The organism is Bacteroides sp. ET225, from assembly GCF_024733745.1.
GTDB classification, from domain to species: domain Bacteria; phylum Bacteroidota; class Bacteroidia; order Bacteroidales; family Bacteroidaceae; genus Phocaeicola; species Phocaeicola excrementipullorum.
In genome coordinates, this window is sequence record NZ_JANRHN010000022.1 from 1 (window position 1) to 57,671 (window position 57,671).

36 protein-coding genes, 1 pseudogene and 1 riboswitch (1 of these 38 running past the window's edge) are annotated in these 57,671 nt (G+C 48.4%); of the genes and pseudogenes, 23 read left to right on the forward strand and 14 right to left on the reverse strand.

Annotated features, from left to right (window positions below):
* The first annotated feature begins 136 nt into the window (after nucleotides 1–136).
* Entirely contained in the window at nucleotides 137–1,162 is a 1,026-nt protein-coding gene (locus tag NW212_RS10240; protein ID WP_258338551.1) for an endonuclease/exonuclease/phosphatase family protein, read from the forward strand.
* 11 nt (nucleotides 1,163–1,173) lie between these two features.
* Entirely contained in the window at nucleotides 1,174–2,349 is a 1,176-nt protein-coding gene (locus NW212_RS10245; RefSeq protein ID WP_258338552.1) for a clostripain-related cysteine peptidase, read from the forward strand.
* A 223-nt stretch (nucleotides 2,350–2,572) separates the two neighbouring features.
* Here NW212_RS10245 and dusB read toward each other — a convergent pair whose 3' ends face one another.
* Entirely contained in the window at nucleotides 2,573–3,565 is a 993-nt protein-coding gene (gene dusB, locus NW212_RS10250) for a tRNA dihydrouridine synthase DusB (RefSeq protein ID WP_258338553.1), read from the reverse strand.
* A gap of 87 nt (nucleotides 3,566–3,652) precedes the next feature.
* Between dusB and NW212_RS10255 the strand changes: the two genes are divergently transcribed.
* A complete protein-coding gene (locus tag NW212_RS10255; RefSeq protein ID WP_258338554.1) occupies nucleotides 3,653–4,921 on the forward strand; it encodes a peptidase U32 family protein in 1,269 nt (422 codons plus the stop codon).
* 71 nt (nucleotides 4,922–4,992) lie between these two features.
* On the opposite strand, the gene NW212_RS10260 is transcribed toward NW212_RS10255, so the two are convergent.
* From NW212_RS10260 to NW212_RS10270, 3 genes are all read right to left on the reverse strand, one after another.
* Complete coding sequence (locus tag NW212_RS10260) at nucleotides 4,993–5,286, reverse strand: hypothetical protein (protein ID WP_258338555.1); 294 nt, start codon at nucleotides 5,284–5,286, stop codon at nucleotides 4,993–4,995.
* 82 nt (nucleotides 5,287–5,368) lie between these two features.
* Complete coding sequence (locus NW212_RS10265; protein WP_258338556.1) at nucleotides 5,369–5,998, reverse strand: TetR/AcrR family transcriptional regulator; 630 nt, start codon at nucleotides 5,996–5,998, stop codon at nucleotides 5,369–5,371.
* A 10-nt stretch (nucleotides 5,999–6,008) separates the two neighbouring features.
* Entirely contained in the window at nucleotides 6,009–10,220 is a 4,212-nt protein-coding gene (locus NW212_RS10270; RefSeq protein ID WP_258338557.1) for an acyl-CoA dehydratase activase, read from the reverse strand.
* Nucleotides 10,221–10,457: 237 nt separating this feature from the next.
* On the opposite strand from NW212_RS10270, the gene NW212_RS10275 reads away from it, so the two are divergent.
* Nucleotides 10,458–12,512 (forward strand): TonB-dependent siderophore receptor, encoded by a 2,055-nt coding sequence (locus tag NW212_RS10275; RefSeq protein ID WP_258338558.1) that lies wholly within the window; start codon nucleotides 10,458–10,460, stop codon nucleotides 12,510–12,512.
* Between the two features lie 66 nt (nucleotides 12,513–12,578).
* Here NW212_RS10275 and mnmA read toward each other — a convergent pair whose 3' ends face one another.
* A complete protein-coding gene (gene mnmA / locus NW212_RS10280) occupies nucleotides 12,579–13,640 on the reverse strand; it encodes a tRNA 2-thiouridine(34) synthase MnmA (protein WP_258338559.1) in 1,062 nt (353 codons plus the stop codon).
* 335 nt (nucleotides 13,641–13,975) lie between these two features.
* Between mnmA and NW212_RS10285 the strand changes: the two genes are divergently transcribed.
* From NW212_RS10285 to NW212_RS10335, 11 genes and pseudogenes are all read left to right on the forward strand, one after another.
* Nucleotides 13,976–16,405, forward strand: a complete 2,430-nt coding sequence (locus NW212_RS10285) for a chondroitinase family polysaccharide lyase (RefSeq protein ID WP_258338560.1) — start codon at nucleotides 13,976–13,978, stop codon at nucleotides 16,403–16,405.
* 7 nt (nucleotides 16,406–16,412) lie between these two features.
* Entirely contained in the window at nucleotides 16,413–18,215 is a 1,803-nt protein-coding gene (locus NW212_RS10290; RefSeq protein WP_258338561.1) for an alpha-L-fucosidase, read from the forward strand.
* 236 nt (nucleotides 18,216–18,451) lie between these two features.
* The gene (locus NW212_RS10295) at nucleotides 18,452–19,021 is read left to right on the forward strand and encodes an AraC family transcriptional regulator (protein ID WP_258338562.1); all 570 of its coding nucleotides are present in this window, start codon (nucleotides 18,452–18,454) and stop codon (nucleotides 19,019–19,021) included.
* A gap of 74 nt (nucleotides 19,022–19,095) precedes the next feature.
* A complete protein-coding gene (locus NW212_RS10300) occupies nucleotides 19,096–21,315 on the forward strand; it encodes a TonB-dependent receptor (RefSeq protein WP_258338563.1) in 2,220 nt (739 codons plus the stop codon).
* A 21-nt stretch (nucleotides 21,316–21,336) separates the two neighbouring features.
* The gene (locus tag NW212_RS10305) at nucleotides 21,337–21,672 is read left to right on the forward strand and encodes a heavy-metal-associated domain-containing protein (RefSeq protein ID WP_258338564.1); all 336 of its coding nucleotides are present in this window, start codon (nucleotides 21,337–21,339) and stop codon (nucleotides 21,670–21,672) included.
* Between the two features lie 209 nt (nucleotides 21,673–21,881).
* A riboswitch (cobalamin riboswitch) is annotated at nucleotides 21,882–22,085 on the forward strand.
* A gap of 49 nt (nucleotides 22,086–22,134) precedes the next feature.
* On the forward strand, nucleotides 22,135–24,150 hold the full coding sequence (locus NW212_RS10310; RefSeq protein WP_258338565.1) for a TonB-dependent receptor: 2,016 nt from the start codon (nucleotides 22,135–22,137) through the stop codon (nucleotides 24,148–24,150).
* A 15-nt stretch (nucleotides 24,151–24,165) separates the two neighbouring features.
* Nucleotides 24,166–25,290: pseudogene (locus tag NW212_RS15295) on the forward strand (YncE family protein); the annotation flags it as partial.
* 1,087 nt (nucleotides 25,291–26,377) lie between these two features.
* Nucleotides 26,378–27,817: a DUF5074 domain-containing protein gene (locus tag NW212_RS10320; protein WP_258338567.1), complete on the forward strand. Its 1,440-nt coding sequence runs from the start codon at nucleotides 26,378–26,380 to the stop codon at nucleotides 27,815–27,817.
* 86 nt (nucleotides 27,818–27,903) lie between these two features.
* Nucleotides 27,904–29,172: a DUF5074 domain-containing protein gene (locus tag NW212_RS10325; RefSeq protein ID WP_258338568.1), complete on the forward strand. Its 1,269-nt coding sequence runs from the start codon at nucleotides 27,904–27,906 to the stop codon at nucleotides 29,170–29,172.
* A gap of 89 nt (nucleotides 29,173–29,261) precedes the next feature.
* The gene (locus tag NW212_RS10330) at nucleotides 29,262–31,241 is read left to right on the forward strand and encodes an alpha-L-arabinofuranosidase C-terminal domain-containing protein (protein ID WP_258338569.1); all 1,980 of its coding nucleotides are present in this window, start codon (nucleotides 29,262–29,264) and stop codon (nucleotides 31,239–31,241) included.
* An 857-nt stretch (nucleotides 31,242–32,098) separates the two neighbouring features.
* Entirely contained in the window at nucleotides 32,099–34,939 is a 2,841-nt protein-coding gene (locus NW212_RS10335) for a beta-glucosidase (protein ID WP_258338570.1), read from the forward strand.
* 243 nt (nucleotides 34,940–35,182) lie between these two features.
* Here NW212_RS10335 and NW212_RS10340 read toward each other — a convergent pair whose 3' ends face one another.
* Together NW212_RS10340 and NW212_RS10345 are read right to left on the reverse strand one after the other, a co-directional pair.
* Nucleotides 35,183–36,700: a RagB/SusD family nutrient uptake outer membrane protein gene (locus tag NW212_RS10340; protein ID WP_258338571.1), complete on the reverse strand. Its 1,518-nt coding sequence runs from the start codon at nucleotides 36,698–36,700 to the stop codon at nucleotides 35,183–35,185.
* Between the two features lie 31 nt (nucleotides 36,701–36,731).
* Nucleotides 36,732–39,818 carry a SusC/RagA family TonB-linked outer membrane protein gene (locus NW212_RS10345; RefSeq protein WP_375337982.1) on the reverse strand — a complete coding sequence of 1,029 codons (3,087 nt, stop codon included), beginning with the start codon at nucleotides 39,816–39,818 and terminating at the stop codon, nucleotides 36,732–36,734.
* 601 nt (nucleotides 39,819–40,419) lie between these two features.
* On the opposite strand from NW212_RS10345, the gene NW212_RS10350 reads away from it, so the two are divergent.
* The 3 genes from NW212_RS10350 to NW212_RS10360 all read left to right on the forward strand — a co-directional run bounded on the left by NW212_RS10350 (nucleotide 40,420) and on the right by NW212_RS10360 (nucleotide 45,233).
* Nucleotides 40,420–42,363 carry a glycoside hydrolase family 97 protein gene (locus NW212_RS10350; RefSeq protein WP_258338572.1) on the forward strand — a complete coding sequence of 648 codons (1,944 nt, stop codon included), beginning with the start codon at nucleotides 40,420–40,422 and terminating at the stop codon, nucleotides 42,361–42,363.
* Nucleotides 42,364–42,426: 63 nt separating this feature from the next.
* Complete coding sequence (gene cysS / locus NW212_RS10355) at nucleotides 42,427–43,908, forward strand: cysteine--tRNA ligase (protein WP_258338573.1); 1,482 nt, start codon at nucleotides 42,427–42,429, stop codon at nucleotides 43,906–43,908.
* Between the two features lie 170 nt (nucleotides 43,909–44,078).
* The gene (locus tag NW212_RS10360; protein WP_258338574.1) at nucleotides 44,079–45,233 is read left to right on the forward strand and encodes an OmpA family protein; all 1,155 of its coding nucleotides are present in this window, start codon (nucleotides 44,079–44,081) and stop codon (nucleotides 45,231–45,233) included.
* 226 nt (nucleotides 45,234–45,459) lie between these two features.
* On the opposite strand, the gene NW212_RS10365 is transcribed toward NW212_RS10360, so the two are convergent.
* The 3 genes from NW212_RS10365 to NW212_RS10375 are packed head-to-tail and all read right to left on the reverse strand — an operon-like array spanning nucleotide 45,460 to nucleotide 49,715.
* Nucleotides 45,460–46,272 carry a DUF3108 domain-containing protein gene (locus NW212_RS10365; RefSeq protein ID WP_258338575.1) on the reverse strand — a complete coding sequence of 271 codons (813 nt, stop codon included), beginning with the start codon at nucleotides 46,270–46,272 and terminating at the stop codon, nucleotides 45,460–45,462.
* Entirely contained in the window at nucleotides 46,269–48,194 is a 1,926-nt protein-coding gene (locus NW212_RS10370; RefSeq protein ID WP_258338576.1) for an Ig-like domain-containing protein, read from the reverse strand. The genes NW212_RS10365 and NW212_RS10370 overlap by 4 nt, the downstream gene beginning before the upstream one ends.
* 15 nt (nucleotides 48,195–48,209) lie before the next feature.
* Nucleotides 48,210–49,715: a GH3 auxin-responsive promoter family protein gene (locus tag NW212_RS10375; RefSeq protein WP_258338577.1), complete on the reverse strand. Its 1,506-nt coding sequence runs from the start codon at nucleotides 49,713–49,715 to the stop codon at nucleotides 48,210–48,212.
* A gap of 144 nt (nucleotides 49,716–49,859) precedes the next feature.
* Between NW212_RS10375 and NW212_RS10380 the strand changes: the two genes are divergently transcribed.
* The gene (locus NW212_RS10380; RefSeq protein ID WP_258338578.1) at nucleotides 49,860–50,873 is read left to right on the forward strand and encodes an ATP-dependent 6-phosphofructokinase; all 1,014 of its coding nucleotides are present in this window, start codon (nucleotides 49,860–49,862) and stop codon (nucleotides 50,871–50,873) included.
* Nucleotides 50,874–51,076: 203 nt separating this feature from the next.
* Nucleotides 51,077–51,685, forward strand: coding sequence for an HU family DNA-binding protein (locus NW212_RS10385; protein ID WP_258338579.1), 609 nt, complete (start codon nucleotides 51,077–51,079; stop codon nucleotides 51,683–51,685).
* An 89-nt stretch (nucleotides 51,686–51,774) separates the two neighbouring features.
* On the opposite strand, the gene rnc is transcribed toward NW212_RS10385, so the two are convergent.
* Genes rnc through NW212_RS10400 form a run of 3 tightly spaced genes read right to left on the reverse strand, consistent with a single transcriptional unit; the run spans nucleotide 51,775 to nucleotide 54,291 of the window.
* Nucleotides 51,775–52,773 (reverse strand): ribonuclease III, encoded by a 999-nt coding sequence (rnc, locus tag NW212_RS10390; RefSeq protein WP_258338580.1) that lies wholly within the window; start codon nucleotides 52,771–52,773, stop codon nucleotides 51,775–51,777.
* A 2-nt stretch (nucleotides 52,774–52,775) separates the two neighbouring features.
* The gene (fabF, locus tag NW212_RS10395) at nucleotides 52,776–54,041 is read right to left on the reverse strand and encodes a beta-ketoacyl-ACP synthase II (protein WP_258338581.1); all 1,266 of its coding nucleotides are present in this window, start codon (nucleotides 54,039–54,041) and stop codon (nucleotides 52,776–52,778) included.
* Between the two features lie 13 nt (nucleotides 54,042–54,054).
* The gene (locus tag NW212_RS10400) at nucleotides 54,055–54,291 is read right to left on the reverse strand and encodes an acyl carrier protein (protein WP_258338582.1); all 237 of its coding nucleotides are present in this window, start codon (nucleotides 54,289–54,291) and stop codon (nucleotides 54,055–54,057) included.
* Nucleotides 54,292–54,443: 152 nt separating this feature from the next.
* Here NW212_RS10400 and purN point away from each other — a divergent pair, with 152 nt between their 5' ends.
* The 3 genes from purN (at nucleotide 54,444) to NW212_RS10415 (ending at nucleotide 56,758) form a co-directional block, all read left to right on the forward strand.
* The gene (gene purN, locus NW212_RS10405) at nucleotides 54,444–55,007 is read left to right on the forward strand and encodes a phosphoribosylglycinamide formyltransferase (RefSeq protein ID WP_258338583.1); all 564 of its coding nucleotides are present in this window, start codon (nucleotides 54,444–54,446) and stop codon (nucleotides 55,005–55,007) included.
* A gap of 108 nt (nucleotides 55,008–55,115) precedes the next feature.
* Complete coding sequence (locus tag NW212_RS10410) at nucleotides 55,116–55,721, forward strand: DUF4254 domain-containing protein (RefSeq protein ID WP_258338584.1); 606 nt, start codon at nucleotides 55,116–55,118, stop codon at nucleotides 55,719–55,721.
* 5 nt (nucleotides 55,722–55,726) lie between these two features.
* Entirely contained in the window at nucleotides 55,727–56,758 is a 1,032-nt protein-coding gene (locus NW212_RS10415) for a glycosyltransferase family 9 protein (RefSeq protein ID WP_258338585.1), read from the forward strand.
* Here the strand turns inward: NW212_RS10415 and NW212_RS10420 are convergent.
* Nucleotides 56,747–57,671 carry the 3' portion of an ABC transporter ATP-binding protein gene (locus NW212_RS10420; RefSeq protein ID WP_258338586.1) on the reverse strand. It continues 914 nt past the right edge of the window, so the window shows 925 of its 1,839 coding nt (coding positions 915–1,839); its start codon lies off the right edge, out of view; the stop codon is at nucleotides 56,747–56,749. The genes NW212_RS10415 and NW212_RS10420 overlap by 12 nt on opposite strands.

Sequence of the window (57,671 nt, forward strand, 5' to 3'; positions counted from 1 at the left end):
CGAGATATCCGGAAAAAGACGGTGTGGGAAGCCGTTGGAGCATAAAGTTTAAATTATCAGAAAATATCGCATTTGTGTTGTTGGTTATGTGAACATTTCCGACATTTGGCGGTTTAGAAACTAAAAATCAGATTATATGAAGAACGTAATTCTTAGTTTGCTTGTTTTATTTTTCAGCTTGTCGGTCCGGGCCGGGGAGAAGTTTACCGTCCTGCAATGGAATATTTGGCAGGAAGGTACGGTGGTGCCCGGAGGTTATGATGCCATAGTCAACGAAATCGTGCGCCTGAAGCCGGATTTCGTTACGTTCAGCGAGGTCAGAAACTATCATTCCACCCGTTTCTGTGACCGGATTGTCGCTTCGCTTAAGGAAAGAGGCGAAACTTACCATTCGTTCTATTCCGACGACACCGGACTGCTCAGCAGGTATCCCATTGCCGATTCCACGGTGGTTTATCCGCTGCATGATGACCATGGGACTGTCCACCGGATGCTGACAGAGATTTACGGGCGGAAAATAGCCGTGTATACGGCGCATCTTGATTATCTGAGCGACGCTTATTATAATGTGAGAGGTTATGATGGTTCCACGTGGAAAAAGATACCGAAGCCGGAAAGCATCGCCGAGGTTCTGGCTGTGAATGATGCTTCTTTCCGTGACGATGCGATCAAATGCTTCATCAAGGCAGCGCGGAAGGATGTGGAAAATGGTGTGATGGTAGTTTTGGGAGGCGATTTCAACGAGCCGTCACATCTCGACTGGATCAGGGAAACGAAGGATCTGTATGACCACAACGGCATGATTATCCCGTGGACCGTTCCTCTGCTTCTTGACAATGCCGGATTCGTGGATGCTTACCGTACGGTGTATCCGGATGTGCTCAGCTATCCCGGATTCACTTTCCCGGCCGACAATCCCCTGATAAAAGTGAACAGGCTCACATGGGCTCCCGAATCGGACGAGCGCGACCGGATAGATTATGTGTTCTTTTATCCCGACCGGAGGCTGAAGCTGAAGGATGCGGTGCTGTTCGGCCCGAAAGGGAGCATCCGGAAGTCGGAGCGGATTGTCGAAACCTCGAAAGACCGGTTTGTAGAGCCTCTTGGCGTATGGCCTACCGACCATAAGGGAGTGCTGGTTACGTTTGAACTGGTTGAATGATTGCGGAAAGTATGGTGAAGCTCTTGAACTTTACGTGCCGGTTCTGCCTTCTGGCGGCAATCGTTCTTTTGGTTGCATGCCGGGAAAACGAAACGGATGAAGAACCGTTTTGCGAGAGGACGTTATTCATGTATCTCCCGTGGTCTACGAACCTGACTCCGTATTTCTATACAAACATATCCGATATGGAGAAGGCTGTCCGTGAGAAGGGACTGGACAATGAGCGGGTTGTTGTCTTTCTGTCCACAACCTCTTCCGAGGCTTCCATGTTCGAAATCGTTTATGAGAACGGTGAAACCCGGAGAAACACGTTGAAAACATACGATTCTCCGGCATTCACTACCGTCGGAGGGCTTGCCGCCATTTTGAACGACGTGAAAAGCTTTGCTCCGGCACGCAGCTATGCCATGACAATCGGATGCCACGGCATGGGCTGGCTTCCTGTGCATGGGAGCCGGAAGAGCCGGAGCGCCGAAAGCTTCAAGCCTCACTGGGAGTACGACAACGCTTGGGCGACACGTTATTTCGGGGGAGCAAGCAGTGCCTATCAGACCGATATAAGTACGCTGGCGGAGAGCCTGGAGCGGGCCGGCATGCCGATGGAGTTTATCCTTTTTGATGATTGCTATATGTCTTCCATTGAAGTGGCATACACATTGCGTCATGTGGCAGATTATCTGATCGCTTGCCCCACGGAGATTATGGCGTTCGGCATGCCGTATGCGGAAATCGGAAAGTATCTGTTGGGCGAGCCGGATTATGAGGCCGTCTGCCGCGAGTTCAAGAAGTTCTATGCCGCTTATCGTTATCCGTATGCCACGTTCGGAATAACCTGTTGCTCTGAGCTGGAAACACTGGCTTCTCTGATGAAAGAGATAAACGGACTGTTTGTGTTCGATGAAACGGAGCGCGCGAAATTGCAACCGATGGACGGATATGACCCGGCTATTTTTTACGATTACGGTGACTATGTATCGCACCTTTGCAGCGATTCGGTCTTGCTGGAGCAGTTCAACGAGCAGCTTGGCCGTGCGGTTCCTTATAAGGCCCATACGGAAAAGTATTATTCTGCCGCCGGAGGAGTAAAGTCTGTCTGGACCTTCTCAGGCATTACGACTTCTGCTCCCAGTATAAGTCCGCAAGCCGCAGACTGGGTGGATACAGATTGGTATCGGGCAACGCATTAGTCAGCTATGAACCGGCTTATGGTTTGTCCTTACTGTAAGGTTTGATATAGGTAAGTGTGCAAGATTAAATGATATATATTATATTAGAAACACAGATTAAAAGCAGATAATTGGCACAATCATCTGCGAGAATCCGCGTAAATTTGCGTTTCTGAACAGAAAGATATACCGTTTCGGAGCATTCGGCGGCATAGGTTCCGTTGTGCTCCGTTGCGGTTGTCTGTTATTGCTGGCTTTTCCCGTAGGTTTCTTCAATATGGTCGAGGATACGGTTCAGTTCCTCCAGCGTTTCGGCGCGCAGCATGGCAATGCGTGTTTCGCGGAAGTTGGGGATTCCCTTGAACAAGGGCGATGCGGCAAGATGACGGCGCACGTGCAGGATGCCGCGCCGTTCGTCGAGCAAGTTCACGCTGTCCTGTACTTCGCGGCGCAGCACATTCATCTTCCAGCCGAACGAAAGGGGAGGAAGCTCTTCGCCTGTTTCCAGATAATGTTTCACTTCCTTGAAGATCCACGGACGGCCGAAGCTGGCGCGCCCGATCATGATGGCGTCTACTCCATAAAGATCGAAGCACTCTTTGGCACGCTGGGGGCTCGTGATGTCACCGTTTCCGATAATGGGGATATGCATTCGCGGGTTCTTCTTTACTTCACCGATTAATGTCCAGTCAGCTTCACCCGTATACATTTGTGCCCGTGTGCGTCCGTGAATAGTTAGTGCCTCAATGCCGCAGTCCTGCAACTGTTCAGCAAGGTCGGCAATGATCTTATGGTCAGCATCCCATCCCAAACGGGTTTTTACCGTGACCGGAATTTTTACGGCATTTACTACAGCCCGTGTGATTTCCAACATCTTGGGAACATTCTGAAGCATTCCGGCTCCCGCTCCCTTTCCTGCCACTTTCTTTACGGGGCATCCGAAATTCAGGTCGAGAATATCCGGCTGCGCTTCTTCAACGATGCGTGCAGCCTCTACCATTGTATCCGTATCTTTCCCGTAAATCTGTATGGCAACCGGACGTTCCTTTTCGCTGATGTTCAGCTTCACCACTGTTTTCCCGATTGAGCGTATGAGCGCATCGCTTGATACGAACTCCGTATATACCATATCTGCTCCGAACTCTTTGCAGAGCAGGCGGAAAGCCGGGTCGGTTACGTCTTCCATGGGGGCCAGAAATACAGGCTTATCTCCTAATTCGATGTTTCTTATTTTCATTCCGTTGATATTGGACTGCAAAGGTAGCGAAATTTTATTATATCCCGAAAAATGCCTACCTTTGCGCTTCAATCAATTGAAAAAGAAATGAGTTATTCTATCAAAGATTTTGAGATAATGGCTCCGGTAGGTTCGCGCGAATCGCTGGCGGCAGCCCTTCATGCCGGCGCTGACTCCATTTATTTCGGAATTGAAAGCCTGAACATGCGGGCGCGTTCGGCCAACACCTTTACGATTGACGATCTGCGCGAAATTGCGAAAGTTTGCGATGAACATGGAGTGAAGAGTTACCTGACCATCAATACCATCATCTATGATGAGGACCTTGAGCTGATGCGTAAGATTGTGGATGCAGCGAAAGAGGCCGGCATCAGTGCGGTCATTGCGGCTGATGTGGCGGTTATGGACTACTGTAATCGGGTGGGACAGGAGGTGCATCTTTCTACCCAGCTGAATATCAGCAATGTGGAAGCCTTGAAATTCTATTCCCGTTTTGCAGATGTGGTGGTGCTGGCGCGCGAGCTGAATCTGAAGCAGGTGCGCAAGATATACGATGCCATTCAGGAAGAGCAGATCAAAGGTCCGATGGGTGAGCTGGTCCGCATAGAGATGTTCTGTCACGGAGCTTTGTGCATGGCGGTGTCGGGCAAGTGCTATCTGAGCCTGAATGAACTGAACGCTTCTGCCAACCGGGGGGCATGTATGCAGGTGTGCCGCCGTTCCTATATCGTGAAGGACAAGGAAAGTGACATTGAACTGGAGGTGGACAACAAATACATCATGTCGCCCAAAGACCTGAAAACAATTCATTTCATGGACGAAATGATTGAAGCGGGAGTGCGTGTGTTCAAGATAGAAGGACGTGCCCGCGGTCCCGAATACGTGAAGACTGTGGTAGAATGCTACAAAGAAGCCATACAGTCGTATATTGACGGGACATTTACGGAAGAGAAGGTGGCAGACTGGGATGAGCGCCTGAAGACTGTATTCAACCGTGGATTCTGGAACGGCTATTATTTGGGCCAGCGTTTGGGAGAATGGAGCAGGAACTACGGCTCGGAAGCAACAGAGAAGAAGGTGTATGCAGGCAAAGGCATCAAGTATTTTTCCAATATCGGAGTGGCTGAGTTTTTGATAGAAGCAGCCGAGCTTAATGTCGGCGACAAGCTGCTGATTACCGGCCCTACAACCGGAGCTATGTATGTTACGCTTGATGAGGCCCGTGTGGATCTGAAGCCGGTGGATGTTGTGAAGAAAGGCGTGCATGTATCCTTTAAAGTTCCTGATCGCATACGTCCCAGCGACAAGCTCTACAAGATTGTTCCTTCAGAGAAACTGAAAAAGAACATGCAATAATAAGTGGAATAAAGACAAAGGCTGTTTCAGAATGCAGTGAAACAGCCTTTGTCTTTTATACGACCATCATATTATTGTTTTTCTAAGTTCTTGATAAACAAATTTAATGTGACATAATCGGTCGGAATCAAAGAAGAAGCGTCTTGGGCAAAATCTTCGCATGCGTTCTTAAGCGTTTCAAATTCTTCCTTCTCCTTAGTTCTTACGTATACGAAGAAGATGTTCGCTTCTTTCTCTTTCAGGTCAGCAAATATGATGTTGCTGTACCTTTCATTGTACATTTGGACCAGTGCATCAAGTCTTGCCCAAAATTGAGTGATGTAAGCGTCCTGGACGCTTGCTGATAAAAATAAAGTTTTCTCCATATTCAGGTCCTTTTCTACAAAGAAAGCATAAAATGGGATAAAAACTCTATTTTTTAAAGATTTGTAATGCTTTTAGTATTGTTTAGTTGTTTGTTGGCTCCAGCAGGTTGGTCATTTGGCTGACGATATGTATCTTCCATTGCTCGAGCAGTGTATCGAACGTTTCTTTCTCTTTGTTGATGAAAATCTTGCCGCACAGGTCGCGTGTGAGAAAAGGAACGGTGAGCAGGCTGTAGAAGTTCATGAATACAATCCGCAGAGGTACGGAGCGCAGCCTGCCCTCTGCCATTTCATCTTGCAGTTCATCCGTGATTTGGGTCATGTATTGTTTTACTCCCAGTTGTTCGATGGCAGCGATCAGGTGAGATACGTCCCTATTGATTTCTTTCAGCATGAACAGTGGCAGGTAGGGATTTTCTTTGAACACTCTGTAGTAGGCGTCTACAATTTCCCTTATTCTTTGTGAAATCGGCTTTTCCTTGTTCTGTATGATGTCTTTTATTTGGGGGATAAAAGATAAGACGATGTTTCCGAATACGGCCTGAAACATTCTGTCCTTGGTTCTGAAATAATAGTGTATTCCCGGCCGGTTCATGCCTACTTTTGCGGCGATTTCACTCATGCTGGTATCTGTGAATCCTTTTTCTATGAATATTTCTCTGGCTGTGTCGATGATTTTCTGCTCCAGATTGTCGTTGTTGTCAGTATTCATGGTCCGTTCGTTATTTTAAGTTGTCTATGAAAAGCAGCATACGGTTCGTTACGTTTACGTCGCTTACACCGCTGTCGAAGTCTAAAGATAGTAAATTAATGTCAGGGTAGAAATGCTTGATGCGTTTTTCTATACCTTTTGACACGATATGGTTGGCAATGCAGCCGAAAGGTTGCAGGCTGATAACATTCTGTATCCCTTGTTTTGCATACGACATGATTTCGGCCGGGAGAAGCCATCCTTCACCGAACTGTGCGTTGAGTGAAACGATTTTCCGTGCTTCTTCAGCTTCGTCGAATATATCCTTGAAAGGGATGTAATAGCGGAATTTGCCGGCAATTCCGTTCACTTTCTTGATTTCTCTTTTGACGAGCGAGTATCCCAGTTTGTAGATGAAGGCAGGCATTTCCTTTTTGTCGATGTGGGAAGCAATCCTTACGTTGACATTCACGAAACTTTGGGTGAAAAAATCGGTCATGATCGGCGGAACAACCTCTGCGCCTCGCTCTGTCAGCCATCCGATGATGTTCTTTTGGGCGAAAGGATTGAACTTCAGGAAGATTTCGCCCACGATGCCTACTTTGCGGCAATTAACCTTGCGGCAAATGCCGTTGAATTTTCCGGCAGCTTCTGCAAGCAGGGCAAACAGTTTGTCGGAGTGTCCTTCGGCAATCATTTGTCTGGCTGTTTTCAGGTAATAATCTTTTAAATCTGCGGCCAGTCCGGGCTCTTTCTCACGTGCTGCGGATGCATAATAGAATTTGGAGATACAGTCGCTGTATAGAATGCTCCGCAAGGCTATGGGAAGTATTTTCAGCCAGTTTATCTTCAGATTCGGCTGGCCGTCGTTGATGGAATTGCCGAATGTCAGCGAAACGACAGGCGTCTGTGCATATCCGGCATCCGCCAGCGCTTTCTTGATAAGCGGGATATAGTTGCTTGCCCTGCATTGCCCTCCTGTTTGGGTCAATGCAACGATTGTGTTTCCCGGGTCATACCGGTTCTCCTTGAAAGCTCGCACGACATCACCGACAATCAATGTGGCAGGATAGCAAACTTCGTTGTTGGCGTATTTCAGTCCCCAGTCGCACGATGCTTGATTGCTGAGCGGAAGATTTTCCACATCATAGCCGGCACAGCGCATGATGGCAGGAATGAGCGGAGATAGGAAAGGAGTGAAATAGGGGACGATAATTTTTCGTTGCAGCCAATTGTTTTCCTCAGGAGCCGTTGCCGGCATGGTCTGTGCGGTGGCTTTATGCAGCCTGTCGGCTTTGATGGCGGCGTTCAGGCTTTCCACCAGCGAACGAATCCTCAGCTTCATGGATCCTACATTGTTGATGTCATCCAGCTTCAGCAAGGTAAGCGCTTTTCCGTGGCGGATCAGCAGATCGCGCACCTCATCGCTGAGGAAAGCGTCCGGGCCGCATCCGAAAGAAGTCATTTCTACAAACTGAATCCGGCTGTTCTGCATGCTGCACCATTTGGCAGCTTTTAAAATTCTGTTCGGGTATGCCCATTGCGACAGAAAGTGTATGCTTTTGTCGTTTATATCGATGTCTGTGTCACGTATGATGTCTTCTGTAATGACATCTATCCCCATGTCTGAGATTATTTGGGCTACTTTGTGCTGGATCAGCGGATCCGTGTGGTAAGGCCTTCCGGCCAGAAGAATAACGAGCCTTTCCTCCTGTTCTGCCTGTCGCAGGGCTTCCCGGCAGCGTTCTGCCAGCGTTTTACCGAACAGTTCTTGTTCGTTTTTAGCTTTGGCGAATGCTTGTCTGATGGTTTTGTCATCCATGTTCAAGCCAAGGCTTTTCAAGTAGATGCTGCATTGTTTCAGCAGCAATTCATCGTGCTTGAATGTGACGGCAGGTGTATCTATCGGGATATCGGATGCCTGTACGCTTTTTATGACATCAGAATATCCGGTAACAATCGGGCAATTATAGCTGTTCTGTCCCTTGTCGTTCCGTTCGAAAACGACATAAGGCATGAAGATACGGTCTACTTTCTTTTCTATGAGGTCTTGAATATGACTGTGAACCAGTTTTGCCGGGAAACAGATATTGTCGGACATGACCAGTCTAGCGTTGTGTTCATAATGTCTGAAGTTGGAGGGGGCGGAAAGTACGACCTGAATGCCGCATGCGGTGAACAATGTATGCCAGAATGGGAAGTCCTCGTACATATTCAGGCATCTGGGTATACCGATCGTCAGTTTGCAAGCTCCTGCTTTTGTATTGCAGCGGCTGAACAGCAGTTCATTTTTTTCCTGATACAGATTTGCACCCGGTTTTTTCCGGATATTTTCGTTTGTGAATACCTTTTCGCACCGGTTGCCCGAATAATAGTTTGTTCCGTTGTCAAAATGATAGCGGACCACCGGACATTGGTTGCTGCATCCTTTGCAGTGAAGCAGGCGGGAGGTATAGTGAGCTTTGGAGATGAGGTTGTCCAGTTCTGTTTCAGCACCTTGGCAGGTGATGGCATGAAGGGCGCATCCGAAAGCTCCCATGAGTTCCGGAATGTTGCATCGGGTAACTTCTGTATCTGTCAGAACTTCCAAAGCGCGCACCACTGCATCGTTTCTCATCGTACCTCCTTGAACCACAATATGCTTTCCAAGTGCAGAGGTGTCTTTCAGTTTCAGCACCTTATAAAGACAGTTCTTGATGACAGAGTATGCCAGTCCTGCTGCAATGTCTTCGATGGCTGCCCCTTCGCGCAGTGCCTGCTTCACTTTTGAGTTCATGAAAACAGTGCATCTTGTTCCCAAGTCATAAGGCGACAGCGAATGACAGGCGGCTGTTGAGAATTCATGAGCGGTAAAGCCCAAAGTTCTGGCGAATGTTTCGATAAAAGAACCGCATCCCGAAGAGCAGGCCTCATTGATTTCAATCCGGTCGATGGTGCCCTGACTGATGAAGATGGCTTTCATGTCCTGTCCGCCGATGTCAAGGATAAACGAAACGTCCTTGTTGAGGTAGTGTGCGGCCTTGTAGTGTGCCATTGTTTCTACAATGCCCGCATCCAACTGGAAAGCCGCTTTTATCAGATCTTCCCCATATCCGGTGGCGCAGCTTCCTTTTATTTGCAGTTCTGCATTTGCTTGCGCACATTTTTCTTTCAGCAGATTCAGTCCCTTTTCCACTGCTTCAATCGGATTTCCTCCGTTGGGGGCGTAGTAAGAGTACAGGATTCTGGCACATTCGTCAGTCACAACGATTTTGGTGGTGGTTGAACCGGAATCGATGCCGATAAAGGCATTTTGTCTGCCAGGCTTCAGTTCGCTTGCCTCCACTTTGCAGGCAGACATCCTCACTTGCCATTCTTCGTATTCCTCTTCTGTGCTGAAAATGGGTTTCAGATGGGACTGCGGAGATTTGTTTCCGGTTTTTTCTTCCAGCCTGCTTATGAGGGAAGAAAGTCGGTATGATATATCATTGTCAGAATCAGACAAAGCTGTTCCTAAGGCCGGCAGTATAGCCCCGTTTTCAGGAACGATAATATCCTGTTCCCTGACAGACAGGTAGTTGATGAACGCTTTTCTGAGTGCAGGGATAAATGAAAGCGGTCCGCCGCAGAACAGAACCGGAGAAGCGATGTCGCATCCGTGAGCCAATGTGACAACGGTTTGTACGGCTACGGCATGGAAGATAGATGCCGCTATATCTTCTTTTCTTACGTTTTTGGCAATCAGATTCTGTATGTCTGTCTTGCAGAAAACTCCACAGCGTGAAGCGATTGGATAGATTTGAGTAGACTGCAGCGCAAGCTCGTTCAGTTCTTGTACGTTCACTCCGAGGATGACAGCCATCTGGTCGATGAATGCGCCTGTTCCTCCGGCACAGTTTCCATTCATCCGCAGTTCGGATGCTTTGCCGTTCCTGAAAAATACAATTTTGGCATCTTCTCCTCCAATGTCAATCATAGATGCTGTTTGGGGATAGTTCCTTTGAATAGCCTTGGCGGCTGCGACAACTTCCTGGACAAAGGGGAAAGCATATCTTTCGGCAAATCCCATGCCTACAGAACCGGTTACTTTTACATTTGCCTCAATGTCGCCTAAGGTGCGGAGCGCAAGCTTGAGCATATGCGTGACAGTTGCGTTTGCTTGTGCATTGTGACGTTCGTATCTGGAGAAAAGCAATTTCCCTTTTTCATCAAGCACAATAACCTTTGCGGTTGTTGAACCAATATCTATACCTATCCGAATCATATCAGTTTCTCATGTTTTACACTATTGTCAAACGCAAATGTATGCAATTGGAAGCGAATGCAAACGTCGTAAGCCATGAAAATATGAATATTTAACAGTTCAAATATAATGTGCTGGAAACATGTGCTTTGCCGTAATGCGGCGAATGTGACAAGGGTATTTTCAGCAGATGAGATTTGCTGGTAAGGTTTATTTGTCGTTTCTTTGCCTCGTATTTATTAACTATATTTATTCACAATGAAAAAAGAAAACTTTAAGAGAGGCAGCAGTGCAGTCCGTTTCAAACGTTTCTCTCGCCGTCCCTATGCTGTTTTCATGAGCCTGAAAGTGGAGGTGACAATCGGTGTATTGTCGGCTGCAATGCTGACATTCGCAAATGTCGATTCTGTTTCAGCGCAGACAGAAAATCATGCAAAGGAGAAATTGTACGAGTTGGGAGAAGTGGAGGTGACCGGCACGCGCGTTCCGATGACCGTCAGTCAGGCGGCACGGATGGTAACTGTGCTCGACCGTGACGACATTGCTGCGGTTCCTGCGCAAAGTGTGAACGATTTGCTGAAGTATGCCGTTGGGATTGATGTCCGCCAGCGGGGTGACATGGGAGTACAAACGGACATCAGTATCAGAGGGGGGACGTTCGACCAAATCACAATTCTTCTGAACGGAATCAATATCTGTGACCCCCAGACTGGCCATAATGCGGCCGATTTTCCAGTTGACATCAGTGAAATAGAACGAATTGAAGTGCTTGAAGGGCCTGCAGGACGTGTGTATGGCACATCGTCACTGGTCGGAGCGATCAATATTGTGACCCGTCCCGATTTGCAGAGCGGAATGGAGCTGCGGGCGGAAGGCGGTTCGTATGGCTTTTTCGAAGGAGGAGGCCATATAAATCTGACGAAAGGAGCATTCAGCAACCAGTTCTCCGGAGGTTTCAGCCGGAGTGACGGATTCAGCCGGAATGCGGCAGGGCGTTTGAACAGCGACTTCAAACAGGCGAAAGCCTTTTATCAGGGCGGATATGCCCATGAGAAAGCGGAGGTAAGATGGCATGCCGGATTTACCCAAAAAGACTATGGGGCAAACACTTTCTACAGTGCGAAGTATGACGATCAGTTTGAGCATACACGCAAATACTATACAGCCGTCCAGGCGGAAACCAAGGGCGATGTCTATCGTTTCAAGCCCTCGGTTTACTGGAACCGTTCGGAAGACCGTTTTGAACTGGTGCGCAACCGCCCCGAAACGGTGCCTTTCAATTATCATCGGACGGATGTCTACGGACTGAATCTGAACAATACATTGGAAACAGCGTTGGGAAAGACCGCTTTCGGCGCGGAGTTTCGTAACGAAGGCGTGGTCAGTACCACTTTGGGAGAGCCTTTGCACTTTCCTGAACCGGCTCCCGGCGGAGGAGAATATACGGCAGGGCTGAACCGCACAAACCTGAGTTTCCATCTGGAGCATAATATCCTGCTGAGAGGGTTTACGCTTTCGGCTGGCGTTATAGCCGTGAAAAATACAGGAAATGAAATGAATTTCCGGTTTTATCCGGGGGTGGACGCGAGCTGGCAGTTTGCACGCGACTGGAAGCTGTATGCCTCGTTCAACACATCCTTGAGAATGCCTACCTTTACCGAACTTTATTATTCGGTGAACGGATACAAGGCCGACAGGTACCTGAAGCCCGAGGAGATGAAAGCTTATGAGATAGGCGTGAAATATCTGACTCCGGGAATCCGGGGAACTGTCAGTCTTTTTCATTACCGGGGCACGAATCTGATTGACTGGATAAAAGATTTGTCGGAAGGAGCCGATGCTCCCTGGCAGTCTGTCAACCATGCAAAAGTAAATACCACCGGAGTGGAAACTTCGCTGGATGTGAGTTTCGACGAAATGCTGCACAGGACTTTTTTCATCAGAAACCTGACTGTATCATACGCTTACATTGACCAGGATAAGAAGTCGGAGCCGGATGTCCAGTCAAGATATGCGCTGGAGTATCTTCGCCACAAAGTTGTGGCACAGGCGAATCTGCGTGTCTGGCGGAATCTGAACCTCAACGTATCTTACCGTTGGCAGGACCGTATGGGAAATTATGAGCAGAACGGAGAAATGGTGGCTTATGAGCCTTATTCACTGCTCGATGCGCGCCTGTCGTGGGATACATCTTCTTATCGGGTGTATGCTGAAGCCAACAATCTGCTGAACAGAACCTATTATGACTACGGCAATATCCCTCAGCCTGGCATCTGGGTACGTGCCGGTGCCGTGTGGCGGCTGAAGTGGTAGTTCTGTGCCGAACGCAGAGGCCCGTAACGTTGTGCCTTTGCGTTCGGAATGATGCGCTGGACTTTTTTATGGGAAGGCGGCTTCGATGATGCCGCCTCCTAAAACAATGTCCTTGCGATAGAATGCGGCGGCCTGTCCCGATGCCACAGACGCAAGCGGCTCGTGAAGCTCCACGCGGAGCTGGTTGTCTTCCGTGAGATGTACAGTACAGCGGTTGGCTTGTTTTCTGTATCTGATTTTTATGATGACATCATCTTTTTCGAGCAGGGCGGCCGGATTGGTGATATTCCAGTCCTTCAGGCATATTTCATTCTTTTCCAGATCCTGCAAGCTGCCGCTAAGCACGACTTTGTTTTCTCTCGGGAAGATGTCTTTTACGAACAACGCCTTGTTCAGATTTATACCCAATCCCCTTCTTTGTCCAACAGTATAGAACGGGTATCCCTCGTGTGTGCCGATAATTTTTCCGTCCGTATCGTAAAAATGCCCCGGCGCAATGCTGCCGTGTGGAGCATGTTCCTTTAAGAAAGTCCGGTAGTCCATAGGGCAGAAGCATACGCCCAGGCTGTCTTTCTTCTTCGCTGCTTTCAGAAATCCCCTTTCTGCTGCAATCTCACGTACCCGCGTTTTCGTCAGTTCCCCTAAAGGCAGCAGCATGCGCTCCAGAATATCCTGTGGAAGCCCCCATAAGAAGAACGACTGGTCTTTGTCCCGGTCAGCTCCGCAGGAGATATGCCAATGTTTTCCGATAAAGTTTTTCTTTACGTAGTGTCCGGTGGCCAGATAGAAAATGTTGAGCTTGTCAGCCATATCTCTCAGCAGCGGCCATTTCAGAAAGTTGTTGCAGAGCGTGCAGGGAACGGGCGTACGTCCTGCCATGTATTCGGAGATAAAATAGCGAATGATTTTTTCTTTGAAAGCTTTACGTGCATCATATACGATATGGGGAATATGCAGGCGTTTGCACAAATCCTGTGCGTCGTCCAGATATTCCGTGTCATCATTTTTCTCGTAGAATCGGAAAGTGATGCCGGTCACTTCATAGCCTGCGTCCTGAAGCAGGAGGGCGGCGACAGAACTGTCCGTTCCTCCGCTCATCCCAAGCAAAACTTTGTTGTTTGTATCCATAATCATGTGCAAAGTTAATAAATTCGGTCAGAATGGCAATTTCCTTGCCCTCGCCTGCGTAAGGTGGCTGCTTGGCTGGCGGAGAGAAAACAGGCAGGTTCCGGAAACATCTGCATCTCCAGCCTAGAGATATAAATCTCCAGTCTAAGGATGTGTATCTCCAGCCTGAAGATATATATTTTCAGCCTGGAGATATGGATCTCATCATAAAAACAGAAATTTATAAGCTGCAATGTTTCTTTTTCATATCTTCAAAATTATATATCTTTAGAGCCTGATATATTACTTGATCGGAAAATTCAAACGGCAGGCTTTTAATGCCGAAAATGAAAAACATGAAATTAAAAGACATCATAAAAACGTTGGTTTTGGCAGGAAGCGTGCTGCTGCTCACTCCTGCAGCGGCGGATATTCCCGCGTCATCAGAAGCAAAACATCCGGACAGTTCAGAAGATGTATCAAGCATCCGGCAAAAAGAACTGGACATGCTTCGGGAAAAATACAGACTGGCTTACCCGAAAGCCAGTGAAAAAGAAATTGAAACGGCCAGGATTCAATTGCAATTACATCAATTAAAGCGCGTAAATGAATCTGAGGTCACAGGAAAAAACCTGCTGAAAAATGGGACAGTATCCCAGCAGGAAGCCCGGAAGCTTGGCAGCATGGCGCGTGCCTTGGCCGCAGCCGCCGTACAGGAAAAACAGTGCGTCCAACAGCTCAACCTTTTTCTCGACTACCTCTTTACCCAAAATGTGATAGAGAGCATTCCTGCATTCCGATACAGCAACTACAGTGACGTGCGCAATGTGCCTGCCGATTTTTTAAGTGCTCTGCCCGTATGCGACAGACAAAGGAAGATGAGGCTGATAGCAGCCGTGAAGCATCTGGTGGAAGCTGAAAAGATGTATTTAAGCGCAGAGAAAATCCGTGAACAAGTCAATTCGGACTATATTTATAATGTTACTCCTCACCTGTTTGTCTGCGCCCTGCACAACCCGGACAACAAGCTTGCAGTAAGGGATCTGTCGGCCTTTTCGCATTTCCTCTCTGCTTGCACGCAATATAGTCCCAGCGGACAGGATGTACTGAAGCTCGATGGCACAGGGTTTCATCACAACAGCCATTATAACGGATACATGTATGCTTACAAAACATGGGTGGAATACATGGGAAAACTGAAAGGCACTTCTTTCCGCATAAAAAAGGACGCTTATCAAAGGATGTGCAAAGCCATCGTCAGCCTTTATCTGATGGCCGTGCGCTCCGACTCCGACAAGAACCGCATCTTCGGAAACAGCATGGCGGGAAGACATCCGTTTTATGGAACGGAAGTGGCTTTCTCGCAAGACCTGTTTGAAACGCTGATCGAAGTGGGAGGAGATATAGACGGTGTGCCATACGATCCGGAACTGGCTTCATGGTATAATTATTTCTACAAGACAAAAAAATATGCGGATGCTCCCGAAGTGAATGCCGACGGCTATTACCAGTTCAATTTCAGCCCGGCGGGCGTATACAGAAAAGATAATTGGGTAGCCGTCATGAGATGCCCCACCACTGTATTCTGGGGCGGAGAAATCTACAGCAGGCAAAACCGCTTCGGAAGGTATCAAAGTCATGGAACACTGGAGGTGCTCTATGAAGGAGGGCTTGTGCCGAGCGGCTATCCGGCGGACAAAAAAAAGAAAGACGGAGGATGGGACTGGAACATGATGCCGGGAAGCACAACGGTACACTATACGGACTGGAAGGATATGATGCCGGGAGGGAATGATACGGACCGGTTTGACCAAAAGTCGTCTACAACCAACTTTTCCGGAGCATTGGCCTGGAAAGACTGCGGACTATTTGCCGCTGCTTTCGATCAGGACGACCGCTGGGGAAATCCGCGCTTCAGAGCTACAAACCTGAAATTCTGTAAGTCTACATTCGCCATAGACGGTATGTTGTTCAGCCTGGGCACCGGCATAGAAGCCCAAGGGGAATATCCGGATGACTACATCACAGCCACCAATCTTTTCCAGGCGGTCACTTCCAAAGGATACAGAACGCTGACAGTAAACGGAAAAGATTTCCCACAAGGGCATGAAACGGCGATCGGTCCCGAAGAATGCGTGTGGATGGTGACTCCTGTCACAACCGGCTATTATATTCCCCGGAATCACGACAAGCTGGTCATAAAGTATATCGAACAGGAAACGCCTTCGGTGAACGGCATAGCGGCAGAGTCTGGCAAGGAAACGGTGGCCAAAGCGTATCTGGAACATGGAGTCAAGCCGGAGGAGGCCGATTATCAGTTTATGGTAGTTCCGGCAGCAACTCCCGAAAGGATGAAAGACATTGCAGACAAGCAAGAGCAGGGGCAGCTTTTTAAGGTGATGGCAGAACGCGACTCCCTGCATGTGATAAAGCATTGCCCCACATCAACGATTGCCTATGCGTTTTTCGCCCCGGCATCGGGACTTTCTTATGGAACGGTATGCGCCTCCGGAACAGAACTGCTGGTTATGGAACGGAAGGATAAAAACGGAAACGGACTGGAACTGGCTTTATGTAATCCGAACCTTCGCCCCGAAATGCTGCGCAAGAATTATTGGGAGTCCAGACCCACACCGATGGCAATAGAGCTGAAAGGGAAATGGAAACTGAAACCGGACAAAAAAGTATCGGGACTGACTATCGGACAGAACGAACGGGGCAATACCATATTAAAGGCAAAACTGGCAGAAGGGAATCCCATCTATGTTTCATTAATAAAACTTTGATTGAAGTATGAATTTGATAAAATGGTTAAGCATACTGTTGCTGTGCAATATGCTTTGCAGCTGTGGAAAGACGCAGCAGCCGGCTAATCCGGATATGGAATGGTGGCGGGAAGCGCGTTTCGGCATGTTTGTCCACTGGGGGCTTTATTCGGTAGCCGCCGGCGAATGGAAAGGAAAGCAAATCGACGGAATAGGAGAATGGATACAGAACTTCGCCAAGATACCTAACTCCGAATACGAAAAGCTGGCTTCCGGCTTCACCATGGCAAACTACAGGCCGGAAGAATGGGTCAAACTGGCCAAGAATGCAGGGGCGCGCTACATCATTTTCACGACCAAACACCACGAGGGCTTTTGCCTGTATCCAAGCAGCGTGTCTGACTTTGATGTCGAAAGAACACCATACAAGGGAGATCCGTTGAAGGAGCTGGTGGAGGCTTGCCGAAAACATGGAATCAAGGTCGGACTTTATTATTCACACCGGCAAGACTGGCATGAAGAAGAAGCGGCCGTAATGGATAAAGAGTATGACGGACATTACGGCAAACCGAAATCCGAAGTAAGGCCTGACGCAGACAAGTATATCAATGAAAAGGCATTGCCGCAGATAAAGGAACTGCTCACCCGTTACGGGAAAATAGACCTGTTATGGTATGATACCCCGATGGATCTGACAGAAGAGCAGAGCCGGGCTTTTGTAAATGCTGTAAGAGAGCTTCAGCCCGAATGCATCGTCAACGGACGGGTTGGATATGATTTGGGCGACTATGGAATGCTGGGTGACAATGAAATGCCTTGCGCAAAGGTGAGCCAGGATCTAGAAATGGTAGCTACAATGAACCGGACATGGGGATACAAGAAAAATGACCACGACTGGAAAAAGCCAAAAGACATTCTTTGCTCACTGATAGAATGTGCAAGCCGGGGAGTCAACTACGTAGTCAATGTCGGACCGAAAGCTGACGGAACGATCCCTCAGCCCAGTGTGGATATCATGAACTTCATAGGCGAATGGATGAAAACCAATGCCGAATCCATCTATAGCACTACCGCCAATCCATTCAACGACAATTTCCCGTGGGGCTTTGTAACACGCAAAAACAATATCCTGTATCTGCATTTGCTCCGCCAGCCTGCCGGAAACAGCATTGAACTGAAAGGGATGCTCTCGCCCATCGAAAAAGCAGAAATGCTTTCATCGGGAGAAGAAGTGAGCTTCTCTTGCGAAAACATCTGTAAACTGACGCTGCCTGACAGCTTGGACTACGAACGTGTGCCTGTGCTTAAACTCACATGCAAAGAACCCGTACATATCAATGATGCCAACTACATGAACGAAAGCATAATCAGCATTCCCATAGCAAGCGGAACTGTCGTGCCCGGACCGGAAGGCCGGTTGGGCTTTTCCGAAGGCATGGCTACGCAGAATTTCCGCAAAGGAACGGGAAAGGTGCTGATGAAATGCGAAGTGGACAGCCCCGGTACATATCTGGTAAGAGTCTTTACAAGCCGGCATTGGAGGAAAAGCTTTGCAGAAGGAGCAAACATCACGCTGAAGGTGGGAAACAGGCTGTTCGAATCGGTTACCCTGCAAAAAGATGGGGAACTGGCCAATGTACGCCAGCACTCATACCCGGAAACATGGAGCGATATCGGAACTGTCGCTTTTGAACAGGAAGGAACCGTAAAGCTTGAATTGTCTGTCAATGAAACCGGTACCTTCAACCGGCTCGGTTCTTTCGGAGAAGACCTCCAGCATGAAAAAGACGACAACATCCGTTTCTTGCGGATTGAGCTTGTCAAACAGTAATGGAATCAGACGCAAAGGCGCAGAAACCCAATGAATTTTCGGCTATATCGTTTCTGTGCCTTTGTTTCTACACCCCGTTGCAGCATCTTCTTCTGATTTTTCTGTCAGCTCTCGCAGATTGAAACAGATGCCGGATTCAATAAAAAAACATAAAACCGATGACGGTTTGTTCTGCGCATACCCCAATATGATTCAATGTGCTTATCTTTGCCCGGCTAACATGAAGAATAGAAATCATGAAGGAGAACCACATGTATATCAAGAATATGGTCTGCCGGCGCTGCATTCTGACAGTCACAGAAATATTCAACGAAAGCGGTGTGCAGCCTGTTGATGTAGAACTCGGAACCGTTTCTCTGCTTCGGCCACTTACTCAAGAACAGTTCAACTCCATACAAACCAAGCTGGAAGCCTATGGCTTTGAAGTGATTGACGACAAACGGATGCGTATCATCGAACAGATACGTATCGGGGTTATCGAGTATGTGCGCCATCCCGAATTCCAGGAAACAAAGAATCTGTCGGAGTACCTGCAGGAAAAGTGCCATCGCGAATACAGTTCGCTAAGCAAACTCTTCACGGAAATGAAGGGAATCAGTATAGAAAAGTACAGCATCGCGCAACGGATAGAACTGGTCAAGGAACTGCTTGTCTACAACGAACTGACGGTGAGCGAAATTGCCGACAAACTGCATTATTCAAGCGTAGCACACCTGAGTGCCCAGTTCAAGTCGGCCACCGGCTTGTCACCTACCCGGTTCAAACAAATGAAAGGACACAAGCTGAAACCTCTTGATGAAATATAAATCATATCCATAATAATGTAACGGTTTCATTTCTTGGAGCGCTTATCTTTGCACCGTATTAAAAGGAAACCGATATGCAGAAAATTTTATTAATGATTTCTTTTTTATTGACGGTATCTGCACCTTTGCTGGCAGATACGTCAAACCGGACAATAAAAGGCTATGTGCTTGACGAAGACGGAGCACCCTTGCCCGGCGCATACGTATATGACGAAAACGAACATAAGTCTGTGGCGGACGAAAACGGGTACTTTGAACTGACCGTGCCGGGAAATGTAAAACGGTTAAAGGCCGACTATATCGGATTTAACACGCTGACTCACGATATGGAACGTCCGGACGATGTACAGGTTCTGGTGTTGACCTCCAGCACCAATCTGGAAGAAGTGGTGATTACAGCCCGAGGAATAGGCACGATAAAGAACAGGCGGAGCGTGCTGAACACGGAAAGCGTGACTTCGCAAGGACTGACACGCGCAGCCTGCTGCAATCTTTCGGAGAGTTTTGAAACAAATCCTTCGGTGGACGTGGCGTACAGCGATGCGGTAACAGGAGCCAAACAAATCCAGCTGCTGGGACTTTCCGGCACATACGTACAGATGCTTACGGAGAATTTTCCCAACCTGCGGGGTGCAGCCGCCGTTTACGGGCTGGACTATATTCCGGGTCCTTGGATGCAGAGTATTCAGATCTCAAAGGGAGCCGCTTCTGTAAAAAACGGCTTTGAATCTGTGGCAGGACAAATCAACGTGGAATACAAGAAGCCTAAAATGGCCGATCCTCTTTTCGTGAATGTTTTCGCAAGCAGCGCCGGGCGGTACGAAGGAAACGCTGTAGGGGCGTTCGAACTGAATGACCGCCTTTCCACTGCCCTTTTCGTGAACTATTACAATGAAGAGCAGGCGCATGACAAGAATGGAGATACGTTTCTCGACATGCCCGAAATGCAGTCGTTCAGTGCCATGAACCGCTGGCATTACCAGACTCCCCGCTTTGTATCCCAGTCCGGAGTAAAAATACTGGCCGACCGGAGAACCAGCGGACAGACAGCGCATACACTGCATGGAAATGAAAGCTTCTCTCCCTATACCATCAACAACGATGCCAATCGAATCGAAGCTTTCTCAAAAAACGGTCTGATACTTGACTCGAATCGTAACGAAAGCGTGGCATTTATCGTTTCGGGTTCTTATCATGACCAGCAGTCGAACTATGCAGAAAAAATATATAATGTATATGAATCGAATGTATACGCTTCCTTACTCTATGAAAGCGAGTTCGGCGAGCAGCACAAACTGGCAGCAGGACTAAACTACAACTGGGACAATTATTCGCAGCGTGGCAATGTCATCGAACGTTACAGCCCGCAATGGCGGGACATCAGCGAAAACGTAACGGGCGTATACGCAGAGTATACATGGACGCCGAACGAAAAGTTCACTTTGATGGCAGGAATGCGGGGGGACTACAGCTCACTGCACCGTTGGTTTGCCACTCCCAGAGTCCACATCAAATACGATGCAACCTCCTGGCTGAACCTGCGAGCTTCTGCCGGAAAAGGTTATCGCACGACGTTTGTATTCCCGGAGAACAGTTATCTGCTGGCAAGTAGCCGCGAACTTTACATTGAAGAAGACCTGAAACAGGAAGAGGCGTGGAACTACGGCATAAGTGCCTCTTTCCATGTTCCGGTAAAGAATGAGGAACTGACCGTAAATGCCGAGTGGTTCTACACAGACTTTCAGAATCAAGTGGTCGCAGATATGGACAGAAATCCGCATGCCGTCTATTTCTACAATCTCAACGGACGGTCAACGTCAAGTGTGTTCCAAATCGATGCCAGCTATCCGCTGTTCCAGGGATTTACACTGCTTGGGGCTTACCGATGGATGGATGTGAAAGGCACCTACGATGGAAAGACAATGCGCAAGCCGCTGACAAGCCGTTATAAGGCTCTATTGACGGCTTCATATGAAACGCCGCTCAAAAAATGGCAGTTCGACATGACGGTCCAGTTCAACGGCGGAGGACGCATGCCGACACCTGATGCCACAAATCCGCTGTGGGGCAGCACGTTCCCTTCATTCACTCAGCTGAGTGCACAGGTAACGCGACGCTTCCGCAGATGGAGCATCTACGCAGGAGGAGAGAATCTGACAAATTTCAAACAGGATAATCCGGTCATTTCGGCCGACAACCCGTACAGCAGGAACTTTGACGCAACCATGGTCTGGGGGCCGACTATGGGTTACAAGCTCTATGCCGGAATCCGTTATAACATACCGAAACTATAAACTTCAAAAACAGACACTGCAATGAAAACAAAAATTCTCACATTGATGACCGCATGCATGCTGGGGCTTTCTTTCTCTTCCTCAGCGGCCATCATGAAAGACAGCAAAAAAGAAAAGGCCGAAGTAACCTTTCTCGTTTCAATGACCTGCGAGAAATGCCAGAAACGGATTGAAAACAACCTTTCTTTTGAAAAAGGCGTGACGGGACTGGATGTGGATCTTCCGAAGAAAACAGTTACAATTGAATACCGGAAAGACAAGACCTCTCCCGACAAACTGAAGGCCGCCATCAAGAAGCTGGGATATACGGCAACCCCGTTCCATGTCCAGAAAGAAGGCAAACAGAAAACTGAATAACCGGCCGGACGTTACGCTTCAAAGCTACACCCTTTCAGGCATAAGATCATTATCCATGAATTGACTTTATGCCCGAAAGGGTGTAATTCTTTATATCAACCGGGATTATGCCATGATATTCACAAGGAAGAGAGAAAATTTGTCTTTTCTGCTCATTAACGTGCCTTTAAAATGATAAACATTATTTGCGTATTCCAAACAAAAGACTTACTTTTGCCGAAAAGATTGGTTTCGCCTGTCCGTTCGGGCAAGCGGATTAAAAGGGAATCGGGTGGAAATCCCGAACAGTCCCGCTGCTGTGAAGCTTCATAAATCTTCCGGTAAAGGCTCATTACCACTGATGCAAAAAACGCATTGGGAAGGTTCCGGAAGAGAAGTCAGTCAGAAGACCTGCCAACATTACATGTTATCCGTATGCGAGGACAATGCGGTTAATTGGTTTTAGACACACATTTTTAAAATATGATCAGACAGAAATGCTGGCTTGCCTGGCTGTTGCCGCTGTTTGTCCCGGGGATACATGCATCCGATTTGCATGCCCAAAACCAGACAGACAGCTTGCAGCACTTGGATGAAGTGCTCGTTACAGCCCGCGCCCTACAAAAAGAGATTATTCCCGTACAAAAACTGTCGGGAGAACAGCTTCAGCGCCTCGGATCGCACAATGTTGCCGATGCGTTGCGCTATTTCTCCGGTGTGCAACTGAAAGATTACGGAGGTATCGGAGGATTGAAAACGGTTAATGTCCGAAGTTTGGGCACAAACCATGTAGGAGTTTTTTACGACGGCATCGAACTGGGAAATGCACAGAACGGGACAGTCGACCTGGGACGTTTCTCGCTTGACAATATGGAAAGTGTCACCCTCTACAACGGCCAAAAAAGTGCCATTTTCCAATCAGCTAAAGATTTCGGGGCGGCTGGAACCATCTACCTTCAGACACGGACACCGAAATTCAAGGACAATAAAAAATACAATGTCAAAGCAACCTTCAAGACCGGCTCTTTCGGTGTTGTTAATCCTGCGGTTCTTTGGGAGCAGCAGATAAACGACAAATTGAGCAGTTCTTTCAGTGCAGAATACATGTATACAACCGGAAAGTATAAATTCCGTTACGCAACAGAAGGCGGATACGACACGACAGCCGTCCGGCAAAACGGAGATGTAAACGCTTTGCGCATCGAGCACGGACTGTACGGAACTGTCAAAAACGGATACTGGCGAACCAAACTCTATACCTATTTCTCCGACCGAGGCTATCCCGGTGCCATTGTACGCAACAAGTTTACTCATGAAGACCGCCAGAACGATGCCAACTTCTTTGCGCAAGGCATGTTCCGGAAACATGTCTCAGACAAGTATCGCTTTATGGCCAGCGCGAAATATGCCTACGATTACCTGCATTATCTTGCCGATCCGCATAAGGACGAATCGCTGATGTATATCAACAACCGTTATCGCCAGCAGGAAGTGTATGTTTCAACAGCCAACTGCTTTGATCTGACATCGTTCTGGAGTTTCAATCTGTCGGTTGACTGGCAATTCAATCTTCTCAACGCAAATTTAAAGGATTTTGTCTATCCGCGGCGCAACACCGGACTTTTTGCCGCTGCCACGGCTTTTGACTTTGACCAGTTCAAGTTGCAGGCAAGTGTTCTGGGCACTTTCGTTTCTGACAAACTGAAAGAAGAAAAGGGAGAAACGGCTTCCGACAAAATGGAATGGACTCCTTCTGTAGTCATCAGCTACCGGCCGTTCAAGAAAATCGGTCTGAACTTCCGTGCGTTCTACAAGCGGATATTCCGGATGCCTACATTGAACGACCTCTACTATACATTTGTAGGAAACGCTTATCTCGATCCGGAATATACAAATCAGTATAACGTAGGCGCCACTTATGAAAAGGAGTTTGCTGATTTATGGATAAAACGCATCGAGTTGCAGGCAGATGTCTATTACAACGAGGTAAAAAACAAAATTGTGGCCACCCCCACTTCAAATTTCTTCCGCTGGACAATGATCAACTTGGGCGAAGTGGAAATCAGGGGGATTGATTTCGCCCTGCAGACAGACTGGAAATTCGGGCGTGAAGTTTTTCTCTCCGGAAGGCTGAACTATACCTATCAGAAGGCACAAGACTTTACCGACCCGACCGATGAGTTTTATGGAGGACAGATTCCATATATCCCCTGGCACAGCGGCTCTGCTGCGCTTAATCTCAACTGGAGGTCGTGGGAAGCGAACTATAGTTTCGTCTATACGGGAGAAAGGTATTCTTCGCAAGCCAATCTGCCTGTCAATTACCAGCCATCGTGGTATACCAGTGACTTCTCTGTTGCAAAACGCCAGCAAATCCGCTCGCACGAACTGAAACTGACATTGGAGGTGAACAATCTGCTGAACCAGCAATATGAAGTGGTATCCTGCTATCCCATGCCCGGAATCAATTTCAAGTTTATAGTCCAATATACATTCTAAAAACAGTCCATGAAGATGAAAATATATCCATTCGTTTTTTTATCTCTTCCGGTTGCGCTTTTCGGTTGCCGTGAAGAGCTGCCGGTGCTCGATTCTGAGAAAGAATATATCACGTATCCCACCGATCCGCAGACTATTGAAGGATTCTTTCTGCTTAACGAAGGAAACATGGGAAGCAACAAATGTACAATCGACTTCTTCAGCGCACGGGGCGGCTATTATTTGCGCAACATTTATCCGGAAAGCAACCCCAGCATCGTCAAGGAATTGGGTGACGTTGGCAACGACATCCAGATACACGACGGAAAAATGTATGCGGTGGTCAACTGTTCGCATTTTGTAGAAGTAATGGATGTCAGTACGGCAAAACATCTGGGAAGCGTAGGCATAACCAACTGCCGGTACATCACGTTCAACGGTGACAAGGCATACGTAAGTTCGTATGCAGGACCGATACAGATTGATCCCGAAGCACGTCCGGGCAAAGTTGTGGAATTTGACACAAATACACTTCAGATAACCCGTGAAGTGGTGGTGGGATATCAGCCGGAAGATATGGTTATCTCCAACGGAAGGCTGTACGTAGCCAATTCGGGAGGATATCGCTATCCGAACTACGACCGTACCGTATCTGTCATCGACCTGGAAAGTTTTCAGGTTGTCAACACCATTGACGTAGCTATCAATCTGCACCGGATGGAAATGGACTCAAGAGGCAATATCTATGTCATCTCTCGGGGAGATTATTACGGAAACAGCTCTGACATTTATGTCATAGACTCGGCAACGGAAACCGTAACAGGAAACCTTGGAGTGTCTGCCAGTCAGATGTGGATCGATGACGACTTGCTTTACATTATCTCTTCCGAGTGGAGCTATACGGATACAGACAATAAAGTCAGCTATCTAATTTATGATACAGCCCAAGGCAAAGTGGTTTCAGAAAATTTCATTACCGACGGAACGGAAGCAGACATCCGGATGCCCTATGGCATTGCAGTCAATCCGGAAACAAAAGAAATTTATGTGAGCGATGCGACTGATTATGTTACGCCGGGGTATCTGTACTGCTTTTCTCCCGAAGGAAAAAAACAGTGGAGCGTACGTACAGGCGACATACCCGCCCATTTCGCATTCACCACAGAGGATTTCTACTACAACGATACGCCGGAAGAAACGACTTCATCGGCCTATATCACCAAGGTGATCGAATACATGCCTGCCCCGGGACAGTTTGTCAATGCCATGCCGGAATATGAAGAAGGCGACACGCAGGAAGACATGAACCGCAAAGCACTCGAAGCAATCGGAAACAACAAGCGCGGCATGGTTTCTTTAGGAGGATATGGCGGATATATAACTGTTGGCTTCGACCACCAGATTGAAAACAAGGCTGGATTAAGAGATTTCCGCATACTTGGAAATGCCTTTCAGGGTGCATCCACAGCAGCCAGCGGAGGAAGCTATGAACCTGGAATTATCCAAGTGGCAGTGGATGAAGATAACGACGGACAGCCGGACGACGGACAGTGGTATGAAATAGCCGGAAGCGCGCATCACGACCCGACTCAGGAAACATGGTACAGCACCTCTTTGAACGCCGGCAATGACATGGCCTTCTATGACGACTATGAGATCGTTTACCAGGCTCCGGACCGAGAACCGTCTACCGAAGAAGAGCAAAAGAAATACATTCCGTGGACAGACAACAAAGGCAACCAAGGATACATCACAAAAAACACATACAACAGACAAGCGTACTATCCGCAGTGGATTGCAGAAAAAGAAATCCGCTTCAAAGGATCACGTCTGCCGCAAAATGCCGTAGATCAAAGCGGGAACGGGACTTATTTCGTTCTTTATCCATTTGCCTACGGATACGCGGACAATGCAACGAATGCCAGTGACGAATCGGCCATAGACATTGACTGGGCAGTAGACGCTGAAGGAAATGCGGTTTCACTTCAGGGTATCGACCTCGTCAGAATCTACACGGGTGTCAATCAGGAGAACGGATGGATAGGAGAATGTTCGACTGAGGTAAGCGGAGTAGAAGACCTCCATGTGCTGGGAACAGAGATTCCCACCCGATAAAAACAGCTATCCGCTTCACTCCTGACAGCTGAATCCAACTCCCGGCAGACCCACATACAGTCTGCCGGAGGGAATGCTTTGTCCATACACAAAAACAATTAGCACTATTTATAAATCTAAACAAAAAGAAAAAATGAGACAATTATGCAAAATGCTCTTGCTGCTTTCGTTTGTCGGCGCAGCATCGTGTAAAGAAGATTATGCGGGCGGAGAACCCGAAAATCTGACATTCAGGCTGACAGACAGTATAGAAAGCGAAAAACCTGTAATCCTGATTTCGGATGAAACGTATAAGGCTCAGTTTCTGGCTGAGCATGCAAATGAAATCTCCACGAACGGAGTTCCCGACGGATGGACTGTCAGCGTAAGCAAAGACTCGGGATATGTAGCGGTTACGGCGCCATCCGCCTCATCCGGTGCAGACCAAACGTTCTCCCTGCAACTGACGGCCAAAGGTGAAAACGGACAGACAGCCACGGCACAGATCGACTTCTATCATGCAACATTTGACGATCCGAAAGGAGCCTTGGTCTTGAATGAAGGAAACATGACTTCTGAGAACGGATCACTTCTTTATATCACCCCCGAAGGATATATGATTAACAATGCATACAAACGGGTGAATGGAACCGAGCTGGGAAATGTTCCGCAAGATATGTACCGGTACGATGGAAAACTCTACATCATCTCGCAAAACGGAAACGGCAATGCGACCGGTGCAGAATTTGAAAATGACGGCATGCTGATAGTTGCAGACGCACGCTCGCTGAAAAAGAACCGGAATTTCCTGAAAGAAGAGTTCAGCCAGCTGGACTGGCCCACGCATATCGCCGTCATCGATGAACAGCATATCTATATCCGAGACAACCGGGGAGTATGGCGGCTGAATATGGAAGATCTGTCACTGACATTCATTGAAGGAACCGAGAGTGCCCCCAAAGCACCGTTTGCCGTGGTTGGAGGAAAAGTGTACACGTATTATAACAGATCGTTCAACATGACAGGACTCCTTGAAATAACTCCGGGAAACGACAGGGCAACAGACATTTCCGTTCCATTCTATTCGCTTTATGGAATAACAGGAATAGCTCCCGCCGAGAACGACTGCCTTTGGATTATGAGTTCGAAATTCGGAGGAGAAATCTCAATGAACCTTTATGATCCGTCTGCAGGAAACAACGGGACATTGAAGCGGAACTATATCAGCGAACTGCCTTCTGAGGGATCGTCCGGCCGCTCCTTTGCTGCGCAAGGCAACACGATTTATTATGCCAGCGGAACAGCAATCTATCGCCTGGTGTTCAACCCGGACGCAAAGACAGGCAGCAAAGGTCCGCAGGACGAAATGCTGGTCGATCTTTCTTATCTTGACGACAATGCGGCTATCCTGTATAACGGGCTGGGCGTAAATCCAACTACAGGCTATGTCTATGCAAACACGTTGAAGGGAGTCGGCCCGTTCTACACAACCAATCAGATCTGGGTATTCAACTTCTCCGACAATGTAAACGCGCCGTTGTTCAAGTTTGAGAATTACACCCGTTTCCCCGCAGGATTCTTCTTTAACTATTGATATACAAACCTCAGAGCCTGTTTGTCTTCCCCCACGGAGCGGTTCTTCAGAACCGGACAAGCAGGCTTTCACAAAAACATACTTTTATGAACAAGACATTCACCTATTTTTTCGCCACCAGCCTGTGGCTTGCCGCCTGTACCAACGAACAGCCCAAAGAATCACAACCAGATACAGAGCCGACAGATACTGTACCGGCATCTGTCACTTTAGGCGGATATGCCTCTCCGGAGAGCGTGCTGATTCTAAACGAAGGCGCACGTATGCTTGAAAACGGTTCTCTTGCCTATATCAGTCCGGACGGAAACATCCAGTCCGATATATACAAAAGCACCAACGGAACAGAATTAGGCAATCAGGCCATAGCTCTTGATTTATACGGGAACAAGCTCTATATTATCTGCAACGACTACCTGAAACCGGAAGGAGTGTCCGAAGGCGACGGTCTGCTGATTATCGCCAATGCGGAAACTCTTCAGAAAGAGAAGGCTTATCAGCGCGAAGAAATGGTGTTCGCCCGCCCGGAAGGATGCAAACAGGAAAACGAATATCTTGAAATGGAATCCAGCCTGTCGAATATCATCGTACTGGACGAAAAGAACATCTTCATTGCAGACGCACAGGCCGTATATCGTTTTGACAGCACCACCGGAAAGCTGGCTCTGATAGAAGGAAGCTATGCATTCGGAAATCAGGGAGTAACCATCGAATCCATCATTTCTCCCAGCGGCATGACAGCCATCAACGGATGCATCTATGCAGGAGCCGGAGGCTTCTGGTCGGAAACCATGCTGGTGGAGTTTGTCAAAGGAAGCGATAAAGTCAACCGCACGTTGAAGCTTGGGAAAGGAAACCTCATCAGCGGCTTATGCAAATTAAATGACAGCACGTTAGTGGCGGGCACTTATGCAAGGGAGAGCAAAAGCAGCTACCTTTATTATATAGACATCAAGGACTGGGCGGTCAAAGACGAAAAGAGAATCAATGAAACCATCTCGCCGGACGTTCTCACTGCAACCTCCTCAGGCATATTCGCTTATAACGGGGATATCTATTTCCCTCAAGATGATGTGTCGCTTGCACGCATCTCATCAAAGACAGGAAGAACCGAAGAAGTGCTGAATGTCCGGAATGATGCGGCCAACGCCAACGGATTCGACTGCATGACCGTGGATGCGACGAAAGGATGGCTCTACATTTCAACGCACATGCAAAATTCCGAAAGCATTATCCCAGAATCTAACCTTTTGATCTATGACTTGAACGAAGAAACGCCCAGGCTTTTAAAAGACTTTTCCAACCTCACCCGATACGCAGCCGGAATCTATCCAACCAATAGATTTTCAGCAAATTAATAATTCTCCTACATTTTTGCATAAAAAGTGTAGGAGAAACACTATAAATGAGTATATTTGCCGATGATAACTCATTTAACAACATTACCATGAACAAACACCTAACCTTTCTCTCAGCGCTGGCCATCGCTGCCGGGCTGAACCTGAACGCTCAGAACGCCAACCGGCTGACTGTTCAAACGAACAAGATCGGTGCGGAGATTCAACCCACCATGTACGGACACTTTTTCGAAGACATCAACTTCGGGGCAGACGGGGGCTTGTATGCCGAACTTGTAAAGAACCGTTCGTTTGAATTTCCGCAGAATCTGATGGGATGGGACACGTTCGGAAATGTCACCCTGCAAGACGACGGACCGTTTGAACGCAATCCGCATTATGTGCGGCTCGCGGCTCCGGGACATCCGCACAAACGCACCGGCATTGAAAACGAAGGTTTCTTCGGCATCGGAATCAAATCCGGCGAGCCTTACCGGTTCACGGTGTGGGCGCGCGGAGAAAACCAGAAAATCAGAGTGGAACTGATAGACAACGCTTCGATGGGGGAAACGCAGGTAATCACGGCAAAAGATCTGAACATCAATTCGAAGGAATGGAAAAAATATCAGGTCGTGCTTACTCCGAATGTTACATTTGCAAAAGCTCATCTGCGTATTTTCCTGGATTCACCGGGTACTGTCGATCTGGAACATGTTTCATTGTTCCCCGTCAACACGTGGAAAAACCGTGAAAACGGTTTGCGCAAGGATCTGGTACAGGCGCTTGCAGATACAAAGCCGGGCGTTTTCCGCTTTCCCGGAGGATGCATCGTTGAAGGAACCGATATCGACGACCGCTACCAATGGAAAAACTCGGTAGGCCCTGTGGAAAACCGTCCGTTGAATTCCAACCGTTGGGAATACACATTCCCCCACCGCTTCTATCCCGACTATTTCCAGTCGTATGGAATGGGATTCTTCGAACTTTTCCTGTTGGCCGAAGATCTGGGCGCAGAACCGCTTCCGGTTGTAAATTGCGGACTTGCATGCCAGTATCAGAACAATTCGCCCGAAGCGCATGTCAAGGTTGAGGACTTGGGAAGCTATATCCAGAACGCACTCGACCTGATTGAATTTGCAAACGGTGACACCAATACCAAATGGGGAAAACTCCGCGCCGACATGGGGCATCCGGATCCGTTCAACCTGAAATTCATCGGCGTAGGAAACGAGCAATGGGGACCGGAATACCCGGAACGGCTGAAACCGTTTGTAGAAGCCATCCGCAAGGCATACCCCGGCATAAAGATTATCGGCTCGTCCGGCCCGAACTCTGAAGGCAAGGATTTCGACTATCTTTGGCCCGAAATGAAAAAGCTGAAAGTAGACCTGGTGGACGAACATTTCTACCGTCCGGAAGACTGGTTCTTGAAATCAGGCAGCCGTTATGACAACTACGACCGCAAAGGTCCGAAAGTCTTTGCCGGCGAATATGCATGCCACGGCAGAGGAAAGAAATGGAACCATTTCCACGCTTCGCTGCTGGAAGCCGCTTTCCTGACCGGTGTGGAACGCAACGCCGATGTGGTTCATATGGCAACCTATGCCCCGCTGCTGGCTCATGTGGAAGGATGGCAATGGCGTCCGGACCTCATCTGGTTCGACAACTTGCGCTCTGTACGCACATGCAGCTGGTATGTCCAGTCAATCTACGGGCATAATGCCGGAAGCAATGTGGTTCCTCTTACGATGGATAAAAAACCGGTCAGCGGACAGGAAAGCCAGAACGGGCTTTTTGCCAGCGCCGTATGGGACGAACCGACGCAAAGCTACATTGTAAAAGTAGTGAACACCTCCGACAAGGCCCAGCAGCTCAACGTGGAGTTCGCCGGAATGAAAAAGTCGTTCCAACTGACTGACGGAAAATGCATTACCTTGCACTGTGACAATCCGGATGCCGAAAATACGCTGGACGAACCGGACAGAATTGTTCCGAAAGAAACTTCAATCGGAATCGAAGGCAATACATTGGACACCCAAATTGGTCCGATGACATTTGCCGTATACAAATTCGTCAAGTCCAAGAAATGATCTGAGGCAGCACCTGTCTGGATAATATTTCGGGCGCAGAGCCACAAAGGCGCGGGGGGCTCCGCAGCCTTGCGGCTCTGCGCCCGACCTTTACATCAGGGATGGCGTTTCCCTACCATTCTCCATATGCGCAAAGACGGTATCCCAAAAAGAAAAGATAGCCGCATGAAAGGAGCAGCATCAGCAAAGCAACTCCCCAAGCTTTCCGTTTGTCATTTGAATTGCACTTCATTCCGGACGTTTTTTTGCCGGTTTCAAAAATCGCCATTCCGTATGACAAAACGATGAAGAAGAGATGACTTGTGCATGACATTGTCATTTTACTGAAAATCCCTTAACTCTGCGGAAGAGAATCTTAATACATGTTATAAAACATGCTTTTTAAGCCCAAATGTTTGCAGATAACCCAAAAGTCCGTATCTTTGCAATGTGTTTTTCATAGTATTAGATTTTAAGGTTAACAAAGGTTGGAGTACAGCGGTACTCCTTTTTTTATGCCTGTATGTTCCGCCTGCCATTTCCGGCTTCTCCCTCAGCCATACAAACCGCCCGCATACATGTTCCGACGGCATCCGCGTTCAGAAAAAGAAAAGACCTTCTTCCGTTATTTCGGCAGGAAGGACAAAAAATCGTTTCTCCCGCCAGAAACTGTAAACCGCATTGTGGTTCGTATAAACGACATTGCGGTTTACAAAAACCACACTGTGGTTTGTACAAACCTCATTGCGGTCTGAAGATTCGTCCAAACAATTCTGAAGTTTTTGACAGGAGAATCCATTTTATGAACGATTTTGTTCTCGTTCTTCAAAAAAATAAGCCTATCTTTATGCACATATTAACCAAAGCTTTAAGATCGAATGAGAAAACAATTCCTTTACTGCATCCTTGCCTGCACCGCACTCGGCACCGAGGCAAATGCCCTGAACATTCCCAAAACATATGTGCCCAAAAACAAGAGCATGTATCACAAGGAATGGATCGATTTCAACAAGAACGGACAGAAAGATGTTTACGAAGACCCGAACGCTGACATCAATGCACGCATCGAGGACCTTCTCTCTCAAATGACAATGGAAGAAAAGACCTGCCAGATGGTAACGCTCTACGGCTACCAGCGGGTGCTGAAGGACTCGCTTCCTACATCGGAATGGAAAAACCAGCTGTGGAAGGACGGAATCGGCGCAATCGACGAACATCTGAACGCTTTCCGCGGATGGGGAGTGCCGCCTCTCAAGAACGATCTGGTATGGCCGGCATCAAACCATGCGTGGGCGCTGAATGAGGTGCAACGCTTCTTTATAGAAGAAACACGGCTCGGAATCCCGGTAGACTTCACGAACGAAGGCATCAGAGGGGTGGAGAATTACATCGCCACCAATTTCCCCACACAGCTTGCGCTGGGGCATTCATGGAACCGCGACCTGATACACAAGGTCGGATATATCACCGGACGGGAGGCCAGGCTGTTGGGCTACACCAATGTGTATGCTCCGATTCTGGACGTAGGCCGCGACCAGCGTTGGGGACGCTACGAAGAGGTATACGGCGAAAGTCCTTACCTGGTGGCCGAACTGGGCATTGAAATGGCTAAAGGCCTGCAGACCGACATGCAGGTGGCGTCAACCGCAAAACACTTCATCGCGTACAGCAACAACAAAGGGGCGCGCGAAGGCTTTGCCCGCGTCGATCCGCAGATGTCCTGGCGTGAAGTGGAAAACATCCATGTATATCCTTTCTCCAGAGTGATCCGTGAGGCAGGGATTTTAGGCGTCATGAGTTCATACAACGACTATGACGGCTTCCCGATTCAAGGAAGCTATTACTGGCTTACCAAGCGTCTGCGCGGTGAAATGGGTTTCCGTGGCTATGTAGTATCAGACAGTGATGCCGTAGAATATCTCTACAGCAAACACAAAACAGCCAAGGACATGAAAGAAGCGGTCCGCCAAAGCGTTGAAGCGGGACTGAACGTGAGGTGCACATTCCGCTCGCCCGATTCGTTTGTGCTCCCGCTCCGTGAACTGGTCAAGGAAGGCGGAATCAGCATGGAAACCATTGACAACCGCGTGCGTGATGTGCTTCGGGTCAAATTTATGCTGGGCCTGTTCGACTCTCCCTACCAGACTGATCTGGAATTGGCCGACAAGGAGGTGAACAGCGCCGAACACCAGGCCGTGGCTCTGCAAGCCTCACGCGAAGGACTCGTGCTGCTGAAGAATCAGGACAACCTGCTTCCGCTCGACAAGTCAAAAATCAGACGCATTGCCGTATGCGGGCCTAATGCCGATGAAAAATCATTCGCTCTTACACATTACGGACCGGTTGCCGTGGAAGTCATAACCGTACTGGAGGGCATCAGAAATCAAGTGAACGAAGGCACGGAGGTGGTGTATGCAAAAGGATGCGACCTGGTGGATCCGCATTGGCCGGAATCGGAAATCATCGACTATCCGCTTACCGGCGATGAAAAGAAAGGCATAGCCGAAGCCGTAGAAAAGGTGAAGCAAAGTGATGTGGCGGTAATGGTGTTGGGCGGAGGCATACGGACCTGCGGAGAAAACAAGTCGCGCACCAGCCTCGAACTCCCTGGCCATCAGCAGGAGCTGCTCGAAGCGGTAATGGAAACGGGAAAGCCCGTTGTGCTTGTACTGATCAACGGCCGCCCTTTAAGCATCAACTGGGCCGACAAGTTTGTTCCGGCCATTCTGGAAGCGTGGTATCCCGGATCGCAAGGAGGCAGGGCAATTGCAGAAGCATTGTTCGGCGACTATAACCCGGGAGGAAAGCTGACGGTTACATTCCCGAAAACCGTAGGGCAGATTCCGTTCAATTTCCCCGCCAAACCGGCATCGCAGGTTGACGGAGGGCAGACTCCGGGCATGGGAGGAAACCAGGCGCGGATCAACGGGCCGCTTTATCCGTTCGGCTATGGATTGAGCTACACCACATTCGAATATTCCGACATGCGGCTCTCTTCCTCGGTCATCACCGACCATCAGCCGGTAACGGTGACATGCAAGGTCAAAAACACCGGCAGCCGTGCAGGAGATGAAGTGGTGCAACTTTACATGCGCGATGTTGTCAGTTCGGTAACCACTTACGAGAAAAGTCTGAGAGGGTTCGAACGCGTGCATCTGGAACCGGGTGAAACGAAAGAAGTGAAGTTCGAACTTCTTCCGCGTGACTTCCAGCTTCTGGACATCGACAAGCACTGGGTGGTTGAACCGGGAATGTTCCAACTGATGATCGGAGCTTCATCCGAGGATATCCGCCTGAAGAAAGGTCTTGAAATAAGGGCATACGGCAGAGGGGCAACAGGCGAAACGATCCAGTCTGATCCGACCGACTTCATCAGTGCCAGCAAAAACGCAAGCCATATCATCCACGTGGTAGACGGCGACTATTCGACCACATGGACCGGCGATAAGGGCGAATACATTTCGTTTGAACTTGCAGACAACACGAAGATCGACCACATGCTTGTTACATGGAAGAATGCGGAGGCCGGTTCGACCTATGAGATACAGATTTCAAGCGGAGGCGGCCAGTTCCTTCCGGTACAGAAAGGAGCCGTCAAGCCGAATGCCGACGATGACATCCGTTTCAATCTTACCAGCGGAAGCGACATCCGTATCCTGATTACCAGCGGAAAGGCAGAAATCGCAGAAGTGAAATTGCCGGAGCTGAGGAAGGAATAGACTTTTCTGATTATAACCTCTTCTGAAAACAAAGCCACAAAGCCACAAAGGCTCAGAACTTGCCGTCTGGTTTAATGCATGTTCTGCGACTTTGTGGCTTTATTTTTTGTCCGCTTTTCTGATGCAGAAGTTCCGGATATCATTCTGCACCTGAATGCCTTCAGAATAGCATAAAAAAAGAGAGAGGATGCACACGGCAAAGCATCCTCTCTCGTATTACAGACTAATAGTCTGGCTGACGTTTTAATAACCCGGATTGTTTGTCCAACCGGTCAACATAATCTGATTGTACGGAATCGGGAAATAATAGTGTCCCTGAGCTTTGAAGAACGAAGTATCCCATACATCCGAACGCTTGTCGTCCACCAATTCCAAACGTACCAGTTCAAACCAGCGGCGCATCTCTGCGAAAAATTCATAACTGCGTTCGTTTGATACGATATTCAAGAAGTTTTCTGCGCTTACGCTGCTTGTAACCTTAGCAATGCCAGCTTCATCATAACCGGCACGTTCTTGAAGACTTTGAACAGCTTGGAGAGCTTGATTGTCTACCGTCCCTGTAGCACGAGTGGAAGCTTCTGCATAAAGCAATTTGGCATCAGCCAAACGATAAATGCTAGTTACACCATTGGCTTGTGCGCTGGCAGCCGGAGCACCTTGATCATAATCATAATATTTACTAATGCAAGGCAAGTGGTCATGACTGTTCTCCCATGTCACGGTTCCACTTGCAGTGGGCCATTCGGTCATGAAGTTCCATTCCTTGCGTTTGTCATTGGGATATTCGTTGAACTTCTCTGCGCGGGCATAATAGTCTGCCCATCCTGCATTCGGCGAATAATCGAACGGATAATATGATCTGCCGTAATTGCTGGCCATTGTTCTATTAGCCTGACTATGATGCAGACAGAACAGAAACTCGCTGCTGTTCTTATTGCTCTCTCTCCACAAATCACTATAATTTGTTTCTTGCTGGTGGTAAGTATTATTATCCAATACATCTTTTGCAGCTTCTGCAGCCAATGAATAACACTCCTGCCTATGCAACGGCCAGCCAGCCATTGTGATATACACGTCTGCCAAACAAGTTTCAGCAGCCCATTTGGTCGGTGTAGAACTGTTTCCACTTCGAGGGCTAGTTGGCAGCCATTCAACGGCTTGTGTCAGACTGGGTACAATAGCTTGATCATAGATATCTGCTACAGGAGTACGACCGGCATCATTCACCAAATCTTCATCGCTCATCATCAAAGGTACATCACCGTACATACGTACCAGATAGAAATAACTTAGCCCGCGCAGAAAATAAGCTTCAGCCAACACAGCTTTGTATTCAGTATTCTCGTTGACATCTTCCGTTTCTGGGTCATCATCCGGGATAATTGCGTTGTTGATTAATTTATTGGCATTGTTAATGACATTATAGAATCCTTCCCATGTTTGGTCAAAATCAGCCGTATTTGCCGTAATATTAGGATGCAACTCGTTATAGTAAGCCAGCTCATTACCGGCTTTGGAAGCTCGGTATGTGATTTCGTCTGCACATACTTGGATACGTTGTATACGACAATTGAAACCATAATTGCCATACCATAGGTCGTTATACAATGCAGATGCTGCACTTTCAAGAGCACTTTGATCCATATTGGCAATATAGTCCTCTTCCGTAATGAACGATTGAGGCTCTTGATCCAAATCAACGCAAGAAGTAGCAGACAGCAGACCTCCTGTGAGGATTATGAGGTATGTTAATTTTTTCATATCGTTGTTCTATGTTTATAAGTTAAATAAATTAGAATGCAAAGTTCAGACCTATAAGGTAATTGCGGCTGTTGGGATAGTTTCCCCAATCTACACCCTGAATCAGCGGATCACCCAAAGTTGCTTCTGGATCAAGGCCTGAATAGCCTGTAATATGGAACGGATTTTGTACGGAAGCATAGATGCGCAGATTGGTTATTCCCCATTTCTGACAGATCTGTTGAGGGATTGTATAGCCCAAAGTGATGCTTTTCATTTTTATGAAACTTCCGTTTTCTACAAAACGAGTGCTGTACATACCCTTGTTTTTCGTACCTTCGCCATCCCAACGAGGCACATCTGTATTGGTATTCTCCGGTGTCCAGTGATTCAGCCAGTCCTTCATCGGAGTGATAGGAGCTGTCTGTTGAGAATTGATCGCATTAAAACCAATCTGGTGTGTGGCATTGTAGATATCGAACCCATGGAAGCCGACCAAGAAGAATGACAAGTCAAAATTCTTATAACTGAAGGTATTGCTCCATCCCCAATTGAACGTCGGTTGCCCGGAACCGATGATGTTTTGGTCGTCAGAATTCAATACGCCATCCTTATTCACATCGGTATACTTTGAGTTACCTGCTACGACACCATAGACTTCGCCATTTGTACGTCCGTCTGTATTGCCTTCAGCATCTACGAACAAAGCGTCCACATCAGCTTGTTGCCACAATCCTTCGAAAGTATATCCCCAAAAACTACCCAATTTCTCTCCCTCTACCATTTGGAACAGTTCATTCTGATAGTTTCCGGCCTGCTGCTGGCGATGATTAAAGGTCGGGATTTTATTAAATGTACCTTTGTTGTGCGACAATGTCAGATCTGTATGCCAACTGAATCCTGTAGGATCATTGCTTACGAACGGATCTGCACTGATAGTAAATTCTACTCCAGTGTTCTTTATCTCACCAGCATTGCGCAGCAATGACCCATATCCCATATGGGTAGGCTGAGCCACTTCCAGCAAAATATCTTTAGACAGTTTGTTATACCAATCAGCTGTCAAACGGAGGCGACCGTTCAGGACACTGAAGTCAATGCCGACGTTAAACTGATCATTACGTTCCCATTTCAGATACGGAGAATTAGGGCGATCTACGGCATAGGTGGTTCTTCCATCCGAACCTCTGACCGGAGTCATCATGGAATAGATGCGATAAGCTTCCACCGACTGATTGCCTACCGACCCGTAACCTACACGAAGCTTCAACTGGTCAATGAAGTTGACATTCTTCAAGAAGTTTTCCTGTTTCATATCCCATGCTAAAGCCGCAGAAGGAAAGTAGGCCCATTTATCCTCCAAACGAGAAGAACCGTCAGCACGGATAGAAGCTGTAATCATGTAACGGTTTTTGAACACATAATTCAAACGTAACATACCAGACATCAATGTAGTAATTGTACGATCGCTTTCCAGTTCATTCAGCGTAGCATTCTGACTCATAGCCAAGTTATTATAGCCATGAGTGATATCAGTATAGTCTGGCCAGTAAGCACGTCCCAGGTGGTTATAGTTATTATCGTATGATTGCTCGAAGACAGCTGTAGCATTGATGCGATGATCTTCGTTGAACTCTTTTACATAGCTTAGTGTATTAGTGTTCAGCCAACTGAGGTTGAAGTAGCTGCGGGCATAGGCGCGAGGCTGAGATTGTGCCCACATCTGATAACTGTCTTCATTTTCCAATGTGGTTGCCAAGCGGTTGTCAAACAATACTCCCATTTGCGAACGGAAAGTCAGACCGTCGACGATATTGAACTGTACATAGCCTTGCAAACGGTTATTGATGGTTTGGGTTTCGCTGTCCAATTCCCAGATATGTCCCATCGGATTGTACATGTTATCACCGTTCCAATTGGAATTATTATACTCCCCGTTTTCATCTTTAGGAGACATTGTGTTATCAAAATACATGGCACTTTGGAAAATACCGCGGTAAGCGTTGACACGCGGAGAAGAACTCTTGCGATAGTTTCCATAGAAGTTCAATCCGACTTCCAGCCACTTTTTGATTTTGGTATCTACCTTCAAACGCCAGTTATAGGTTTCGCTCATGGATTTCTGCAGAACTCCTTGGTCGTTCTGATAGCGGAATGAGGCCAAGAATTTGGTCTTTTCGTTACCGCCGCTTATAGACAAGTCATAGTTCTGCGTTACGGCTGTACGGAATATTTCACGGCTGTAGTCGTAACCGGCACGTCCTGCCTGCAAATCTGCCAATTGGGTGGCATCAAAATAATCGCCATGGCCGATGTCATTGCCATACTCATTGACCATCACTGCATAATCATACGGCGACATCGTGTCGGGATACTTAGCTACGGTCTTGATGTTGGCAAAGGCGTTGAAGTTGACCATCATCTTTCCTTCTCCCGGATTCTTTGTCGTCACAAGAATCACACCGTTGGCACCGCGAGATCCATATACCGCCGTTGCAGAAGCGTCCTTCAGCACTTCGATAGAAGCGATATCCGAAGGGTTCAGGTTTTGGAGTGAGCCCCCGATAAAACCGTCTACAACTACCAGCGGGCCCGTTTCTGCCGTAATTGAATTGATACCGCGCACACGGATGGTATTGTCCTGACTCGGATCACCCGAACCGCTCAACACAGATACACCTGCCATACGTCCTTGCAACGCATCAGATACGTTTCCTGTCGGCATGGTCTTCAAAGCGTCTGTCGCCTTTACGGATGCTACAGAACCCGTCAAGTCGCTTTTGCGCTGAACACCGTAACCAACGACAACTACTTCGTCAAGCAATTCAGAATCGCTTTGCAACACAACATTGAATGTTGTTTTTCCGTTTACCGGAATGACTTGTGTCTTATAACCTATATAAGACACGGACAAATTAGCGTTTGAGGGAACATTTTGAAGGGTGAATGCTCCGTCCAAGTCCGTAATCGAACCGTTGGTTGTCCCTTCAACCACTACTGAGGCCCCGATTACAGCCTCTCCGTTTGAATCTTTGACAATACCATTCACCGTCAATTGCTGTGAAAAAGCGCATAGCACGCATAAACAAGAAAGCGCAAAGCTCATCACAGCCTTTCGATAAGAAAGAATGTAATTCATAGACATTAATTTTTTAAAATTAGATATTAAGTTTGTTTCCGTTGGACAAAAGTAAGTAAAAATAATCTCATCAAGAAGAAAATTGTACAGAAAAAGGACAAAATAATCCAAAAGATGGAGGAAACCATGTGCTTTTTCTAATGTCTTTCTCTGAAAATCATCATGTTTTATGAGTTTGAAATAATTTCCGTACAATGTCGTGCCGGTAAAAAAGGCAGATGCTGAAGAAAGACAACTGCATAGTTCAAGACAAACCGAATCGGATTGTCCGACCGGGCATTCTCATTTCCATTCTGAAAAGTCTGAAAGAACTGCATAAAAGAAGCAGGACCCTCTGGAAAAGGTTTATTTCCAGCCTGGAGATCAGTATCTCTAGCCTGAAAACAGAATTTTTAAAGGCTTCAAAGCTTCTTCTTTTCGGGGCAAGATTGCTTCTTTGCTTTATCCGACAGTGCCGGTATGTGGCGGACATTCATAATATTTTGTTGCATGGGCTATTATGAGCCGGCTTGAGTTTTTGTCTATATAAAATATTTTTAATAACTTGCCGCCGCTTGTGATTGATTGTAACTCTAACACTATATAAATACAATTCAATACCATGAAAAGACATGCATTTTTATTCGTTCTGGCGTTGGGCTCATCTTCCGTGTGGGGACAGCAGGCAAGCGTTTCCGGTCCCGACGGCCAGCTGAGAGTGGACGTATCGGTTGAGGCGGGGATCCCGTCCTATTCGGTAACCTACAGGGGAAAGACCATTCTGGAGAAGTCGCCTCTGGGATTCGTATCGAACGCGGGCGACTTCAGCAGGGGGATGGCCTATGCCGGTGAGAAGACCCGGACGATAGAGGAGGTCTACCGGATGGACCGCATCAAGCGCTCGGAAGTGGAGTACCGCGCGAACGAGCTGACGGTCACGCTCGAGAACGCCGGGAAGAAGCCGCTCGACGTGGTCTTCCGCGTGAGTGACAATGACCTTGCCTTCCGCTACGAGATGCCGCGCTACGGCGATACCGGAAGCATCGTCATCGAGAGGGAGGCGACGGGCTTCGACTTCCCGCCGCAGACCACCGTTTTCCTCACTCCCCAGAGCGACCCGATGATCGGGTGGAAGCGCACCAAGCCGAGCTATGAAGAGGAGTACATCACGGACGCTCCCCTCACCACCCGTTCTCAATACGGGCGCGGATTCACCTTCCCCGGCCTGTTCCGCATCGGCGATGACGGCTGGGCGCTGGTGAGCGAAACGGGGGTTGACTCGAAGTACTGCGCCTCGCACCTGAGCGACGCAACGCCGGAGGGGCTCTTCACCGTAGCTTTCCCCATGCCGGAAGAGAACAACGGGAACGGAACCGTCGCGCCCGGCCTTGCCCTGCCAGGCGTAACCCCGTGGCGTACCGTGACGGTCGGCGACAATCTCAAGCCGATAGTCGAGACCACCGTACCCTGGGATGTGGTCGAACCGCGCTTCGCTTCGGAACATCTGTATAAATATGGTAAGGGAACATGGAGCTGGATCGTATGGCAGGACGCGAGCATCAACTATGAAGACCAGGTGAAGTTCGTTGACCTGGCCTCGGAAATGGGATTCAAATACACGCTGGTCGACAACTGGTGGGATACGAACATCGGCCGGGATGGTATGAAGCGGCTTGCAGAGTATGCGCGGTCCAAAAACGTGGACCTGTTCGTGTGGTACAGCTCAAGCGGCTACTGGAACGACATCGTGCAGGGTCCCACCAACCGGATGGACAGTCCGGTGGAACGGAAGCGCGAAATGAAGTGGCTGAAAGAAATTGGCGCGAAGGGAATCAAGGTGGACTTCTTCGGCGGCGACAAGCAGGAAACGATGAGGCTCTACGAGGCGATCCTGAGCGATGCGGACGACTACGGCCTGATGGTTATCTTCCACGGGTGTACGTTGCCCCGCGGATGGGAGCGCATGTATCCCAACTACGTGGGGAGCGAGGCGGTGCTCGCTTCCGAAAACCTTGTGTTCAGCCAGCACTTCGATGACATGGAAGCGTTCAACGCCTGCCTGCACCCGTTCATCCGCAATGCAGTGGGCTGCATGGAATTCGGAGGGACCTTCCTGAACAGGCGCTACAACCGCACGAACGACGGGGGAACGACACGCAGGACAACGGACGCCTTCCAGCTGGCCACGGCCGTCCTCTTCCAGAACCCCGTGCAGAACTTCGCTCTCACGCCGAACAACCTGACCGACGCTCCCCGGCAGGCGCTGGACTTCCTGAGGGAGGTTCCCACCACATGGGACGAAACGGTATTCATCGACGGCTATCCCGGAGAGTACTGTGTGCTGGCGCGGCGGAACGGGAGCCGGTGGTACATAGCCGGAATCAACGCCCGGAAGGAACCGCTGAAGCTGGATCTGGACCTCCCGATGCTTCAAAAAGGAGATGAAGTGTCATGCTATGCGGACGGAAAGGGGAGAAGCCTGCAGGTGGAGCAGAAGAAAATCAAAAACCCGGCACGGGTGGAGATAGTCATTCAATCCGAAGGGGGATGCATATTGGTGAAGTAAAACGCGCGGATGGTTGCGGATAATTATAAAATTTATAACTTTGCGCAACTAATCATTATAATTATGGAAACTGACAAGCTGATTATTTACAATACTTTGACCCGCAGGAAGGAGCTGTTCGTTCCTTTGCACGCTCCTCATGTCGGGATGTATGTCTGCGGTCCTACCGTATACGGGGATGCTCATTTGGGCCATGCTCGTCCGGCAATCACTTTTGATATTCTTTTCCGCTACCTGAAGCATTTGGGCTATAAGGTGCGTTATGTGCGCAACATTACGGATGTAGGACATCTGGAGCATGATGCGGATGACGGAGAAGACAAGATTGCAAAGAAAGCGCGCCTGGAACAGTTGGAGCCGATGGAAGTTGTGCAATATTATCTGATCCGTTACCATAAGGCGATGGAGGCGCTGAATGTGCTTCCGCCAAGCATTGAACCGCATGCTTCGGGGCATATCATCGAGCAGATTAAGCTGGTGGAGGAGATCCTGAAAAACGGATATGCCTATGTCAGCGAAGGTTCGGTGTATTTTGATGTGGCAAAATATAATAAGGATCATCACTACGGCGTGCTTTCGGGACGCAACCTTGACGATGTGCTCAATACAACCCGTGAACTGGACGGTCAGGAAGAAAAACATAATCCGGCCGATTTCGCTCTCTGGAAATGTGCGCAGCCGGAACACATCATGCGCTGGCCTTCTCCGTGGAGCAACGGATTCCCCGGCTGGCATTGCGAATGTACAGCCATGGGACGCAAGTATCTGGGTGAAACATTCGATATTCATGGGGGAGGAATGGACTTGGTTTTCCCGCATCATGAATGTGAGATTGCCCAGGCTGTGGCTTCTGAGGGACATCAGATGGTGCGCTATTGGATGCACAACAACATGATTACCATCAACGGACAGAAGATGGGCAAGTCGCTCGGCAATTTCATCACGCTTGAGGAGTTCTTTACCGGTTCCAACAAGCTGCTTTCTCAAGCTTATTCGCCGATGACAATCCGTTTCTTCATTCTTCAGGCTCACTACCGCAGTACGGTTGACTTCAGCAATGAAGCGCTGCAGGCAGCTGAAAAGGGACTCGAACGTTTGATGGAAGGATTCAAGAATCTGGAGCGCATTGCTCCTTCTGCAACGACTTCGGGCATAGAACCGGCCGGATTGCGTGAGAAATGCTACGAGGCGATGAATGACGACTTGAATACGCCGATTGTAATTTCTCATCTCTTTGATGCTGTCCGTATGGTAAATACGGTGACTGACAAGAAGGCGACCATCAGTGCAGAAGATCTGGAAGAACTGAAAGATGTGTTCAGTCTGTTCGCGTTTGATATTCTGGGACTGAAGTCGGAAACTGAGAATAATGAGGCTCGTGAAGAAGCGTTCGGCAAAGTTGTTGACATGCTGCTTGAACAGCGTATGAAAGCAAAAGCCAATAAGGACTGGGCTACCAGCGACAAGATCCGTGACAGCCTTTCTGCCTTGGGTTTTGAGGTGAAAGATACAAAAGACGGATTTACATGGAAATTGAACAAATAACGTAAACCGCTTGTTATAAGAAGTATCCTGTCAATTTAATTGGCAGGGTATTTTTTTATATACGGATGAAACTTTTCTTTGTCTGTTTTGTTTTCCACCAGATGGGATACATAAATGGCATCGATTTTGTAATACACTAAAAACAAGAACTTAACTAAATTAAAAAGAAAATGAGAAAGAAAATTGCAATGGTTGCAGCGTTGTTTGCTGCAATGGCTGTGTCTGTGAACGCACAGAAAGCGTATGAAGGTACTGCCTTCTTCGACAACTGGTATATCGGCCTGAACGGCGGCGGAGTCACTCCGCTCTCTCATTCTGCCTTCTGGAAGAACATGCGTGGAGCTGTAGGCCTGGAACTCGGAAAACAGGTAACTCCGGTATTCGGCCTGTCATTTCAGGGGTTGTCTGCTGTGAACACTTCATATAGCCGTACAGCCTTTGATGCACTGACTCTTACTGCCAATGGCAAGATCAACTTGAACAATCTGTTTGGAGGATACCTTGGCAAACCGCGTCTGCTTGAGGTTGAAGCTGTCAGCGGATTCGGCTGGGGACACGACTTCATGAATTCGGGCTATGGAAAGGACGACAGTTATCTGACCGCCCGTTTTGGAGCAAGCTTGAATTTTAATCTGGGCGCAGAGAAAGCATGGTCTGTCAACATCAAGCCTGCAGTAGTATGGCGTATGGACGGAACCGCACTGAATGTTAACAGATCGGCAATGGAACTTCTGGCTGGTGTGACCTACCACTTCCGCGGAAGCAATGGCAAGCACTATATGACGATCCAGCGTCCGTACGATGCGTGTGAGGCAGAGGCGTTGAATAAAAAAGTTAACGCATTGCGCGCAGAGGTTGAACTCAAAAGAGAAGCGCTGGATAATAGCGCGGCACGTGCCAACGAATTGCAGGACGCTTTGGAAAAATGTCGGAAGGAACTTTCGGAATGTCAGAATGCGCCGATCGAAACAATCGTTAAGAACAGCCATACCATGTCGCTTGAGTCAGTCGTTACTTTCCGTCAGGGAAGCACTTCGGTAGGCTCCGATCAGATTCCGAATGTTGAGCGTATCGCTACATATATGAAGAATCATCCGGGAAGCACTGTTTCAATCAAGGGGTATGCTTCTCCCGAAGGAAGTGCAGAGGTAAATGCACGCATAGCACAGCAACGTGCGGATGCAGTGAAGAAGATACTGGTGAACAGATACAAAATCAGTGCAAGCCGTATCTCGGCAGAAGGACAGGGCGTTGGAAATATGTTCTCGGAAGCCGACTGGAACCGGGTAAGTATTGCTACGCTGAGCGATGAAGGTGCAGAATAAAGCTTTTGAATATTGACTGCAAAGGGACGGATGCCTGCGGGTGTCCGTCTTTTTTTGTTGGCAGACCGACTTTTTGTCATGTCAGATCTGATGTGTATGCATTTCCTGAAGCTTTGGATCACGAGGCTTTGCCGGAATGTCGGAACAGCTTTCTTTCACCACAAGAGGTTGTGTCGAAATGCCGGCACAACCTCTTTGTCTTAAGTTATTTCATTTGGGGAGATCTTTATTTTCCTTCTTCCACGATCGAAGTCAGCGGATGCCGGTTGCCTTCGATGTTTGTCAGGAATGCCTTGGCTGAGCCGAAGTTCAGGTACATGTCCAGGCGGACGGGAAGGTGGTTGCGGTCGTCTGTCACGTAGAATGTGATGACCTCTTTTTCTTTCCCTTCAGCGGTATATTCGACCAGTGAGAACACTAGGCAGCGATAAGTGACATTGTTTTCCGACTTGAAGTTTTCCTTGCCGCGGTAGATAAGTGTCTGTTTTTCGATCGCTCTTCCCGTTGCCATGGAAAACAGAATCTTTTGCCCTACTTTATAGTCTGTCGGATCGTATGAGCGGGCCTGTAGCAGGATGCTCAGCATATCGTATACACAGACCTCCATTTCATCGTGGTGCTTGTCTGTATTTCCTCTAAGCGTGCGTTGCTGGTCGACGATGCACAGTCCGTTCCGGTAGCTGAAGTTTACTTCGTCTACTGTGTACCGCTTTCCTTCTTCAGCTCCTTTGCGGAAATACACCGGCACCAGATCCTTTGTCGTTATGCAGGTCAGCGTGTCGCGCATTTTGAAGAAGAAGTCTATCTTTTTGTTTGTATACGATTCCAGGTCTGTCCTCAGGCAGGGCATCCCTTTGTAGGTTGCTTCGTTTACTGTCATTTTTGCCCATCCGGCATTGATCCAGATGAACTTCCAGTTGAACTTCAGTTCGTACGACAGAGTTTCGCCCGGCTTGATGGCGTCGTTTACCGCGCCGCATTGTGCTTTAGCTGCCATGCTTCCTATCAGAAGGCAGAGGCAAAGAATCAGTTTTCTCATGTTCTTCCTAATTTACGTGCCCGCTCTTTGTTGCGGTCCTTGATTTTTTTGGCTTCTTCTGGTTTCTGTTTCTTTATTTCATCCAACTTTTGTTTGTCGAGCGGCACGGCATGAATGTCCCATGTTTCCTCGAACTCGAAGTTAGCCTTCATTTCCCAAACTTTGGGAAAATAGAAAACTTCTTCCGGCTGGATTTTATTCTCATAGTTTCCTGTATCCCATACACCGTTATTATTCCTGTCGTTTATCAGGCGGATATAGTATTTGGTGCTGGGCTGGAGGAAATAAAAGTCGCATGTGTTCTTGTCGGTAACGGTCTGCTGGCGCACCACGGCATCGCTGCTGTTCAGCAATTGCACGATGGCATGAGGGCCTGCCCCTATGATATTCAGGTAGAGCGTGCCGTATTCTTCAAGCGTTTTCACTTTCAGCTTGTTTTCGGTCTTGTTCGTATACAGTCCGTAAATGCCCTTGATGGCAAGCGAGTCGATGGTGAGCTGATACTCCTGCCCCGGCTCCCAGTTTGCAAGAATCTGATATTGCCTGTGAACCCCGGAGTCGGCTCTGAAGATGAACGGGGTTTCCTGCCATACGGAGTCTACCATTACGGCCAGATGAATGCCGGAGGTATCGATATGTTCAACCGGCTCTTCAAATCTGAGCACAACGTTTTTGTTGATGTCCAGGCTAGAAGGAGCATCGACCGTCATGGCAAAGAACTTGGGCTCTGCCTTGATGGTATCGCCTCGCTTTTCCCTTCTTTTCCGTTCTTTCTCTTCTTTCTTCCGCGCGTCTTCCGCCATTGCCAGGCGGCGCTCCTTGTTGATTTTGTTCATCATCCGCAAGGTATCTGTCTTGGGAACCAGTTTTCCCAGGGTGTCTGTGGCAAGATAATCCATCTGGAAGGTCAGCGTGTCGCGTTCGCAGAGCGTCGTATCCTTTATCCAGTATCGGATGGTATCGTGGCGTGCGTTGCTTTCGATTACGAACGCGTCTTTCTCGTCAAAGTCAAGTCCCTTGATTGTAGGAAGCGTATCGGCCTTTGCACTGAAATACAGAGAAAAGCGGTTCAGTTGCTCCCGTTCGCTCTTTACCAGATACTGCATGGGATTTTCTTCCTTGAATGCGCGGAGAATGAGATCGTCGGGCATGAAGCGGGTGTATTTCACTTCATAAATCGTGTCGTAGGCCAGCGTGTCGAGTTCGTTCCATACGGTATCCTGCCTTACGGCCGGAGCCATGCTTGGGATGACCAGCGAATCCTGCCAGGCGATGGCTTCCGTTTTCGAATCAAACAGGTAGTTCTGGTTTCCGTCCTGAAGCGCATAGATGCGGTATTTTCCCGGAGCGACTCCGCGGATGGTGAAATGCCCGCGGCTGTCTGTGCGCGAAATGCGCGCGAAAGGCAGTTTGGTGAATGCCGTGTCGTTCAGATCCTTGTGAAGGCCCACTTGAATGCCCTTTATCGGTTCCAGATCCTGGGCGTTGAGCACGGTGCCCGACACCTCCATCGTGTCGATATGTTCTCCCGTTGAGAATGCATAGGCAAAGTTGCCCAGCGGATTGTCTTCGTTGTTGTCTACGATTGCGTCGCCGAAGTCCACCGTATAAGTCGTGTTCTCCTGCAGCGTGTCGAAGAACTCCACCAGCACTCTGTGTCCGCTCACTTTTACTTCGGGAGCTTCTTTTTGGGGAGGAGAGATGATGACCTTTTCCGAAGGCTTGTCGAGCTTGATGTATTCGTCAAACTCGATGGATATTTTCTTCCGTTTGTTGTTGGTTGCGTTCGGTTCGGGCGTGGCGCGCACGAACTTCGGCGGAGTTTCATCGTATGGTCCCCCGTCGGGCTGTCCGGTGCTGGCGCATGCATAGAAGCCGATGATAATCAGCAGCAGAGCGATGTATTTGGGAATCGGTTTCATTCGGTTTTTAGCGGTTTAATGGTTCAGTTGCAGGATTTCGTCTATATAGTTTCGGTTGTTGCTGAGCCGGGGCACTTTATGCTGCCCTCCCAATTTGCCTTTTTGCTTCAGCCAGTCGTGGAACAGATTGGGACGTGCCACGATGATTTCCAGCTTTTGCAGGGTGATGTCCTTGCGCCGTTTGGCCTCGTAGTCGGAGTTGATTTCCTGAAGCGACCGGTCGAGTATGTCGCGGAACTTTTCGAGCGAATCCGGCATGACGCTGAATTCTATCAGCCACTGGTGCCGGCATTTTGCGTCCGCATCCATAAATACGGGGGCCGCCGTGTATTCGAGCACCTGTGCTCCTGTTGCGGCACAAGCCTGCGCCAGTCCCTTTTCCGCATTGTCCACCATCAGCTCTTCGCCGAAAGCGTTGATGAAGTGCTTTGTGCGTCCGGAGATGATGAACTTGTACGGATTCTTTTGGGTGAACTTTACCGTATCTCCCAGGATATACCGCCACAGCCCGCACGAAGTGCTGATGACGATGGCATAGTTCCGTCCCACTTCCACGCCGGTGAGAGGCACGATATGCGGTTCCGGGTCGTCGATTTCTTCCAGCGGAATGAATTCGTAGAACACGTCATAGTCAATCATCAGCAGCATGGCAGGGTCGTTCAGGTTGCTTTGGAGCCCGAAAAAGCCTTCGCTGGCGTTGTAGGTTTCCATGTAGTGCATCTGGCTTCCCGGTATCAGCTGCCTGTATTGTTCGCGGTATGGCGTGAAGCATACGCCCCCGTGGAAGAACACCTCCAGGTTGGGCCACACTTCGTTCAGGTGTTTCGCTCCTGTCTTCTCAAGAATGCGTTTGATGACGGCAAGCATCCATGAGGGAACGCCCGAGATGTTGGTCACGTTCTCGTGGATGGTTGTTTCGGCTATGCGCTCCACCTTTTCTTCAAATTCGCTGAGCAGCGCGATTTCCTTGCTCGGAACGCGGATAAAGTTTACCAGCGGGTTGATGTTCTGGATCAGAATGGCCGACAGGTCGCCCACCAGGCTGTCTTTCACGTTGTAGTTGGGGCTGTGGCTTCCTCCCAGAATCAGTCCCTTGCCCGAGAAGAACCGGCTTTCGGGATTTTCCGCCAGATAAAGCGCGACGGCGTCAACTCCTCCCTTGTAGTGTATTCCGTGCAGACCGTCCTGGCTCACCGGGATGAATTTGCTTTTGTCGTTTGTCGTTCCGGAGGATTTGGCATACCAGATAATCTTTCCCGGCCATAGCACGTCTTCTTCTCCGTGCCTCATCCGGTCGATGTAGCCTTTTGCTTCTTCGTAGGTCTGGATGGGTACGCGCCGGAAATCCTCATAGGTCCGTATGTGCGCGTAGTCGTATTTCTTTCCCCACTCCGTCGGAGCGGCCTGCTGTATCAGTTTCTGGAATACCCGGTTCTGAATGGCTTCTGTTTCAGTGGCATACTTTTCGATAGCCCTCTGCCGCGAACCGAATATTTTTCCTATCACTTTTGTTGTATTCATTTGCTGTCTTTATTTCAACACTCCATCTGCAAAGGTAATTTTTTCTTTCCAATTTTTTGTGCGGCGTGTATTATTTTTCCCTTAGTGGCGACTTTTGGCTACTTTTTTCTTACCTTTACATCACAAATTTAAATGCGGTAGACTATGAAAGTAGGAATCTTGACTTCAGGCGGTGATTGTCCGGGCATCAACGCTACGATTCGCGGGGTATGCAAAGCGGCCGTCAACCATTATGGAATGGAAGTGTACGGCATCCGGAACGGCTTCAGAGGGTTGCTGGACGATGATATTGTCCGGCTGGACAATAATTCGCTGACGGGCTTGCTGAATTTGGGCGGCACGATTCTGGGAACGTCCCGCGTCAAGCCGTTCAAGCGGAGAGGGAGCGGCGCCTTTTCAGAAGACAAGCCGGCCATCCTGCTTCAGACAATCAAAGACCACCAGTTGGACTGCATTGTGTGCATCGGCGGAAACGGCACGCAGAAAACCGCCGCACGGCTGGCCGAAATGGGAGTGAATGTGGTGGGGATTCCGAAAACAATAGACAACGACGTGTGGGGAACTGATGTTTCGTTCGGGTTCGATTCGGCGGTTTCTATCGCTACCGACGCTATCGACCGCTTGCACTCGACCGCGAGTTCGCACCAGCGTGTGATGGTGATTGAGGTGATGGGGCATAAGGCCGGATGGATAGCCCTTTACTCGGGCATGGCCGGGGGAGGCGACATCATTCTGCTTCCTGAAATTCCGTACGACATGCATCGGATAGGCGACGCGATTATCGACCGGCTGAAGCGGGGAAAGCCCTACTCTATCGTGGTTGTGGCAGAAGGCATCCAGACCTTGGGCGGAAAGAAGGCCGCTCAATATATAGCGGAAGAAATAGAATATGAAACAGGGTTTGAAACGCGCGAAACGGTGCTGGGCTATATTCAGCGCGGAGGTGCCCCGACGGCTTACGACCGCAATCTGGCTACCCGTATGGGAGGCCATGCGGTGGACCTGATTGCCCAGGGACGTTTCGGAAAGATGGTCGCGCTTCGTGGCGACAGCATTGACTCGGTTGCTCTGAGTGAGGTGGCCGGCAAGCTGAAGCTGGTTACGGAAGAACACGACCTGGTTGTGCAGGGCCGCCACATGGGGATCTGCTTCGGATAATCCTGGCACCGTGCGGGGAAGAAAAATTGCACTGTTCCGAAAATTATTCTATCTTTGTCTTGTTGTTTTTACCTCTTCACTGGAGTGATACGATGTCCTCACTGCAGTGGGGAGAACGCATCACTCCAGTGAAACGAACGTATCACTCCAGTGAAGAGATAAATTGAAACCGATGTTTAACCTTAACCGACGGATTGAAAGAAATGGCAATCAAGTTTGAATTTTATCGTACGCCCGATACGGAGGGCACATCAAAGAAACGTTATTATGCGCGCGTGGTCAATTTCCGGCATGTCAGCACAGATGCCCTGGCGAGCAGCATACAGCAACGATGTACGCTGACAGAGGCCGACGTGCATGCGGTGCTGGTTTCGCTTGGGCAGGAACTGGCCTGGCATCTGAAAGAAGGAGAGCGGGTGCACGTAGAAGGGCTGGGATATTTTCAGGTAACGCTGAAATGCCCGGAAACCAAGAATCCGAAAGATACACGCTCGAGGGACGTGAAGGTCAGAACCGTGCGCTTCCGCCCCGACAAACGCTTGCTTGAACTGATGCGCAATGCGGAAACCGAACGCTCGGATATCCGTCCGCATTCGGCGAAGTGTCCGGATGAAAAGCTTGAGAAGCTGCTGGCGGAATTTTTCGGGAACGGGGAGGTGCTTACAAGACAGAAGCTGGAAGACATTTGCGGCTTTACCCGTTCTACTGCGGCAAGGGTGATAAAGAAGCTTGTGGAAGAAGGCCGGCTGAAGAACGTGGGGGCGCGCACCCATCCCATTTATGTTCCGGCAAAAGGAAATTTCGGCAAGTGATGTGCCGGAATATAGTTTGAAGCGCAAAGGCACAAATGCGCGTTTGTCAAGATCTGCAGTCTGATGGCGTTCTTTTGTGCCTTTGTGTCCTAGTCCTGTTCGGATAGTTTCATCGCATCCTTTTCTTTTTCTACCTCAAGAAAGGCTGCGTTTTCAGCTTCCGAGATGATCCGTTCGATGTCTTCATATTTCTCGGCCGGAAGTTCGGCTTTTGTTTCCGTTGCGGTCAGGGCTGTAGAGCCGGCATTTTCTTGTTTCTCGGGGAGTGAATCTCCTGTCTTTTCTTGTGCCTGCATCTCTTCTTCATTCTTCATCTCTCTTTCTTTCTTGGCTGCAAAGATTAAGTCGATGAAGGCCGCATCGTTTTTTATTTTTTTCAGGCTTTTGTGGGCGGCTTCCTGCTGCGATTCTTTCTTGGAGTATCCTTTCCCTCTTCCTGCCGGGATGCCTTCGATGTTTATCTGCGTTTCGAACACGGGGCTTTGGCTGTCGTCTACCGACTGTTCCAGCAGAATAAATTCGATGGCAAATTTGTTCTTCTGGCTCCACTCGATGAACTTCGACTTGAAGTTGACCTCTTTTCGTGAAACCTGCTCAATGTCCAGATAGTTCGTCATGATGCGCTTGCTCATGAATCTCATGCAGGCATCATATCCGCGGTCAAGATAGATGGCTCCTATAAGTGCCTCGAAAGCGTTTCCGCACATATAGCTGTTGTGGGCCGACTGGCGTGTGGTAAATTTGATCAGTTTGTCAAGCCCTATCTCTACGGCGATGCGGTTCAGCGTTTCGCGCTGGACGATTTTAGAGCGCGTATTGGTGAGGAAGCCTTCACGTTTTCCTCCGAAATGCCTGTATACGATATCACCTACGACTGCGTCTAGGATAGCGTCGCCCAGAAATTCCAGTCTTTCGTTGTTCAGAAGTCTTCCTTCCTGCGATTTTATTGAGGATGACTTGTGCAGAAGTGCCTGCTTGTAGAGCTCGATATTCTTTGGATAGAATCCCAGAATCTTGTAAAAACAAAGATAAGACTCCCTGTCCTTTCGGAAAAGAAGCCTTATCTTGTCAATAATATTGCTAAACACAATTATTCAGTGTATTTTTTTACAATTATACATGCATTGTGTCCGCCGAAACCGAATGTGTTGCTCAAAGCGGCGCGAACCGTACGCTTCTGTGCTTTGTTGAACGTGAAGTTCAGGCTGTAGTCGATGTTCTCGTCGTTGTCGCCTTCTTCATGGTTGATAGTCGGAGGAACAATGTCGTTCTTTACAGACAATACGCTTGCAATGGCTTCTACACCTCCGGTAGCTCCCAGCAAGTGTCCTGTCATTGATTTCGTAGAGCTGATGTTCAGTTTGTAGGCATGTTCGCCGAAAAGCTCTTTGATGGCTTTCACTTCCGAGATGTCGCCTACTGGAGTAGAGGTTCCGTGAACATTGATGTAGTCAATGTCTTCCGGCTGCATGCCTGCATCTTCCAGTGCATTTTTCATCACGAGCTTGGCTCCCAGACCGTCCGGATGGGAAGCTGTGAGGTGGTAGGCATCGGCAGAAGCGCCTGTTCCGGCCACTTCGGCATATATTTTCGCTCCGCGTGCCTTTGCATGTTCCAGCTCTTCAAGGATCAGGCATCCTGCACCTTCTCCCATAACGAATCCGTCGCGGCTTGCGCTGAAAGGACGCGATGCGCGTGCCGGGTCGTCATTGCGTGTAGACAATGCGTGCATGGCATTGAATCCTCCTACGCCTGCCGGGAAAATGGCTGCTTCGGCACCGCCTGTAACGATGATGTTTGCCTTGCCCAGACGGATGTAGTTGAATGCATCTGCAATGGCATTTGAAGAAGAGGCACATGCTGAGGTGGTTGTAAAGTTCGGTCCGTGGAAGCCGTACATGATCGATATTTGTCCGGAAGCGATGTCAGCAATCATTTTAGGTATGAAGAACGGGCTGAACTTCGGACCGATTGTGTCTTTGGTCTGTTCATATCCTCCCACTTCCTCTTCGAAAGTATGGATTCCGCCGATTCCTACTCCTAGAATGACGCCGATTCTGTTCAGATCTTCTTTTTCTACATCTATCCCTGCGTCAGTAACGGCTTCTTTTGCTGCTACGACGGCATATTGGGTATAGAGGTCCATCTTGCGTGCTTCCTTGCGGTCGATGAAATCGGTCGCGTTGAAGTTTTTTACTTCGCAAGCGAACTGAGTCTTGAATTTAGACGCATCAAAATGAGTAATAGGTCCTGCTCCGCTGACACCGTTGACAAGGTTGTTCCAGAATTCTGGAACTGTATTTCCTACGGGAGTCAGTGCACCAAGACCTGTTACTACTACTCTCTTTAATTCCATAAAATAGAATTAATTATTTAGCGTTAGCCTCGATATAAGAGATAGCGTCGCCTACAGTCTGGATTTTTTCTGCCTGATCGTCGGGAATCTGAATGCCGAATTCCTTTTCGAATTCCATAATCAATTCTACAGTATCCAATGAGTCTGCACCCAAATCGTTGGTGAAGCTAGCTGTTGGAACAACTTCTGATTCTTCTACGCCCAATTTATCAACGATAATTTTCTGTACTTTTGATGCAATTTCAGACATAATTCTAATTTTTTAGGTTTATAAATAAGATAATTTATTGATTTTTCGGTGCAAAGGAATAAATATTTCTTGGCTTAAACAAATATTCTTGCAAATAAATGTTGTTTCTTTGCACAATTTTATATACGTTGTGCATAAAATAGGAGGTTGTTATGAAAAAAATAGCGGTTTTGGCATCAGGCGAAGGAACAAACGCCGAGCGGATTATCAGATACTTCAAAGAGAAGCGTACGGCAGAAGTGGCATTGGTAATTTCTTCCCGGCCATCAGCAGGAGTTATAGAACGTGCCCGTCGCTTAGGTGTTGTATGTAAGACAGTTGTCCCTTCGGAGTTCCGTTCGGGTGAAGCGCTCCGGCTGTTGCAGGAGGCAGAGATTGACTTTGTTGTGCTGGCCGGCTTCCTTTCGCGCATTCCCGATGAGATGGTTCATGCGTATGAGGGGCATATGGTAAATATCCATCCTTCTCTTCTGCCGAAGTTCGGAGGGAATGGAATGTACGGCATGCACGTGCATGAAGCGGTGCTTGCGGCCGGAGAGAAGGAGAGCGGCATTACGATTCAGTATATCAATGAGAAGTATGATGAAGGCGACTATGTGTTTCAGGCAGCATGTCCTGTGCTTCCGGAAGACACTCCTGAGTCGCTGGCTGCCCGGGTGCATGAACTGGAATACCGGTACTATCCGGAGGTGATTGAAAAGCTGCTGGCGGAATAGCCGCGGCAGGATGCATTGGTGATTTTGTGATTTTCTGCACAGTTAATTGTGAGTTCTGAAAACTTTCTTTACATTTGCCCTTATTACAAACCTTTAAATAAAAGCAATATGACTTTTACAGAACTGAGCAACCCGATTTTTGTGCAAGTTATTGATGATTATCATAAATACGACTGTGTAGACGCTCCGATCGTCAATCCTTATCCATTGAAAAGCATTGAGTATTATTTGTACTTGAAATGTTGGATTGATACGGTTCAATGGCATTTGGAAGATCTGATCCGCAATCCGGAGATTGATCCGGTTGAGGCTCTTGCTTTGAAGAGGCGCATTGACAAGTCCAATCAGGACCGTACGGATCTGGTTGAACTGATAGACAGTTATTTCCTCGACAGGTATAAAGGGGTGAGTGTTCTTCCTGATGCGACGATCAATACGGAAAGTCCTGCATGGGCGGTGGACCGCCTGTCGATCCTGGCTTTGAAGATTTATCACATGCGCAAGGAGGTTGAACGTACCGATACGGATGAAGCGCATAAGCTGCAGTGTGAATCAAAGCTCAATGTCTTGCTGGAACAGCAGACGGACTTGTCAGCGGCTATTGATCAGTTGCTTGCGGATATAGAGGCAGGACGCAAATATATGAAAGTCTACAAGCAGATGAAAATGTATAATGATCCGTCGTTGAATCCCGTTTTATACGGCAAAAAATAAGCTTGATGGCAAAAATATTGGCGATTCGTTTTTCGGCACTGGGTGACGTTGCAATGACTGTCCCAGTGCTTTATTCATTTGCCAAGGCCTATCCCCAACATCAGCTGGTGATGCTGAGCCGTTCTGCTTTGGCTCCGCTTTTTGCTTATGCGCCGTCTAACGTTACCTTTAAGGGCGTAGACCTGAAGAGCGGCTACAAAGGCTTTGGAGGGCTCTTGCGCCTTTATTCAGAATTGAGGGGGGAGAAGTTTGATGCCGTCGTAGACCTGCATGATGTGCTTCGTACCAAGGTGCTGCGCTTGTTTTTCCTTATGGATGGGGTGCGTGTTGCTCATATTGACAAGGGACGGAGAGAAAAGCACCGGCTGGTGTCTGCAAGAAATAAGGTCAAGTCGCCTCTGGAATCATCTTTTTCCCGCTACAGGGATGTTTTCCGGTGTTTGGGCTATTCATTTCCGTTCAATTTCAAATCTGTTTTTGAATCAGGAAAGTCATTTCCTTCTTTGCCGGAGGGTTTCGGTGAAAAGGAGGAAGGATGTAAATGGATTGGCATCGCTCCTTTTGCTGCACATAAAGGAAAAATCTATCCTTTGCTGTTTCAGCATAAAGTTGTCCGTCTTTTATCGTCTGTGTCCGGGGTACGTATCTTTTTGTTTGGCGGAGGAAATCGGGAAAAAGAGATTTTATCTGCCTGGGAAAAGGAATTTCCTTGTGTAACCTCTGTTGTCGGATGCTTGAAGATGGACGAAGAGCTTGCCTTGATGAGCAAGCTGGACGCAATGTTTACCATGGATTCGGGCAACATGCATTTGGCTTCGCTTGTGGGCACACCTGTCGTTTCTGTATGGGGAGCCACACATCCTTATGCCGGCTTTATGGGCTGGAACCAGCAGCCGGAGAATATCATTCAGCTTGACTTGCCTTGCCGTCCGTGTTCGGTATATGGCAACAGACCCTGTCGTTGGGGAGATTACCGCTGCTTGAACGGCATCTCTCCCGAAAAGATCGTTGAGCGGATAAAGAAGTTAACCGAGTGACTGCATGTCGTGCAGTCGCTTGTAGTATCCTTGTTTCTTGATCAGTTCGTCGTGTGTGCCTCGCTCAACAATCTGACCGTTGTACAAAACATAGATCTCGTCCGCATTTTTGATTGTTGACAGCCGGTGTGCGATGGCTATGGTTGTGCGCGTCTTCATCAACCGTTCAAGCGCCTCCTGCACCAGTCTTTCCGATTCCGTGTCGAGTGCGGAGGTAGCTTCATCCAGAATGAGTATCGGAGGATTCTTGAGAATAGCGCGTGCGATGCTGATGCGTTGGCGCTGGCCTCCCGAGAGCTTGCTTCCACGGTCGCCGATGTTCGTGTTGTATCCTTCGGGCTTTTCCATGATAAAGTCGTGTGCATTGGCTATTTTTGCTGCTGCTATCACTTGTTCCATGGTTGCATTCTCTACACCGAAGGCAATGTTGTTGAAGAATGTATCGTTGAAGAGGATCGCCTCTTGGTTTACATTGCCGATCAGACTCCGCAAGTCGTGGATGCGAAGGTCTTTGATGTTTGTCCCGTCGATGGTTATTTCGCCTTCTTGCACGTCGTGGTAACGCGGGAGAAGATCTACAAGGGTTGATTTTCCTGATCCGGACTGTCCCACCAGTGCGATGGTCTTGCCTTTTGGTATTACGATATTGATGTGTTTCAGCACCTCTTTTTTCCCGTCGTAGCTGAAGGATATGTCCTTGAATTCTATTTTTTCATTCAGGTCGCTCAGCGTTTTCGGATGCTCCGCTTCCTTTATCGGATTTTCTGCTTTCAGGATCTTGTCGATGCGTTCCATGGAAGCCAGTCCTCGCGGAATATTGTAGCTTGCCTTTGAGAACTCTTTCAGCGGGTTGATAATGCTGTAGAGAATGACCATGTAGAAAATAAAGGTAGAAGCGTCAATCGGAGCGTTG

Bases quoted from the DNA above. Each gene is read 5' to 3' on its own strand.
- NW212_RS10240 (WP_258338551.1), top strand. From the start codon at position 137: ATGAAGAACGTAATTCTTAGTTTGCTTGTTTTATTTTTCAGCTTGTCG.
- NW212_RS10245 (WP_258338552.1), top strand. From the start codon at position 1,174: ATGGTGAAGCTCTTGAACTTTACGTGCCGGTTCTGCCTTCTGGCGGCA.
- dusB (WP_258338553.1), bottom strand. From the start codon at position 3,565: ATGAAAATAAGAAACATCGAATTAGGAGATAAGCCTGTATTTCTGGCC.
- NW212_RS10255 (WP_258338554.1), top strand. From the start codon at position 3,653: ATGAGTTATTCTATCAAAGATTTTGAGATAATGGCTCCGGTAGGTTCG.
- NW212_RS10260 (WP_258338555.1), bottom strand. From the start codon at position 5,286: ATGGAGAAAACTTTATTTTTATCAGCAAGCGTCCAGGACGCTTACATC.
- NW212_RS10265 (WP_258338556.1), bottom strand. From the start codon at position 5,998: ATGAATACTGACAACAACGACAATCTGGAGCAGAAAATCATCGACACA.
- NW212_RS10270 (WP_258338557.1), bottom strand. From the start codon at position 10,220: ATGATTCGGATAGGTATAGATATTGGTTCAACAACCGCAAAGGTTATT.
- NW212_RS10275 (WP_258338558.1), top strand. From the start codon at position 10,458: ATGAAAAAAGAAAACTTTAAGAGAGGCAGCAGTGCAGTCCGTTTCAAA.
- mnmA (WP_258338559.1), bottom strand. From the start codon at position 13,640: ATGGATACAAACAACAAAGTTTTGCTTGGGATGAGCGGAGGAACGGAC.
- NW212_RS10285 (WP_258338560.1), top strand. From the start codon at position 13,976: ATGAAATTAAAAGACATCATAAAAACGTTGGTTTTGGCAGGAAGCGTG.
- NW212_RS10290 (WP_258338561.1), top strand. From the start codon at position 16,413: ATGAATTTGATAAAATGGTTAAGCATACTGTTGCTGTGCAATATGCTT.
- NW212_RS10295 (WP_258338562.1), top strand. From the start codon at position 18,452: ATGAAGGAGAACCACATGTATATCAAGAATATGGTCTGCCGGCGCTGC.
- NW212_RS10300 (WP_258338563.1), top strand. From the start codon at position 19,096: ATGCAGAAAATTTTATTAATGATTTCTTTTTTATTGACGGTATCTGCA.
- NW212_RS10305 (WP_258338564.1), top strand. From the start codon at position 21,337: ATGAAAACAAAAATTCTCACATTGATGACCGCATGCATGCTGGGGCTT.
- NW212_RS10310 (WP_258338565.1), top strand. From the start codon at position 22,135: ATGATCAGACAGAAATGCTGGCTTGCCTGGCTGTTGCCGCTGTTTGTC.
- NW212_RS10320 (WP_258338567.1), top strand. From the start codon at position 26,378: ATGAGACAATTATGCAAAATGCTCTTGCTGCTTTCGTTTGTCGGCGCA.
- NW212_RS10325 (WP_258338568.1), top strand. From the start codon at position 27,904: ATGAACAAGACATTCACCTATTTTTTCGCCACCAGCCTGTGGCTTGCC.
- NW212_RS10330 (WP_258338569.1), top strand. From the start codon at position 29,262: ATGAACAAACACCTAACCTTTCTCTCAGCGCTGGCCATCGCTGCCGGG.
- NW212_RS10335 (WP_258338570.1), top strand. From the start codon at position 32,099: ATGAGAAAACAATTCCTTTACTGCATCCTTGCCTGCACCGCACTCGGC.
- NW212_RS10340 (WP_258338571.1), bottom strand. From the start codon at position 36,700: ATGAAAAAATTAACATACCTCATAATCCTCACAGGAGGTCTGCTGTCT.
- NW212_RS10345 (WP_375337982.1), bottom strand. From the start codon at position 39,818: ATGAATTACATTCTTTCTTATCGAAAGGCTGTGATGAGCTTTGCGCTT.
- NW212_RS10350 (WP_258338572.1), top strand. From the start codon at position 40,420: ATGAAAAGACATGCATTTTTATTCGTTCTGGCGTTGGGCTCATCTTCC.
- cysS (WP_258338573.1), top strand. From the start codon at position 42,427: ATGGAAACTGACAAGCTGATTATTTACAATACTTTGACCCGCAGGAAG.
- NW212_RS10360 (WP_258338574.1), top strand. From the start codon at position 44,079: ATGAGAAAGAAAATTGCAATGGTTGCAGCGTTGTTTGCTGCAATGGCT.
- NW212_RS10365 (WP_258338575.1), bottom strand. From the start codon at position 46,272: ATGAGAAAACTGATTCTTTGCCTCTGCCTTCTGATAGGAAGCATGGCA.
- NW212_RS10370 (WP_258338576.1), bottom strand. From the start codon at position 48,194: ATGAAACCGATTCCCAAATACATCGCTCTGCTGCTGATTATCATCGGC.
- NW212_RS10375 (WP_258338577.1), bottom strand. From the start codon at position 49,715: ATGAATACAACAAAAGTGATAGGAAAAATATTCGGTTCGCGGCAGAGG.
- NW212_RS10380 (WP_258338578.1), top strand. From the start codon at position 49,860: ATGAAAGTAGGAATCTTGACTTCAGGCGGTGATTGTCCGGGCATCAAC.
- NW212_RS10385 (WP_258338579.1), top strand. From the start codon at position 51,077: ATGGCAATCAAGTTTGAATTTTATCGTACGCCCGATACGGAGGGCACA.
- fabF (WP_258338581.1), bottom strand. From the start codon at position 54,041: ATGGAATTAAAGAGAGTAGTAGTAACAGGTCTTGGTGCACTGACTCCC.
- NW212_RS10400 (WP_258338582.1), bottom strand. From the start codon at position 54,291: ATGTCTGAAATTGCATCAAAAGTACAGAAAATTATCGTTGATAAATTG.
- purN (WP_258338583.1), top strand. From the start codon at position 54,444: ATGAAAAAAATAGCGGTTTTGGCATCAGGCGAAGGAACAAACGCCGAG.
- NW212_RS10410 (WP_258338584.1), top strand. From the start codon at position 55,116: ATGACTTTTACAGAACTGAGCAACCCGATTTTTGTGCAAGTTATTGAT.
- NW212_RS10415 (WP_258338585.1), top strand. From the start codon at position 55,727: ATGGCAAAAATATTGGCGATTCGTTTTTCGGCACTGGGTGACGTTGCA.